This window comes from Paradesulfitobacterium ferrireducens (assembly GCF_017310645.1).
Lineage (GTDB): Bacteria > Bacillota > Desulfitobacteriia > Desulfitobacteriales > Desulfitobacteriaceae > Paradesulfitobacterium > Paradesulfitobacterium ferrireducens.
In genome coordinates, this window is the sequence record NZ_JAFLRH010000019.1 from 172,067 (window position 1) to 229,737 (window position 57,671).

The 57,671-nt window shown below is 47.8% G+C and carries 43 protein-coding genes (2 of these 43 running past the window's edge); 41 read left to right on the forward strand and 2 right to left on the reverse strand.

What is annotated here, in order from left to right; genetic code table 11:
* The 11 genes from yqeC to J0X21_RS08200 all read left to right on the forward strand — a co-directional run.
* Window positions 1–339, forward strand: the final stretch of a protein-coding gene (yqeC, locus tag J0X21_RS08150) for a selenium cofactor biosynthesis protein YqeC (protein WP_206811698.1). 444 nt of this gene lie to the left of the window's left edge; only the last 339 of its 783 coding nucleotides appear in the window; the start codon falls outside the window, past its left edge; its stop codon occupies window positions 337–339.
* 240 nt (window positions 340–579) lie between these two features.
* Window positions 580–1,857, forward strand: coding sequence for a phenylacetate--CoA ligase family protein (locus tag J0X21_RS08155; RefSeq protein ID WP_206811699.1), 1,278 nt, complete (start codon window positions 580–582; stop codon window positions 1,855–1,857).
* A 676-nt stretch (window positions 1,858–2,533) separates the two neighbouring features.
* Complete coding sequence (locus J0X21_RS08160) at window positions 2,534–4,606, forward strand: sigma 54-interacting transcriptional regulator (RefSeq protein ID WP_206811700.1); 2,073 nt, start codon at window positions 2,534–2,536, stop codon at window positions 4,604–4,606.
* Between the two features lie 269 nt (window positions 4,607–4,875).
* Window positions 4,876–5,058 carry a benzylsuccinate synthase gamma subunit family protein gene (locus J0X21_RS08165; protein WP_206811701.1) on the forward strand — a complete coding sequence of 61 codons (183 nt, stop codon included), beginning with the start codon at window positions 4,876–4,878 and terminating at the stop codon, window positions 5,056–5,058.
* 23 nt (window positions 5,059–5,081) lie between these two features.
* Window positions 5,082–7,676, forward strand: a complete 2,595-nt coding sequence (locus J0X21_RS08170) for a pyruvate formate lyase family protein (RefSeq protein ID WP_206811702.1) — start codon at window positions 5,082–5,084, stop codon at window positions 7,674–7,676.
* Window positions 7,677–7,764: 88 nt separating this feature from the next.
* Window positions 7,765–7,983, forward strand: coding sequence for a benzylsuccinate synthase beta subunit family protein (locus J0X21_RS08175; RefSeq protein ID WP_206811703.1), 219 nt, complete (start codon window positions 7,765–7,767; stop codon window positions 7,981–7,983).
* Window positions 7,984–8,121: 138 nt separating this feature from the next.
* Complete coding sequence (locus J0X21_RS08180) at window positions 8,122–8,988, forward strand: AAA family ATPase (RefSeq protein WP_206811704.1); 867 nt, start codon at window positions 8,122–8,124, stop codon at window positions 8,986–8,988.
* Between the two features lie 102 nt (window positions 8,989–9,090).
* Complete coding sequence (locus tag J0X21_RS08185) at window positions 9,091–10,788, forward strand: vWA domain-containing protein (protein WP_206811705.1); 1,698 nt, start codon at window positions 9,091–9,093, stop codon at window positions 10,786–10,788.
* A gap of 70 nt (window positions 10,789–10,858) precedes the next feature.
* On the forward strand, window positions 10,859–11,845 hold the full coding sequence (locus J0X21_RS08190) for a glycyl-radical enzyme activating protein (RefSeq protein ID WP_206811706.1): 987 nt from the start codon (window positions 10,859–10,861) through the stop codon (window positions 11,843–11,845).
* Between the two features lie 73 nt (window positions 11,846–11,918).
* Window positions 11,919–12,512 (forward strand): DUF4125 family protein, encoded by a 594-nt coding sequence (locus tag J0X21_RS08195; RefSeq protein WP_206811707.1) that lies wholly within the window; start codon window positions 11,919–11,921, stop codon window positions 12,510–12,512.
* Window positions 12,513–13,238: 726 nt separating this feature from the next.
* Window positions 13,239–13,664 (forward strand): Zn-ribbon domain-containing OB-fold protein, encoded by a 426-nt coding sequence (locus tag J0X21_RS08200; protein ID WP_206811708.1) that lies wholly within the window; start codon window positions 13,239–13,241, stop codon window positions 13,662–13,664.
* Window positions 13,665–13,768: 104 nt separating this feature from the next.
* Here the strand turns inward: J0X21_RS08200 and J0X21_RS08205 are convergent, their stop codons facing one another.
* Window positions 13,769–15,544: a reverse transcriptase/maturase family protein gene (locus J0X21_RS08205; protein WP_206811709.1), complete on the reverse strand. Its 1,776-nt coding sequence runs from the start codon at window positions 15,542–15,544 to the stop codon at window positions 13,769–13,771.
* Between the two features lie 513 nt (window positions 15,545–16,057).
* Here J0X21_RS08205 and J0X21_RS08210 point away from each other — a divergent pair.
* The 18 genes from J0X21_RS08210 (at window position 16,058) to J0X21_RS08295 (ending at window position 35,625) form a co-directional block, all read left to right on the forward strand.
* Window positions 16,058–17,203: a thiolase family protein gene (locus J0X21_RS08210; RefSeq protein ID WP_206811710.1), complete on the forward strand. Its 1,146-nt coding sequence runs from the start codon at window positions 16,058–16,060 to the stop codon at window positions 17,201–17,203.
* 33 nt (window positions 17,204–17,236) lie between these two features.
* The gene (locus J0X21_RS08215) at window positions 17,237–17,992 is read left to right on the forward strand and encodes an SDR family NAD(P)-dependent oxidoreductase (RefSeq protein WP_206811711.1); all 756 of its coding nucleotides are present in this window, start codon (window positions 17,237–17,239) and stop codon (window positions 17,990–17,992) included.
* Window positions 17,993–18,019: 27 nt separating this feature from the next.
* The gene (locus J0X21_RS08220; protein ID WP_206811712.1) at window positions 18,020–18,772 is read left to right on the forward strand and encodes an SDR family NAD(P)-dependent oxidoreductase; all 753 of its coding nucleotides are present in this window, start codon (window positions 18,020–18,022) and stop codon (window positions 18,770–18,772) included.
* A 31-nt stretch (window positions 18,773–18,803) separates the two neighbouring features.
* Window positions 18,804–20,042, forward strand: a complete 1,239-nt coding sequence (locus tag J0X21_RS08225; protein ID WP_206811713.1) for a CaiB/BaiF CoA transferase family protein — start codon at window positions 18,804–18,806, stop codon at window positions 20,040–20,042.
* On the forward strand, window positions 20,032–21,252 hold the full coding sequence (locus J0X21_RS08230) for a CaiB/BaiF CoA transferase family protein (RefSeq protein ID WP_206811752.1): 1,221 nt from the start codon (window positions 20,032–20,034) through the stop codon (window positions 21,250–21,252). Before J0X21_RS08225 ends, J0X21_RS08230 begins: the two co-directional genes overlap by 11 nt.
* A gap of 25 nt (window positions 21,253–21,277) precedes the next feature.
* Window positions 21,278–22,474: an acyl-CoA dehydrogenase family protein gene (locus J0X21_RS08235; protein WP_206811714.1), complete on the forward strand. Its 1,197-nt coding sequence runs from the start codon at window positions 21,278–21,280 to the stop codon at window positions 22,472–22,474.
* 30 nt (window positions 22,475–22,504) lie between these two features.
* Window positions 22,505–23,272 (forward strand): enoyl-CoA hydratase/isomerase family protein, encoded by a 768-nt coding sequence (locus J0X21_RS08240; RefSeq protein ID WP_206811715.1) that lies wholly within the window; start codon window positions 22,505–22,507, stop codon window positions 23,270–23,272.
* Between the two features lie 138 nt (window positions 23,273–23,410).
* Window positions 23,411–23,968, forward strand: coding sequence for a fumarate hydratase C-terminal domain-containing protein (locus J0X21_RS08245; protein ID WP_206811716.1), 558 nt, complete (start codon window positions 23,411–23,413; stop codon window positions 23,966–23,968).
* Between the two features lie 16 nt (window positions 23,969–23,984).
* On the forward strand, window positions 23,985–24,617 hold the full coding sequence (locus J0X21_RS08250; RefSeq protein WP_206811717.1) for a DUF4125 family protein: 633 nt from the start codon (window positions 23,985–23,987) through the stop codon (window positions 24,615–24,617).
* 115 nt (window positions 24,618–24,732) lie between these two features.
* Complete coding sequence (locus tag J0X21_RS08255) at window positions 24,733–26,661, forward strand: TRAP transporter permease (protein WP_206811718.1); 1,929 nt, start codon at window positions 24,733–24,735, stop codon at window positions 26,659–26,661.
* A 96-nt stretch (window positions 26,662–26,757) separates the two neighbouring features.
* Window positions 26,758–27,720: a TAXI family TRAP transporter solute-binding subunit gene (locus J0X21_RS08260; RefSeq protein ID WP_206811719.1), complete on the forward strand. Its 963-nt coding sequence runs from the start codon at window positions 26,758–26,760 to the stop codon at window positions 27,718–27,720.
* 337 nt (window positions 27,721–28,057) lie between these two features.
* Window positions 28,058–28,927: an FAD binding domain-containing protein gene (locus tag J0X21_RS16065; protein ID WP_206811720.1), complete on the forward strand. Its 870-nt coding sequence runs from the start codon at window positions 28,058–28,060 to the stop codon at window positions 28,925–28,927.
* 102 nt (window positions 28,928–29,029) lie between these two features.
* A complete protein-coding gene (locus J0X21_RS08270) occupies window positions 29,030–29,527 on the forward strand; it encodes a (2Fe-2S)-binding protein (protein ID WP_209011343.1) in 498 nt (165 codons plus the stop codon).
* 19 nt (window positions 29,528–29,546) lie between these two features.
* Window positions 29,547–31,907: a 4-hydroxybenzoyl-CoA reductase subunit alpha gene (gene hcrA, locus J0X21_RS08275; RefSeq protein WP_328812556.1), complete on the forward strand. Its 2,361-nt coding sequence runs from the start codon at window positions 29,547–29,549 to the stop codon at window positions 31,905–31,907.
* 74 nt (window positions 31,908–31,981) lie between these two features.
* Window positions 31,982–32,788 (forward strand): IclR family transcriptional regulator, encoded by an 807-nt coding sequence (locus tag J0X21_RS08280; protein ID WP_206811722.1) that lies wholly within the window; start codon window positions 31,982–31,984, stop codon window positions 32,786–32,788.
* A gap of 24 nt (window positions 32,789–32,812) precedes the next feature.
* The gene (locus tag J0X21_RS08285) at window positions 32,813–33,418 is read left to right on the forward strand and encodes a nucleotidyltransferase family protein (protein WP_206811723.1); all 606 of its coding nucleotides are present in this window, start codon (window positions 32,813–32,815) and stop codon (window positions 33,416–33,418) included.
* A gap of 30 nt (window positions 33,419–33,448) precedes the next feature.
* Entirely contained in the window at window positions 33,449–34,303 is an 855-nt protein-coding gene (gene yqeB, locus J0X21_RS08290) for a selenium-dependent molybdenum cofactor biosynthesis protein YqeB (RefSeq protein WP_206811724.1), read from the forward strand.
* A 254-nt stretch (window positions 34,304–34,557) separates the two neighbouring features.
* Window positions 34,558–35,625 (forward strand): HD-GYP domain-containing protein, encoded by a 1,068-nt coding sequence (locus tag J0X21_RS08295; RefSeq protein WP_206811725.1) that lies wholly within the window; start codon window positions 34,558–34,560, stop codon window positions 35,623–35,625.
* Between the two features lie 116 nt (window positions 35,626–35,741).
* Here the strand turns inward: J0X21_RS08295 and J0X21_RS08300 are convergent, their stop codons facing one another.
* Window positions 35,742–37,871, reverse strand: a complete 2,130-nt coding sequence (locus J0X21_RS08300; protein WP_206811726.1) for a thioredoxin domain-containing protein — start codon at window positions 37,869–37,871, stop codon at window positions 35,742–35,744.
* A gap of 217 nt (window positions 37,872–38,088) precedes the next feature.
* Between J0X21_RS08300 and xdhA the strand changes: the two genes are divergently transcribed.
* The 12 genes from xdhA to dnaE all read left to right on the forward strand — a co-directional run.
* Window positions 38,089–40,455: a xanthine dehydrogenase molybdenum-binding subunit XdhA gene (xdhA, locus tag J0X21_RS08305; protein WP_206811727.1), complete on the forward strand. Its 2,367-nt coding sequence runs from the start codon at window positions 38,089–38,091 to the stop codon at window positions 40,453–40,455.
* A 138-nt stretch (window positions 40,456–40,593) separates the two neighbouring features.
* Window positions 40,594–41,475: a xanthine dehydrogenase FAD-binding subunit XdhB gene (xdhB, locus tag J0X21_RS08310; protein ID WP_206811728.1), complete on the forward strand. Its 882-nt coding sequence runs from the start codon at window positions 40,594–40,596 to the stop codon at window positions 41,473–41,475.
* Window positions 41,468–41,980, forward strand: a complete 513-nt coding sequence (gene xdhC / locus J0X21_RS08315) for a xanthine dehydrogenase subunit XdhC (protein WP_236006143.1) — start codon at window positions 41,468–41,470, stop codon at window positions 41,978–41,980. The genes xdhB and xdhC overlap by 8 nt, the downstream gene beginning before the upstream one ends.
* Before the next feature lie 40 nt (window positions 41,981–42,020).
* On the forward strand, window positions 42,021–45,080 hold the full coding sequence (gene ygfK, locus J0X21_RS08320) for a putative selenate reductase subunit YgfK (RefSeq protein WP_209011344.1): 3,060 nt from the start codon (window positions 42,021–42,023) through the stop codon (window positions 45,078–45,080).
* A 50-nt stretch (window positions 45,081–45,130) separates the two neighbouring features.
* A complete protein-coding gene (locus J0X21_RS08325) occupies window positions 45,131–46,483 on the forward strand; it encodes a nucleobase:cation symporter-2 family protein (RefSeq protein ID WP_236006144.1) in 1,353 nt (450 codons plus the stop codon).
* Between the two features lie 43 nt (window positions 46,484–46,526).
* Window positions 46,527–47,855, forward strand: a complete 1,329-nt coding sequence (gene ssnA / locus J0X21_RS08330; RefSeq protein ID WP_206811731.1) for a putative aminohydrolase SsnA — start codon at window positions 46,527–46,529, stop codon at window positions 47,853–47,855.
* Between the two features lie 9 nt (window positions 47,856–47,864).
* Window positions 47,865–49,106 carry a threonine synthase gene (gene thrC / locus J0X21_RS08335; protein ID WP_206811732.1) on the forward strand — a complete coding sequence of 414 codons (1,242 nt, stop codon included), beginning with the start codon at window positions 47,865–47,867 and terminating at the stop codon, window positions 49,104–49,106.
* A 21-nt stretch (window positions 49,107–49,127) separates the two neighbouring features.
* The gene (locus J0X21_RS08340) at window positions 49,128–50,612 is read left to right on the forward strand and encodes a pyridoxal-phosphate dependent enzyme (RefSeq protein WP_206811733.1); all 1,485 of its coding nucleotides are present in this window, start codon (window positions 49,128–49,130) and stop codon (window positions 50,610–50,612) included.
* A 55-nt stretch (window positions 50,613–50,667) separates the two neighbouring features.
* Window positions 50,668–51,672: an ornithine carbamoyltransferase gene (locus J0X21_RS08345; protein ID WP_206811734.1), complete on the forward strand. Its 1,005-nt coding sequence runs from the start codon at window positions 50,668–50,670 to the stop codon at window positions 51,670–51,672.
* Window positions 51,673–51,674: 2 nt separating this feature from the next.
* A complete protein-coding gene (gene arcC / locus J0X21_RS08350) occupies window positions 51,675–52,625 on the forward strand; it encodes a carbamate kinase (RefSeq protein WP_206811735.1) in 951 nt (316 codons plus the stop codon).
* A 15-nt stretch (window positions 52,626–52,640) separates the two neighbouring features.
* Window positions 52,641–55,196, forward strand: a complete 2,556-nt coding sequence (xdh, locus tag J0X21_RS08355; RefSeq protein WP_206811736.1) for a selenium-dependent xanthine dehydrogenase — start codon at window positions 52,641–52,643, stop codon at window positions 55,194–55,196.
* A 213-nt stretch (window positions 55,197–55,409) separates the two neighbouring features.
* A protein-coding gene (dnaE, locus tag J0X21_RS08360) for a DNA polymerase III subunit alpha (protein WP_206811737.1) crosses the window boundary here: on the forward strand, window positions 55,410–57,671 show its 5' portion. The gene runs 993 nt beyond the window's last position; only the first 2,262 of its 3,255 coding nucleotides appear in the window; its start codon is at window positions 55,410–55,412; its stop codon lies beyond the right edge, outside the window.

The window sequence follows — 57,671 nt, forward strand, 5'->3', positions numbered from 1 at the left end:
GCTATCCTGGTTATGGACGGCAGTTTATGGGGTAAAAGACTTTCGGCTGCGGAGATGCACCGCCCTGAGTATGGCCGGGCCTTTCAAGGACGAGTCTTCGCTGCGGAATTCATAAGGGAATATCTTTTGACTTCACCCGCGTTTTCTCCGGGTTATGCCCACATGTCCTGGGTAATAGTACTCAATGAAAAGGGGCTGGGAGAATTAGTGGGACTCGGGGATCTTATAGAAAATGAGAATATAACCGGACTTTACCAAGCGCACCAAAGGCCAGGTCATTTGCGGCTGGCCGCTGGGGATTGCAGGAGCGGAGAAATGCGCTGGGCAGAGCTATGGTAGTGATAAAGAGTACTCCTAGACTTAGGGGTGCTTTTTTAGTGCCAAAGTTTAGCCGAATCTTACCGTTCACAGCTTGATTTCTGCATTTGGGGTTTAGTATTGAGTGATTAACCCGGTTTGAATTGATAAAACAGAAAATTCATAATAGTATTACCATAGAGAAAGGCGGTTTCTTATAGAGTACAGATAAATCGGGAATATCCGCTAGACGCCTGGGGGGCATTGATGGGAGGGTTATTCATGTCAACAGGAATCAAATTAAACTCCACTGCAGATTTAGAGACGATCCAGCTGCACAAATTGAATCAGATGTTGGTCCACGTTAGCCATTTTAACGGATTCTATCAGGAAAAATTAGAATCTGTATGTTTACCGCTTCGGTCTTTGGATGAGCTGCAAAAACTTCCTTTTACTACGAAAAAAGAGCTGGTGGCTGATCAGACGGACTATCCGCCGCTGGGACGCAATCATACGTATCAGGAGTCTCATTATGTCCGATATCATCAAACATCGGGGACAACCGGGAGACCTCTGAAAGTCTTAGATACCCAAGAAAGCTGGGACTGGTGGCGTGACTGCTGGGTAGAAGTCTTTAAGTCAGCGGGGGTCACTGCAGACGATCGGGTGTTTTTGGCATTTTCGTTTGGACCGTTTATAGGATTCTGGTCAGCCTATGAAGCTGCCAAGAAAATCGGAGCCCTGGTCATTCCAGGGGGCGGCCAGTCATCCCCAGACCGTTTAAATAGCATGATCGAAAATAAAGCATCCGTCTTATTATGCACCCCGAGTTACGCTCTGCATTTAGCGGAATTAGCCGCGGAACAACACTTAGATATAAAAAATTCCAGGATTCGCAGATTGATTCTGGCCGGTGAACCTGGCGGGTCTATTCCATCCGTCAGGGAACGTATTGAAAGCTCCTGGAATGCCAAGGTCTATGACCATGTGGGAATGACGGAAATGGGGGCTTACGGGTATTCGTGCTCTGCCCAAAACGGGATACATGTCAATGAAGCGGAATTCATTGCCGAAGTGATTGATCCCAATACCCTTGAACCGGTGGCTGAGGGCGAAAAAGGAGAACTCGTACTTACGAATCTAGGTCGTTTAGGGTATCCGTTGATTCGTTACCGGACTGGGGATTTAGTTCAAAAAACCAGTGAACCCTGTGACTGTGGCAATAGCTACCGCTTTTTCCCGGGAGGGATTGTCGGGCGGGCTGATGATATGGTGGTTATCCGCGGGATAAACATTTATCCGCAATCCCTTGAGGCCATTATAAGAGAGTTTTCGGAGATCACTGAATTTAGGATTGTGTATTTCACTGAGGAAGAAATGAATCAGGTCAAAGTGCAGATCGAGACCAATACCCAGGAACTAAAAAGACAGTTGGAGAAAACACTTCGCGAAAGACTTGGCCTTAGGATCGATGTCGAAATCGTTGAGGCCGGGTCATTGCCAAGGTTTGAGATGAAGTCCAGACGGGTTTTGGACGAGCGTTTAAGGAAAACGTCTTAAAAAACAAAGACTTGTAAAAATAGTAATTCTTTGAAGAATCATCTAAATGTTATTAGGCTCGGCTTAATAACATTTTCTTTTGCAAACTGGCCCTACAACATCCGTTTAAGACTCCATAAAAACGATTAAGGATTCTTTTCCTACTGTTAATAGGCTTTACCAACGCGTTTGTACAATCGACATGTTATGATTAAGTTTAATAAACAGTTTCTCTATAACTAACTAATTGCGATTGATTAAACTTAGAACACTCTCGGTTAAAAACCTTGACCCAAAATTAAAGGGATTTTCCAACTGTATTAGGGTTTTAACACCCACTTACCGTAACCAGGGTACAGCAACCCAGCAAAGGGCTCTTCTTAAAACGAATAGAATCAGGACTTAGGCCGCCATCTGGTTCAAGGATTGCTCGATCTCCGCTAAATCCTTTTTCTCGAAGTGTTTGTACCAAGCATCAACGTGTTGGAGAGCGGAGATTATAAAGGTCCTAAAATACCAATGCTTCGTACTGCGGACCCTCGCATCTTCGAGGGATTTGAGGGCAAAAACCGTTAAAAACCATCTTAATAATTGCTTTTGCTGGAGGAAAACCAATTTTAGTGTATCCCGCAAGGCAATAAAATAGCCCTCGGAAGATTATCCGAGAGCGTACAACTTAATCTTTGGAGGAATTAACATGAAAAGTAGAATAAAAGACTTTATGACCAGGAATGTAATTAAATTACATGTGGATGATACGATTAAAAAAGCAGCCGAAATAATGATCCAATACCGGATTGACGGGATGCCGGTGGTAGATCTTAATGATAAATTAATAGGCATCTTTACCAAGACCCACGCTTTACGGGCCATTGGGATGGATGCAAGGGTTACAGTTGGGCAATTAATGGAGAAAAATATAATTACAATTAGTGAAAATGCTTTACCAGAGGAAGCGTTAAATATTCCTGTCGGGAGGCTTCCCGTTGTTAATGAGAAAGGGGAGCTTGTCGGTATTATTACCACGACCGATATTATGGGAGCGTTTCGACGCCAACTGGAGTATGCGGTCGAGGAACTTAATGCAATCATCGACTCCGGACATAACGCCATCATTGCCATTGATAGCAGCCATAAAATTATGGTTATCAATAAATCCGCTGAAAAACTCATCGGGGTTCCCGTGGAAGAGGCCATTGGCAAAGCGGTTGAAGATATTATTCCTGACGTAAATCTTACCACTGTAATCTATAGCGGGGTAGCTGAGCCTATCCAGAAAATCGTGATCGGTAAAACCGTGTTATTGGTTTACAAAAACCCTATTATTAGCAGGGGCAAAATCATTGGTGCCATCGGAATCTTTCAGGATATTTCGGAGTTGGAACAGATTTCATACGAACTTAAAGTGGTTCAAGAAATGAATAATGAGTTGAATGCTATTCTGGATTTTTCCGCCGATGGCTTTGTCATCTCCAGCGGTCAAGGGGTCATTCTGAGAGATAATAAGTCAAGCCGGGCCATGCTTGGCATTAAAGAAGCAAGCATCGTCGGCAAGCACGTGACGTGGCTCATTGAAAACGGGTACACCTTTGAATCCCCGACCTTGAAAGTATTAGATAAAAAGGGGCCGGTCACGGTTATTCAGCACCTAAGTTCTGGCCGTGAAATCGTACATACCGGCACCCCGATTTTTGATGAGAATGGTAATATTTCTCGGGTCGTGGTGAACTTACGTGATTTATCGGAACTAAACTTTTTACGGGAACAACTGAGAGAAGCTCAAAGCTTATCAAGCAAATATTTTAATGAATTGGATAAGTTTCGAAAGGAACAACTGCGCAAAGAGGTTATCATACAAAGTGCGGTTATGGAGAAAAAACTTGAAACTGCCATTAAAGTAGCGCAGGTTGATTCAACGGTCTTACTCTTAGGGGAGTCCGGAGTAGGAAAAGAGCAAATCGCAGGGATTGTACACGGAGCCAGCAATCGTGCCAAAAATCCTTTTATCAAATTAAACTGTGCCTCCATTCCGCCAAATCTAATCGAATCCGAGCTTTTTGGATATGAAGGCGGTTCCTATACCGGTGCAAGCAAAGAGGGACGTCCCGGTTTGTTTGAAATCGCGGATGGAGGAACCTTGTTCTTGGACGAGATCGGGGAGTTGCCTTTTGATATGCAATCCAAACTCTTAAGAGTATTACAGGAGAAAGAAATTTACCGGGTAGGCGGACGCAAGCCTATCAAATTAGATGTACGCATTATCGCTGCGACCAATAGAGATTTGGAGCAAATGATCAAAGCGGGAAAATTCCGCCAGGATCTATTCTATCGCCTTAATGTCATATCGATCTTGATACCGCCGTTAAGAGATAGGAAAGAAGATATCCCTCCTCTTATCCATCACTTTCTTGAGAAATATAACCAGAAGTACAATAAACAAAAAAAGATATCTCCTCAATTATTGGAACGGTTTATCTATCACGAATGGAAAGGAAATATTAGGGAACTGGAAAACACGATCGAAAGATTGGTTGTACTTAGCCCAAGAGATTTAATCGATTTGGATTTTTTAATTGATGGAAACCAGGATAATTCAAACAAGGAACCGATGTCATTAAACCTAAAGGATGTTTTGGAGGAAACAGAAAAAAACTTGATTTTGCGTGTTTACGGGGAATGTGGAAGCACACGCAAAGCAGCTAAACTTTTAGGAATTGATCAATCAACAATTGTTAAAAAGATGAAACGCTATGCCCAAACTGATTCTTAGCGTAATCAGCGATGATGGTAGACATCACCTTTTGTAACTCAATAATAGTCAGAGTTTGAAAACGAGGGTACTTTACTGATGATATTTATCATCGAAATGTTTACAGAAAATTCAGAAAGGATGCCATATTGAGAATCGTCTCAAGATGGCACGATATTTGCAATATTCTAGTGTTACATTGTAAATCTTTCGCTGCTTTTTATCACGGGAGGTGATTGTGCTTAAGAAAGTATTGTAAATATATCCAAATTTAAGGGGGGTGCTAAGCAATGGCTAACTGTGCGCAATGTAAGTCTTTCTTTCCGATTCCGGAAGATGCTGATGATTTTGAGCCGGGTAAAGGTGACTGTGTCCGTGAAGAACAGGACGCAAAAGGTAAATGGTGGGAGTCAAAACCTGTTATGGGCGACAAAGTGGCAGATAAGTGCCCTAAATTTGCTCAGAAAAAATAAACAATTAGGGAGGTGACGGTAAAATGGCCACAAGGCATGAACCGCTCGAATACAAAGGCAAGGTTATTGAATTTCCATTTGAGAATTCAGCAGAGGAAAATATTCCAGATGAGGAACTTCATGAACATTTGGCGAAACCAACAACTGAGAGAACTAAAAGACTAAAAGCAAGATGCCGTTGGAAACACTCTGCTGGTGGCGAGTTTGTGGAAAAGGATGTAAAAGCAGGGATTGAACGCATGCAGTTGATCACTGAGGCTTATAAAAAAGACACAGGAAAGCCGCATGTGATCCGGAGAGCCAATTTATTGGCAAATCTTCTGAATAAATGTACGGTCATTGTCCAGGAAGATGAGCTTATTGTCGGTTTTAATGCTGAAAATCCGAACTATGTACCGCTTTATCCTGAGCAATCTTACATGGCTTGTATGGATTATATTTTAGACCCTAAAATTGCGCCTCAGCCGGTAGAAGAAGCAAGAGAACTAGCTGAGTTTTGGATTGAGCATTCTCTGCAAAAGAAATGTGAAACCTATTTTACTCAACATGAAATTAATGTTATGTACTCTATGAGTACATTGGAGACTCCTGGTTTTGCAACCGGTTTTAACAGCTGCGTTCCACCTTATGAGACTGTACTCGAGGATGGCTTGTTAAAAAGAATTGAGTTGGCACAGGAGCATATCAAGGAAGCGAAAGAAAAGCTTGCAGCACCTTATTGGAATGCTCCGGAAAGACTACAGCTTCTGCCTAAAATTGATCTTTGGGAATCCATGATTATAGCCTCTAAAGCGGTTATAGCGTGGGCCAGAAGACATGCCCGACTCTGCAGAATTATCGCTGAAAACTTTGAAACGAATCCCCAACGCAAAGAAGAACTTCTGATGATAGCCGATATTTGCCAACGCGTTCCTGCTGAACCGGCTAAAGGATTGCGGGATAGCATGCAGGCCAAGTGGTTTACCTTCTTGGTCGTACATGCGCTCGAACGCTACAGCAGCGGGTACGCTCATAAAGCAGACAAACTGCATTGGCCTTATTATAAAGCGAGTGTTGTTGACAAGAGCTTCCAGCCAATGACCCATGAAGATGCTGTAGAAATTTTTGAATGTGAACGTCTAAAAATCTCCGAGCATGCCCCCGGAAAATCCAGAGGGTATCGTGAAGTATTCCCGGGCTCGAATGACCTCTTCATTTTCACGCTGGGCGGACTGAATCAAGATGGCTCCGATGGCTGCAATGACTGCACAGACGCGATCTTGGAGGCTGCCAGAAATATCCGTACGACTGAGCCTTCCATTGCTTTTCGCTGGAATCCCAAAGGACGGCTGAAAACCAAACGCCTGGTCTTTGAATGCATCCGTGATGGATTGGGCTATCCCTCAATTAAACACGACATCGTAGGGACGCAACAAATGATGTATTTCTCCCAGTTTAGCAAAAACGGCAACGGTGCTACGATCGAAGAAGCACATGATTGGGCTAATGTACTTTGTATGTCGCCTGGTTTGGTTGGAAGAAGAAAGACCCAGAAGTCGAGGAGTGAGGGCGGCGGCTCTATCTTTCCGGCGAAGATTATGGAAATTACCCTTAATAATGGCTATGACTGGAGTTTCACCAACATGCAAGTGGGACTTGAAACCGGTCATGTGGAAGATTTCAAGACCTTTGAGGATGTATGGGAAGCTTTCCGTAAACAGTATCGCTGGGGCATGGATCTCATGATTAGGGCTAAGGATGTCTCAAGATATTGGGAAACCAGAATCCTTGAAAATCCGTTTCTTTCAGCAATCGATGACGGCTGTATGGAACTTGGAAGAGAGTCCATGGAGTTGTCGGAACAGCCTAATGGTTGGCATAACCCCATCACAACGGTGGTTGCGGCCAACTCTATGGTCGCCATTAAGAAATTGATTTTCGATGACAAGAAATACACCTTCGCTCAACTCAAAAAAGCTCTGCATAATAACTGGCAAGGGTATGAAGAAATGCGCAAGGACTTTTATAATGCTCCCAAATGGGGCAATGATGATCCGTACGCAGATGAGATTATCAAGAAGTTCTACGAAGACATTATTGCCGGGGAAATGAGAAAGATCACGAACTACTCCGGCGGTCCGGTGCTCCCAACCGGTCAAGCGATTGGCTTGTACATGGAAATTGGTGCCCGAACCGGTCCTACCCCGGATGGCCGTTACGGCGGTGATCCGGCTGATGATGGGGGAATCTCGCCTTACATCGGTACGGATAAGAAAGGCCCGACCGCGGTCTTACGTTCTGTTTCCAAAGTTAATTCATCCACGCAAAAGGCGAACCTTTTGAACCAGCGTCTGTCCGTTCCCATTATGCGGAGTGCTCAAGGGTTCAACATTTGGCTGGCATATATGAATACTTGGAGTGACTTAAATATTGACCATATTCAGTTTAATGTCGTAAGCAATGAGGAAATGAGAGCTGCTCAGAAAGAGCCGGAAAAACATGGGGATTTAATCGTACGTGTTGCCGGTTTCAGTGCTCGCTTCGTTGACTTGTCAACCTATGCTCAAAATACAATTATTGCTCGGACTGAGCAAGACTTCCAGCCCGCAGATCTACAATATCTGGGTGTTGAATTATAAGCAGGGGAAGCAAAGGGAGTACCTGCATGCCGGTACTCCCCTACCTGAAGCTAATCTTAAGTAAAACTACTGTTTAGGAGTGAATAAGATGGCAGGCAATTTGGATATTGTTGTTGAACAAGGTACTACTAAGGCTTGTTCAAGCTGCAAATGGGGCAGTCCTGACTTCGTTAATCCGTTAAAAGGTACCTGTATCGGGCACAAGAATCACTTGGGTGGTATTTGGAAAAGACTTATTCCGGATTATTATAATTGTACCTGTGGGAAATACGAAGAAGGAGAAGTTGATTTCAGAGAACACGTCTGAGTTGACTTTGTGTTAATAACATGTACTTCTTTAGAAGTACATGTTATTAACCTTAGATGCTTATTCTCTTAAGAGTTGACGTTAATTTGGAGACGAAAATAAACGCCAATAAAATATAGACTGGGGAGGTTCGCTGCTATGGCTCATGACATAAAGCCTATAAGTATAGCTGTTCCTAAGGTTGATCCGTATTTTTATATTGATAAAGAATTACGCGTAATTTTAGATAGAATGGAGAACCTTTCCAGACGCCACCCGGTAAACATTCTCATTACCGGGAAACAGGGCTGCGGCAAATCCTCTCTGGTTAGTCAATTCGGAGCGGTCTATAACCGTCCGACTGCCCATTTCCAAATTGGAATTTTATCTGAACCTGGACAATTGTTTGGTGAACAGACGTTGAAAGACGGGGAAACGAGCTACCGGCCCTATTTATTTCCGGAAGCCCTGCAGACCCCGGGTTGTGTGATTCATTTGGAAGAAATCAACCGTCCGGAAAACCCCAAGGCCTTAAACATGTTGTACTCGATTTTGGCCGAGGACAGGCAAATCTGGATGGATGAATTAGGGCTAATAAAGGTAGCTGACGGTGTGGTCTTTTTCGCTACCATGAATGAAGGCGAAGAATATATTGGGACGGAAATGCTTGATCCGGCGTTGCGAGACCGGTTTTATACTGTGTTGATGGATTATATTCCCCCGGAGGTGGAAGCAGAGGTTCTGGCGCAAAAGTCCGGAATCAACCGGGAAAAAGCACGGGAAATTGTCACAATTATTAATAAATTACGGGGGCATTCGGATTTCCCCATGGATGTTTCTACAAGAACAAGTTTAATGATTGCTGAACTCGTTGCTTTGGGAACAACAACCAGGGATGCCATTGTTTACAGCTTGCAAACCACCAAGGAACACTTGGAGTCTATTTTGCTTACACTCCACTTAGAGAACGGAAATGTAGAAAGCAAAGCAAGTGAATACATCCTATTTAATCAGAGCATTGCTTAGCAAAAATTTCCCATGCGCTTTGCGAGGCTAACCAGAAGTATATGTCTGAGGGCGCATAATGCAACTAAATAAGCATTCCTTTAAGTAAGGGGGATAGAGCCCATGACTTCGAAGACGAAAGATGTCATTGAACGGTTCTATATTGCAGGAGGGGAAGGAATATCCGATTATTGGCGTACGACGAAATCAGCGCTTGAAACGAAAGAATTAGCCAATTTGCTCATGTCCACCAGAAGGATTGCCAGCTATATTGGACCGAATGTCGGAACTGTAATTTGGAACGGGATGCGTTCCACTTCTGAGGATACAGATATTGCTCTTAATCCTGCATTGGTCATGGGCAGTTACCCCGTTCCCGGGCATAAGACGGATATGGCAATCGGTACGATGATTAGTAAAGCTTTAAATCAGACTGAATGGAGTCAGCGCGTCATTGATCAAACCTTTGTCAGATTTGCCCAACCTAAAGCTGATTTAAACTATAAGCTCAAAATGTTTCTAGAAATGGCAGAGCAGATTTACGCGGATATTGTTTCTAACCGTAGTGTGTTAGGCCTCTATACAGAAAAGGTGCGTCTTCATCAAATCGAGGAGGCCAGGAAGAATTTTATTCAGCCTCCATCATTTGCTGAACTGATGCATATCTGGTGGCTGATGGCCGGGGATAGAAGCGGAAGCAAATATCAACTGGAGTTCTCACCTGAGATCTATAGCGCCCGCGGGTATGACTTAGTGCAAGAATATAAGGCATCTCTTACCCTCTTGAATTCAATCGTGCGGGAACTGATCGATGAGTGTCCTAAGATCAGGAGCGTAACCGAACGCTGTTCTGTTCGGGTTGAGCTTTATTCAAGTATCTGGCGCGATATTGAAGGGATCACCCGCTTCTGGATAGCGGATCGGTTTGATCCTCTGAGACAAAAACAGAGTGAAAACAATGATATTTCGGAAGGACCGATTGAAGCGGTAAAGAGTCTCCAAGTCAAATTAGCCGAAGAAGTTGAAGCAAATTTGAGTGACGAGGTTTTTGATCTTACGGATGATATTAGTTCAATCTTAGGTGAGGACTCAGAAGTCGTCCCGGTTAAAGTCACGGATCATGTCATCCCTTTGGTTCAGTCCTTGGACCGTGAGCTGGTATATAAACTATATATTGCTCTACGCAACCATGCTAAAAAAAGAAATATTTACACGCGGGGACTGAAAAGTGGGAAACTGGATTCCCGCCGTCTGTATAGAGCCCCGATAAACGGGGAGATCTTCTGCTATAAGAAGCAAGAACTTGAAATGAATAGCGAGGTTGTGTTGCTGGTTGATGCGACCGGTTCTTTGGGCGGGCCCAAATGGAGATTGGTGCAAAGAATTTACCACGCCCTTTACGAGGCGGTAAAAAGCTTTAATAAAAATACCAGAATTTTTTGCTATTCCGAGGTTAGAGGGGAATGCACGCTCACGGAACTCACCCCTAAACACGGGATGCATCATACCGTGATTCCCCGAGGGAGGACTGCATCGGCCGAGGCCATTATCGCCACGGCTTTGATGCTGGAAAAAAGCGCCCGGCGACCGTTCATTATTCATCTGACAGACGGAGCATCCAATTGGGGCAATGAGGTTAAACACGCGATTAAATACTGTAAACGCAAAAAGATCAACCTCAAAACGCTCGGTTTTGGCTGCTCACCCAGCAATAAGACAGCCTTAAAAGAAGAATATGAAAATCAGGTTGTGTTTGTGGACGGCTTAAAGGAACTGCCAACGGAATTCGCCAGTTTATTGGCCAACACCACGTATCTATGATTGGAATATAAACGGAAACGGTCGCTTGAGTGGCCTAAGAAATTGGTTCTTTATGCGGAGGGGGGATATTATGTCGACTGCAGAGGCACAGCTTGAAAACATCAAAGAACCGCTCATCACGAATATTCAACGCTATTCTCTTCAAGACGGCCCGGGATTTAGAACGACAATTTTTCTTAAGGGATGTCCCTTGAGATGTCCCTGGTGTCATAATCCAGATACCCAACTGACCAAAAAGGAAATCAGTTACTATGCTGAAAAATGCATTGGGTGTGGGCGCTGTGCGGAGCGTTGCCCTACTGGGTCAACTTATATTGAGCAGAGGGGGCAGGAAGCGTTTCTCAAGTATGACCGATCAAAGTGTATCGGTTGCGGCAAGTGTGCCGATGCCTGCTTGACAGGGGCCAGAGACATTGCAGGCCGGGAAATGCCCATGGCGGAAATCATTCGCGAAGCGGCTGCTGACAATATGTTTTTCTTCAATTCCGGGGGTGGGGTCACCATCAGCGGGGGAGATCCAATGATGTTCCCTGAATACACTTTGGAATTGGCCAAGAACCTGCGCCAAGAGGGTCTTCATGTCGCTTTGGAGACATCAGCCTTCGGCCCCTGGCACCATCTCCAACCCTTGCTACAATACGTCAATTTATTCTTAATCGATATCAAAGCAATGGATGCTGAAAAGTATAAAAACATCATTAAAGGGAATTTAGATGTAATCTTAAACAACTTTGAAAACCTAGTTAAGGCTGGAGCGGCAGTAAGGGCCAGGCTGCCCATGATTCCTGGATTTAATAACAGCCAACGTGATTACGAAGCATATACGGAGTACCTCGGTAAATTTGTCGGAAGAATTGAGGCCGTGGATCTCTTGCCTTTTCATAGCTATGGAGAGAAGAAATATCAATTGTTGGGGCGAATGGAGAGCTATCAGTATCTCAATGTCAACTCGATGGAGGCTAAAGAATTAAAGCCGTTTATTAAAATGCTAATTGAAGCCGGTTTTGTAGCAGGAAAAAGTCTTACCGTCGGGGGCTTAATCGGAGTGAATAAATAGAAATTGGCAAGCTGCCTTCTTTAATGATCCAAGTTCTTTTGCTCAAGATTATTGGCGAAAGAAGGGGTGCGGGATGAAAGGAAAGCGTCGCTTAATCAATGAAATCTTAGAAATCGAACAACAAATGTTGGCGTTGGTGTCGAGCCAGGAAAGAGCTGTCGTTCATGACAAGCCCGAGACTTTTAAGGTGGTTAGGGAATGCAGCTTCGAGCTTTGGTCAGTGCAAGCATTACAGTCATACCTGTTGGACCTAAAAAATGCTCAAAGCAAAGGGATTAACTTGCTTACGCTCAAATACGCCCGTATGGATGACCTAGTCCCGCCTATGAATGCAGATCCTCTGATAGATAATATTATTCAGATCGAATCGAGCTGGGAGGCGGAGGCTAAGAAGAGATATCCAAATATATTTAGAGATGCCTCCTGCTTTGATGAAGAGGATCGTGAAAGATCATTGAGATACTTGCGAGCAGAATTTGAAACCTTCTCCAACCAGACCCTTTCTTACTATTATATCAATCAGCTGGAAGCACTCAGAGAAAACAGAAACCTTGTGGAAGAAGCTTTAACGTCAATTTTCCAGCGCATCGGTTATCTGAACTTGGAGGAAGTGAATCTGTTTTTTGACCCGGACCGTAACTTGTTTGTTCCGGAGCAGGGTTACTAATTTGTAATGGAGGTGCGCACCATGAAATGCATCGAATGTGGTTATACCGGTCATATGAATGAGTTTACACGCATTAGCAGCGGGATCTCTTGTTGTTCTGGAATACATATGCGTAGATGTCCGAAATGCAATACCCCTTCACCTTGTAATCCTTTGATCGAAGAAATTTATGCCGAGAAACAAGAGCGGGATAGTAGCGAGCTCGAGTTCGAATTTGAATAAATTTTTAGGAATTTATTTAGGAAAAGTTGAATAAAAAACTAGGTTCAGGACCACAATCGTGGTCTTTTTTTCTTGTGTGTGAGCAAAAGTGATGATTCCTACCATCAGCGATGAACATTGCCATCAGAATTAGTTTATATAACAATTCGACAGAATATACTTTTTCCAGTCTTGAGTGATGATAGAAATCATCAAATGGTTTTAAGAACAATATAAATATTCCGAAAATATTAGATATTTGCCCATGTGTTGGGATTGGAATGGATCTTGCAACTGTTCTCTTAGCAAAACGGCTCCTAAATTGTAAAAACCATGAGTCAGATGTTCGGACAACTGGAGACGAGAAATTCGAGCAAACTGAAACAGGAGGTTGGAGCAATCGGTGACACCAGGGTGGCCGTAAGGGTAAAGGAGGGGAAAGATATACATTGAAAAAGAAATTGGTTTGTAGCCGTCTAACTTAGCCTATGGTTCTCTAACTAATAAAAGAATGGAGATGTTAAAATGAGCGAACAAATTCTAGTAGATGCAAGCGGGCCGACTTTTTTTCATCCTGATTTGTTTGTTGTTCCGGCAGATGGCGAAGCGCCTTACCTCTTAGGGTATAAATGTGAAGATTGTGGTAAGGTATGGTTTCCTAAGTTGGAAATATGTCCTGAGTGCTGGACGGACTTAAAGCAGATCCGCTTGAGCAGAACCGGAAAACTTTACAGTTATTCCATCATTCATGTAGGACAAAGAGGGATTAAAGCGCCTTATGCAGTGGGGTATGTAGATTTTCCGGAAAATGTCCGAATTTATGCGCAATTGGCAATACCGCACGATCAAATCAAGCTCGGTATGGATGTCGAAGTTGTCCAAGGAGTGGTGCGCATGGATAAAAACGGCGATCCGGCCATGATTAGTTACATGTTTAAAGCCGTTGAATAACTGACGTACATGAAATGAAATAGGCGGATTAGCAAAGTAACCCGCCCCTTCCCGAACCGTACAAGCGACTTTCACCGCATACGGCTCTCCATATTCCAAATGGGTTATCGTCGTTTTAGCTGATTAAGCTGAAACCTGTCGGCTTCGACCTTGGCAAAACAGTGTGCGCAAAGGGGTATCTGACGCCGGTTGATGTCCAGCATGACAGTGACAATCGGTGAATAGGGCTTGTCGAGCTTCTTCTTCGCTTTCCTGTGATACATGCTTACATTGGAATGCGGATTACCGCAGATGTAGCAGACATGGGCAAGCGGGTCCATCAAGCTGTACATGGGCAGGAAGAAGAACGATTTAACTGCCGACTTGATTTTGGCGAAGAAGTCCTTTTGCCTCGCAAAAGATTTGTACAGTGCCAGACTGACTGAGCAGGCTTTACCTTTGGCATTTTGGTAATTGACCGTAAGAGCTCTGCCGTACCGGGCGAACACTTTCTTCATGCTGATGTCGAATTTGCGCGCCAGCGTTTTAGCCATTGAAAGCTGCACAATGTATTGGATGCGCGCACCCTTATAGAAGTTGGCGCAGCCACGCTGCCCGGTCAGGAGTCCACGAAGTACCTGGTTGCCGTACTTGATGATTTCTTCCGGAGATTCTCTAAGGAGGCGAGTGATACCAATGGGGTAACCGTTGTTTGTACACATACCGTTTTCACGTAGCTTTTTCAAAATACCATCCATATTCATGTAGATACGGAGGGCTGGGTCAAAAGGGTTGCTTTGAAATTTGCTGTGTTTGACAGAGCCCTTGCGGATGATATATCCGAGAAAGGTCACGTCATGATCTGCGGCATGTGTGATTTTGGTTTTCTCGTCGCTCAACCTCAGACAGAGTTCACTTTTTAAGAACTCCTTGATTTTCTGCTTCAAGTCAGCTGCATAGGCCTTGGAAGCAATCAGGCCAATCAGAAAATCGTCAGCGTAGCGCACATACCTCACTCTGCGGAAATTGGGGTCGAATCTGTCACCGGACGGGAGGTTTTCTATTTCACACTTCAGGTGCTTAATGGTTTTCAGGTCGCTGCCGTTGCTGACCGCCTTTTTGTATTGGTATCTTGCCTTGGCGTATTCAGGGTTTTGCCTGCGGTAGTCACCTGTGGTGTCCGTCTCGATAATGTTTTCCATAAATCTGTCCAGCTTATCGAGATAGATGTTGCAGAGTATGGGGCTGCAACAAGAGCCCTGGGCGTTTCCGATTTTGGTTCCATGGTAAATGTGCTGCATGTCGAAATAACCGGCCTTGAGTATCTTATTGATAAGCCGGATGAAACGTTCGTCGCTGATACGCTCCCGAAGTATCGTTTCCAGTGTGCGATGGTCAATTTCATCAAAGCAGGCGGAGATATCCCCCTCAATAAACCAAATCGTACCTCTCCACGTCTCCACCTCGGCTATGGCGCTTTGAGTGGACCGTTTTGGCCGGAAACCGTGAGAGAGGTTAGAGAAGGTAGGTTCGTAGATGCACTCCAGGATAATGCGGACTGCCTCCTGAACGAGCTTGTCCTTTCCGTTTGGAAAGCTGAGCTTGCGCATTTTACCATTGCGTTTAGGTATCATCGTTGTTCTGTTTGGCTGAGGCTGGTAGGACTCGTCACGCATGGAGGTGATAAGTTCCGTAATCCATTCCTCGCAGAAGCCATGCAGGGAGGTGCCATCAGCGCCGGAGGTCTCCGCGCCGTCGTTGGACTTAACGGAGTTGTAAGCGATAATGTACAGGTCTCTGTTGTAGAACAACCGGTAAAGGTCACCGTTGACGTAGCAATGGTCGGCATTGTTTCGACGGCGATAACCTTCCAATCTTTCCACAAGTTTTGATTGCTCCATTCAAAGCAACTCCTTTCAAAATTGGAAGTTGGAATACTGCCCCCCTTCACCATGTGCCTTTCATTACAGAAGGCCGTTGGGCTACTTTTAGGGCTCTCTGCCATATGCCGCCGAGAACGGCACTTAGGCAGGTCACGTTTGACAGCTCCATATAGTGTCTCCATACGTAGGTATCCGGTTGGTCGTTACCCTGCTTACCGCAGGTGCGTCAATAGGCCTGCTTATACCCAATCCTTCTTATATTGGGTATACCCATTGATACCGGAGTTTACATCCGGCAGCGTTCCAAAGCCACGGACCCGGATTCAGCCCACAGGCTTTACCATATATGGCCTGACTCGCCAGGCTACTCGACAGCATCTGCTGTCTAATCCTGACTTTACCGACATGCTGTTGTTCCCCAGAGGCTTTCGCATGAGGTAAGTCGGTTGTCTTACATCGCATCGCAGGAGCGATGATTTCTGGGAAATGTATATGAAGCGCACAACGTGCGCACTGAAGGAGGATTAACTCATGAGAGAGGTATATGTGATTGGAGTCGGCATGACTCCCTTCGGGAAATTTCCGAATAGACCTTATTATGATCTGGGAAAAGAAGCGGTTGTTAAGGCAGTAAAGGACGCAAATGTAGATAAGCGGGAGATCCAGGCAGGATATGTGGGCAATGTTAAAGCAGGCATGGCACCCGGTCAAAAGGTTTTCAAAGAATTAGGCATGACCGGCATGCAAATTGTGAATGTAGAAAATGCATGTTCCAGCGGTCAAACCGCTCTTAATCTGGCTTACACGGCAGTTGCCAGTGGCCAATATGATATGGTGATGGCGGTAGGAACTGAGAACTTGACCGGTGGCAGGACCGGCGGAGAAGCCTTAGCTCCTGATCAGGATGACATTGAGGGTATTCTGGGTAATGTGATGCCAGGGATCTATGCCATGCGTGCGCGCAGGTATATGGAGCAATATGGTGCGACGGATGAAGACTTAGCCCTGGTAGCGGTTAAGAATCACAAGCACAGTTCGCTTAATCCATATGCCCAATATCGTAATCTGGTGACAGTAGAGGAAGTTTTAGCCTCGCGCAAGGTGGCTGAACCGTTTACTCTTTTACAATGCTGTCCGGTAGCAGACGGAGCAGCCGTTGCGGTTGTTTGCTCTAAAGAAAAGATGCTGCAGCTGGGGGCGAAGGGCGTCAAGATTGAAGCTTCCATTCTGGTTTCCGGGTTGTTCAAGAATCAACCCAGTGATATGACGATCCCGGAGATTACCCAGCGCGCGAGCCGATTAGCGTATGAAATGGCGGGCATCGGACCGGAAGATATCAATATGGTGGAGTGTCATGATGCCTTTACGATCGCAGAATTTCTCTACTACGAAACCTTAGGCTTTTGCGGCAAAGGGGAAGCGGCATCGTTTTTGCGAAGCGGGCAAGCGGAATTAGGCGGCAGGCATGTGTTTAGTGTCCGAGGAGGTTTATTATGCATGGGACACCCTCTCGGTGCTACCGGCGTAGCCCAGACGGTCGAAGCGGTCTGGCAGCTGCGGGGGCAGGCTGGAGATAGGCAGATCCAAGGAGCAAAGACTGCCATGATCCATATCACAGGAGGCGGAGTATCCGGGATGGATAACGCGGCCTGCGGTGTTCATATTTTTTCAGTCTAAGTGACCTGATAGTAGGCGAAAGGAGAACTTCTTATGGCGATCAAAGATAGGGTTGCCCTAGTCACCGGCGCTGGTAGCGGAATCGGTGAGGTCATCGCGAAAACGTTTGCCCAAGACGGGGCTACAGTCGTCGTCAATGACGTGAATGCGGAACAGGCGAACCGGGTAGCGGAGGAGATCACGAAAAACGGTCAGCGCGCGTTGGCATTTGCCTGCGATGTTTCAAACAAGGCCCAGGTAACAGAGATGTTTAAAACTGTTAAGGATACATTCGGACGGATTGATATTCTCGTTAATAATGCGGGGATTGATAAAGCCAAGGGAATCGTTGGCATAGCAGAAGAGGATTGGGACCGTATCATTAATGTCAACCTTAAAGGACAATTCTTATGTTGTCAGGCCGCAGCTGCCATGATGAAGGAGCAAAATTATGGCCGGATTATAAACATTTCTTCTCGTGCTTGGTTGGGAGGAGTTGGACAGACTTGCTACTCCGCGTCAAAGGGCGGGGTGATAAGTTTGACCAGAACATTGGCTCAGGAATTGGCCAAGAATCAAATTACGGTGAACTGTATTGCCCCGGGGATTATTGAAACCCCACTCTTTACCAACCTTCCGGAGGAAACCAAAGCGAATCTAATGAAAATGCAGCCAACCGGAACAATTGGTAAACCCAAAGACATTGCCCACGGGGCTGAGTTTTATGCAGATGACGAAGCGGGCTACATCACCGGTCAAGTAATCTATATTTGCGGTGGTAAGAGTATTTTCAGTTCTCTTTCTGTCTAGTCTTAGTGTAAAAATGGGGGTGGCAACATGCATTTTGATAATCGCGTGGCCATGATAACCGGTTCAGGCGGCGGAATTGGTGAAGGAGTGGCCAAAAGATTGAGCGAACATGGGGTTCGCGTGGTAATCAACGACGTCGACCAGGAAAAGGTAGACCGGGTGGTTCAGGAAATTAACAACAGCGGCGGGGAATCCATGGGTATCGTAGCCGATATAACCAAGCTTGAGGATGTCCAAAAAATGTTCAAAGCGATCATCGAGCGCTTCGGCAGAATCGATATCCTGGTCAACAACGCGGGGATTGCCAAAGACCGTTCCATTAAGAAAATGACGGTGGAAGATTGGGATTCAGTCATATCGGTGAATCTCAAGGGGCAATTTCTTACCAGCAAAGTTGCTTCCGAGTACATGCGGGAGCAAAACTACGGCCGGATCGTAAATATCTCCTCCCGAGCCTGGTTAGGCGGACCGGGTCAGGCCAATTATGCGGCCTCTAAAGGGGGGGTTGTAAGCCTTACCAGAACCTTAGCTTTAGAACTCGGGAGAAAAGGGATCACAGTGAATTGCATCGCCCCCGGTATCATCGAAACTCCCTTGTGGCAAACTCTTCCGGGGGAAGTGCAAGAACGGCTGCTCAAAGCACAGCCCACTGGGAAAATCGGTTCTCCAAAAGATATTGCCCATGCGGTCGCATATTTTGCCTCTGATGACTCAAGTTATGTTACCGGGCAAACCATTTTCGTTTGTGGTGGAAAAAGCTTATTTGCCAATATCGGCTAGGTAAGAAATGAGGCGAAAGGGGGGAATACAGATGAACCAAGCTGAGGGAAATATTTTTAATAACCTGAGGATCGTTGAACTTGCCGGTGAGCTGGGAGCTTACACAGGCAAACTGTACGCGGATTTAGGGGCTGAAGTGATTCGAGTGGAGTCGCTTGAGGGAGATCCGACTCGACGGGAAAAACCGTTTTATAAAGACGTACCCGGAACTGAAAACGGTTTAAGATACCAATACCTTAACACCAATAAAAAAGGGATCGTTTTGGATATCACTACTCCCGAGGGTAAGGAGGCTTTTCTTAAACTGATCCCAACGATAGATTTGCTCATTGAGAGTTTTGCCCCGGGGTATCTTGAAAGCCTGGGTTTGGGCTATGAAACATTGTCTTCGCTTAACCCTAAACTTGTGCATACTGCCATAACACCGTATGGCCAGTACGGCCCGTATAAGGATTATCCCTACTCTGATTTAACGACCATGGCCATGGGCGGAATGCTTTTCCTGGCGGGGGCCGACAATGACAAGCCTGCCTTGGCTCCGGATAAACAGTCCTTTTTCCAGGCTGATCTCTATGCTGCCTTGGGCAGTATGCTCGCGGTAATGCATGCTGATTTAACTTCCGAGGGTCAATTCATTGATGTCTCGATCCAGGAAAGCGTCGCCACAGCTCTGGAGAATGCGATCCAAACCTACGATTTAGAGGGGCGGATTCGCCGGGCAGCGGGTGCGGTAGAGGCAGGGTATGGAACCTATACTTGCCAGGACGGGCATGTGTATGTGATGGCAGCGATGGGCCGAAATACTCATCTCTGGGATCCGTTGGTGAAGTGGCTGCTTGAAGAAAAGATTCCCAATGCTGAGGTTTTACAGGGCGAAGAATGGCAGGAACCGGATTACCGCAAAAAGGAAGAGGCTAAGGATGTATTCAAAGAGATATTCGAGCAGTTCTCCGCGAGGTATCCTAAAAATGTACTGTATGAAGAAAGCCAGAAACGCAACGTGGTCATTTACCCAGTGAATAACGCCAAAGATGTATTAGAAAACTTCCAGCTGTATTACCGCAATTACTTTAGAGAGATGTATTCAGAATCTATTAAGGGAAAGCTTACTTACCCGGGGCCACCTTATTCTTTAGAAAAGTTGCCATGGGCGTTAAAATCTTCAGCTCCGGCGTTCGGGCAGCATACGGTTGAGGTCTTGTCAGAACTCGGTTATTCCATCGAAGAGATTAAATCCATGGGGGAACGAGGTGTCAGCTATGCTAAGTAAAAGGCCTTTGGAAGGGATAAGGGTTTGCGATTTTTCCTGGGTTGGGGCAGGACCCTATACCACACGCTTGCTGGCAGAATACGGAGCAGAAGTGATTCGACTTGAAACAAAAACAAGACCGGAAATTCTACGCTTGACAGGTCCGTATAAAGATGGCATACCCGGCATTGAGCGCAGTGGTTACTATAGCAATCGTAATCCGAATAAGAAAAGTATAGATATCAATATGAAACACCCTAAGGCAAGGAACCTGGTTATTAAACTGATTAAGGTAAGCGACATTGTCATTAATAATTTTACTTTAGGGACAATGGAAAAATGGAACTTGGGTTACGAAGACGTAAAGAAAATAAAACCGGATATCATTTACGTGACGATGCCAACCCAGGGTTCGACTGGTCCTCACCGGGACTTTATGGGATTTGGGGCAACCATGAGTGCCTTGGTAGGTATAAATTATCTTACCGGTTTTCCAGACAAGGAGCCTTTCGGCACGGGAACTAACTATCCGGACCATGTGCCTAACCCGGCGCATACAGCTTTTGCCATCACGGCAGCCCTATGGTACCGGCGCAAAACAGGACAAGGACAGTTAATTGAAGTAGCCCAAACAGAGACAGCTTTGGCAGTGCTGCCCACAGCAACTATGACTTATGCAGCTAATGGCACGATCCTAGAACGAATGGGCACTCGTGACTTAAACGCAGCTCCTCACGGAGTCTACGCAACTCAGGGCCGGAGCAGGTGGATTGCCATTGCTGTTTTCAATGATGATGAATGGGAGAGGTTAAAGAACGTTATGGGAAACCCCACGTGGGCTGACAGCGAAATGTATATCACCCTGGCGGGCCGCTTGGCCAACCAGGATGAACTAGACCGGATGATGGAAGCTTGGACCCAGCAGCATGAGGCTTATCAATTAATGGAGCTGTTGGTTAAGGCCGGGGTTAGAGCCGGAGTGGTGCAGAATTCCAAAGATCTCCTAGAGGATCCCCATTTACATGAGCGCGGTTATTGGATTTACCTAAATCATCCCATGATGCGGCGGCATGTCTATAATAATTCGCCGGTCCGTTTGACGCGAACTCCTGCCCAAATAAGCGCACCTGCTCCGTTGTTGGGAGAACATACGGATGAAGTCTTAAGAGAAATTTTGGGTTTCAAGGAACAAGAGATTATCGGCTTAAGGGAAGAAAAAGTGATTGGCTAATTTGCCAAAGAACAGGGGGAGACAAATGGACTTCAGGTTACCCGATGAATACCTGGAATTAAAGAGAATGGTTCGAAAATTTACCGAAACGGAACTGTTCCCTTTAGAAAATAATGTTGTTGAGCGCGAGGCGGCGAGAGGCTTTACGGATGCGCCATCGATTTCGCCGGAAGAAGAAGAATACCTAAAACAAAGAACGAAGGAATTAGGCCTCTGGGGGATTGAAGTTCCCGAAGAGTTTGGCGGGCAGGATCTTGGTGCACTGGCTAAGGTGATTGTCGTAGAGGAAATGAATCGCTCGATTGTTCAATTTACCCTGCCGCCCGATGCTCCGAATCTCAACCTTTTACAGTCATGCTGTAATAAGGACCAATATGATAAATATCTGGTTCCCTATGCCAAGGGAGAAAAACGGTCTGCTCTGGCGATGACCGAGCCTAATGCCGGGTCGGACGCTGCTGCAATTCAGACGCGGGCGGAGTACAAGAACGGTAAGTGGTATCTGAACGGAACCAAATCTTTTATCAGCTTTGCTCCGAAAGTGGATTTCTTTATTGTCATTGCGGTTTCTGATAAGGAGAAGGGGAAAAAAGGTGGGTTTACGGCATTCTTAGTAGACAAAGGCACCTCTGGACTCCAGATCGTTCGCAATGTTAATACCATAGGGGATATGTTCGCCTATGAACTCGTCTTGGAGGACATCGAGCTGGACCCCAGCCAGGTTTTAGGCGAGGTTGGAAATGCTTTTATTCCGTTGCAAAACCGGTTTGGGGTTCGAAGAATGGAGCTGGCCGCCCGTTGCTTGGGTTATGCTGACCGTCTCATTCAGTTGATGATTGAGCAGGCCAATGTCAGGACAACGTTTGGCAAGCCCTTGGCAGGCCGGCAGGCTGTCCAGTGGTGGATCTCAAATTCAACCATGGAACTGCATGCGGCTCGTCTCATGGTCTATCACGCCGCTTGGAAGGTAGACCAGGGCTACAAGGACATGCGCAAAGAAGCGGCCATGCTCAAAGTATATGCGACCGAAATGCTTAGTAAAATAGCGGATCGGGCGATCCAAGTGCATGGAGGTCTTGGGCTCACCAAAGAAATGCCAATTGAATATATTGCTCGGTTGGTGCGCGTTTTCCGGATTATTGAGGGTCCTTCTGAAATTCACAGATGGCTCTTGGCCAGGGAGATCTTAAAAGACGGTAAACCTTACGAAATGTATAAGTAGAGTGCAGGGATAAGAAAGGAGTTTGAAAAAATGGGTGTACTTTTTAGTAAAGAAGGTCATGTTGCCTATATTACGTTAAATCGGCCCGAGCAATTAAATGCGTTAGATCCTGACTCTTGGAAAGAACTCCATGAAATCCTGAGATCGGCCAAAGATGATCCGGAAATCCGCGTACTTGTCTTAACCGGTGCCGGGGAGAAGGCGTTCTGCACCGGATCAGATCTTAAGAAAACCATGCCGCCGCAAACGAGTTTTGCATCCACCTATTTTGATGAGGACAATTTGCTGGCCCCGATGGAAATGTGGAAGCCTATAATTTGTGCAATTAATGGCTATGCTATTGGTGGCGGGCTGGAAATGGCCTTGGCTTGCGATATTCGTATTGCCTCCGATAAAGCATCCTTTGGGCTCTCGGAAGTCAAAGTAGGCAGTCTGCCGGGATTGGGAGGAACCCAGCGCCTGATCAGAGCCATTCCCAAGGCTGTTGCCATGAAAATGCTTCTGACAGGGGACAGAATTGATGCTAATGAAGCACATCGGATTGGGCTTGTCAGTGATGTGGTTCCCGCAGACAAGTTAATGGAAACGGCGAAAGCAATGGCAGAAAAGATAGCGTCCAACGCACCTTTATCTGTAAAGGCTGCCAAACAAGCCGTGGTCATCGGGGGAGATTTACCGGTCAAGCAAGGCTCCCAGCTGGAAGGTTTGCTTTGGGGAATACTGCGTGATTCCGAAGATAGGATAGAAGGGCGTAAAGCCTTTGCTGAAAAAAGGCCTCCTGTTTATAAGGGAAGATAAGGCTTAATAGATAATTAGCCATTCTTACCCGGAGTTTTTCTATCCAAGGTTCAGAATATTCCTGAAGTCTTAACTTAAAATGCTAGGTTTAGGCCATAAAAAATATACAGTGGTTAGTTTTAAAGGGGGGTTACAAAAATGGCAGATGCAATTAAGATTCTGGCACCGGTAAACCGTGACCAGATTAGATTCCTTAAAGCAGGTGATAATGTTCTGATTAGTGGTTCGGTATACACCGGAATGCATACGGTACAGCAGAAACTGGTAGAAACCCTAACCCGCGGGGAGCAGGTAAATGTTGATTTGCGTAATCACCTCTTCTATTTTGTCGGTCCAACCCCAGCAAAACCTGGGCGGGTTATCGGCTCTGCCGGTCCGGAAGCAAGCGGTTGGATAGATAAGTATTCGCCACAGTTACTTGCTCAAGGACTTTCGGGAATTATTGGCACATGGGTATATACCCCTGTTGTGATTGATGCTGTTCGAGAGCATGGTGCGGTCTATTTTGGAGCAATTGGAGGGGTTGGTGCATTATACTCTAAACGTATCGTTTCTACGGAAGTGGTAGCCTATCCTGAACTTGGACCTGAGGCCATATACCGTATTGAACTCGAATCTTTCCCGGCTGTTGTAATAATAGACAGTCAGGGAAATAACTTATACGAAAGTGCCAAAGCCAAGTATAGAAGAATTTAGTTTAGCTGGGGGTAATATGACTGGGAAACAGGAACTCATTCGAAAGATTATAGATATTGAGTGGGATATGTTTAGGAATGTGCCCAATATCGGTGGAACTGCAGTTTGCCAAGAAGATATGAATACTTTTAAGATTATGCGCCTTAGCCAGGCTATGAGTTGGTCAGAGGCTGCTCTAGCAAGCTATCTGATTGACCTCACTGAGGCCCAGGAGAGCATAAGAAACCTCTTAACAGAAAAATACGCACGTATGATGAAATCAACTTCTCCCTTGGAGTATGCCTTAATTGAGCATTTACTCCCACCAATGGCTATTGAACATCTTGTGTTGATAGAGAACATCGTCAAGCTTGTTTTGGAATGGGAACAGGAACTGTTAGAAAGGTTTCCTAACCTTCTCAAAAGGGGTAGGCCCATTTACAGCACAGATGATGCACCGGGTATAACGTCTGTTGAAACGTATCTGCGCGGAGAACTTTCCACTTATTCTTTACGTACTCTAAAGCTTTATTATGAAAACGTTTTAAAGCAAAAATATGAAAATATTAATGGTTCAGAAATTACTCTAAATTATATTATTAAACATTATGGTTTCAATTCCCTGGAAGAGGCTAATCAAAAACTTAAAGATACTAGATGGGAAAGATGATCCCAGCTTCTACCTTGTAACAAAAAGACGCAGTTTTTGGAAATGTGGACAACAGGTTTGGCGAGCTATGAAAAAAGAAGTAAGAGGCATAAAAGCTTAATTAGGGGTGGTAGCAATGTCCGATGGGCATAAAGTCAACCAGGAAAGTATACAGGGAAATATAGGGATAAGGGAATTTGAAGGGAATTTTAAGAAATTAATCACAGTTTTAGCCGTTGCATTATCTTTGTTTCAATTATACACTGCTGCTTTCGGTATCTTCAAAAATTCCATTGTTCATAGGGCTGTTCACTTAACTTTTATTATGGTGCTCTTCTTCTTGCTCTATCCAAGCAACAAGAACTTAGCCAAAAGCAGGATATGGTTGTTTATTGATGCTGTGATCGCTACTTTAGCCTTGATCAGTGTGGGATATATCGCAGTTTTTTACGAGCAAATTGCTGAGAGAATCGGAAATTTACAAGGTCTCACTCAATTTGATTATGTTATAGGGATGATTGTCATTGTCTTGGTCCTTGAAGCGACCAGACGAACCAACCACATTTTTTTAGGATTAATGATACTAGCCTTAGTTTACATGGTTTACGGACCGTACTTTCCGGGATTATTCGCTCATCCCGGTATTGGCTTAGAACGTTTAATATATCTACTAACATACTCATCAGAAGGAATATTTGGGACTGGACTCGCGGTGTCTTCGACCTACCTGTATCTATTTATCTTATTTGGAGTATTTTTAGGCAAGACCGGAGTCACAGATTTTTTCGTCAACTTTGCATTATCATTAGTGGGGCGTTTCGCAGGAGGGTCTGCCAAAGCAAGTGTGATAGGAAGCTCTTTAATGGGAACAGTGTCAGGAAGTTCAATAGGCAACGTGGTTGCATCAGGAACTTTTACAATTCCCATGATGAAAGCAGCGGGTTTCCGCAACCATGTCGCGGGGGCAGTTGAGGCAGTTGCTTCTAGTGGTGGACAACTTATGCCTCCGGTCATGGGTTCGGCAGCATTTATAATGGCTGAGATCACAGGAGTATCATATGGGAAGATTGCCCTAACAGCTCTTATTCCGGCGATAATCTATTATGTTAATATCTTTGCTGTAATTCACTTTGAGGCTGTTCAACATGGCTTGAAAGGATTGCCGAAGGATGAAGTCCCTAGACTAAAGCACGTGCTCAAAACTTCAGGGTACTTAATAATTCCTGTCTTAGTGTTGATTTATATGCTCATGATTCGGGGATACACGGCAACAAAGGCGGGGTTTGTGGCAATTATCGCCTCTATTTTGGTTACGTATTTACGCAAGGAAAACCATTTTAGTTGGAGAGACTTTTTACATGCTTGTGAAAAAGGTGCTCGCTCTGCTTTAGAGATCGCGATACTTTGTGCAGGAATAGGGATAATTATTAGTGCAGTTGTCCTGACTGGACTCGGTATGAGGTTTTCAAGCATTGCTATGAGTCTAACGGGTGGAGAGTTAATCCCGGTATTATTTATGGGGATGATTATCAGCATTATCCTAGGCATGGGGATGCCTACGCCTGTAGTGTACATGTTAATGGCTATGTTTACTGCGCCTACCATGGTGCAGATGGGTGTTCCGCTGCTGGCAGCTCATCTTTTTGTATTCTACTATGCCATCTTATCCGGACTTACTCCTCCAGTTTGTATTGCCGCAATTGTTGCGGCAGGGATTGCAGATGCGAATTGGCTTAAAACCGGATTGACTTCATCCAGATTTGCCTTGACTGCCTTCATCATTCCCTATATGTGGGTCTTCGGTCCCCAACTTCTAATGGTTGGTACTTGGTATGAGGTGCTTATTGCCTTTGTGCTTGCTTGTATAGGAACTGTAGCGATGGCAGGGGCAGTTCAGGGGTGGTTGATAGAGAAGACTAGTGTTATAGAAAGATTAATACTAGCTATCGCTGGATTATTAATGATCAAACCTGGGTGGGTTACAGACGGGATAGGTTTAGCTTTGCTTGCTCTAGTTATGGCTTTCCAATGGAAAGCTCGAAAAACTGAAACATTAGCCATATAGCTGTAATAGGCATTGACGCATAGATTGATGTGATTTTGGCGGTGTGATTACCAACGATTTATCAAAAGATTATTAAGATGATTGGAGGAGAAATTAATGAAATTAAAACGGTTATCAATAGTCATTTTGCTTGCCCTTACCTTCATGATTTACGGGTGCGGCTCTTCGACCAGCGCAGATAACGGAGTAAAAACTGTACAATGGGCTTTAGGGACTTCTGGATCAGGCTCATCACCCTATGTCATGGGTGGGGTGTTAAGCGATGTTGTAAATAAAAATTATAAAGGTCTCAATATTTCCCCGCAAGTCACAGCGGGCTTTGAAGAAAATGTTGGTTTGGTAGCCAACAAAACGATAGCGGTCGCAGAAGTTAATAATAGCCAAATGATTAAAGGGTATGAAAAGTATCAAGACATAAGGGGATTATTTAACTTTCAGATAATGCCTGTTCATGTTGTGGTTGATGCCAAAAAGAACATAAAAACCATCCAGGAACTCAAAGGGAAAAAGATTAATATTGGAGCCCCCGGACAAGTAACCAGAAAAATAGCCGAAGCTTTACTCGCTTCATATGGACTGACATCAAATGATTATAGTGCTGCCGCCCTTAGTACAGGAGAATCATTGGAGGCATTAAAGGATGGACAAATCGACGCCGGAATCGTAATATCTAATCCGCCAATGCCAGGGATAGCTGAGGCAGCAGTGTCTAAAGGGGTTGACTTACTGGCTATAGACGGGGAATTAGCTGCAAAATTTAACGAAGCGATGGGCCTAACCTTGGTACCAAGTGTAATTCCGGCTAACACTTATAAGGGAGTAGATCACGATGTTCACACGATGGCTGCTCCTGTTGTAATAATCGCCCATAAAGATTTGGATGCAGATCTTGTTTACGAATTTACTAAAACGGTTTGGAGTAATCTTGATAAATTAAAGGCGGCTCATGAAGGATTTAACTCACTTATGCTTGATCAAAGTGCAATTGCCGGATGGGATAAGGTTTCAATGCATCCCGGAGCGGAGAAATATTTCAAAGAAATTGGGATAATCAAATAGGTTTACTGTTCGCAAGCGGACAGTGTTAGTGAAATTCAAGGTGGTAATATATGGTTAAATGATACGCAGAGTATTAGTAAATTAAGGAAATTATACTTCTGAGCAAATTTCAATTAAATGTTATTGGGATGTTACTCGGGAAACTTAATAACATCCTCTTTTGGTTGTGTGTGATATAACTTTGCAACTGTTAGCCCTAACTAACAACCGTTCTAAAAAATTTTTGCCTGGAATTTAATATTTTATCAGAATTTACTGACGAAATAGCTCTAGCGTGCTATAATGTGACCATAGAGAAAGAGTGTTCATAATAGTAAACTACAAGGGGGGAAGTGCAGTGTACTTACCGGATTTCGACTACTATGCTCCGGATAGTGTGGCTGAAGCCTGCAGCCTATTAGCGGAGCACGGGCCTAAGGCTAAAATATTGGCAGGGGGAACGGATCTTTTACACAAGATGAAACACGGGGAGCTGGCACCCGAGGTGGTTGTTTCCCTGAATAACCTAAATGCCCTTAAAGAAATTAGATATGAGCAAGGTAGAGGATTAATTATCGGAGCCCGCGCAACACAAAATGATCTTGCCACTTCCCCGGTGATTCAAGAGAAGTACCGGTCTATTTCAGAGGCCGCGCATCATATGGCCAACAATCAAATCCGTCACATCGGAACCGTCGGGGGAAATATTGTGAATGCGGTGCCCTCGGCTGACCTGCCACCGATTTTGATGGCTTTAGGCGCGTTGATTCAATTAGTTGGTCCAACAGGGAAAAGAACGATGCTCTTGGAAGAGTTTTTCCTGGGTGTCCATCAGACCCGGATTCAAGGGGATGAAATCTTAACCGAAATTATCATTCCGGAGCAGGGCTTCACCGGCAGCACCTATATCCGCTTCGGTTTGCGCCGCTCCGGGGCTTTGGCGGTGGCATCCACTGCGGTGAGCGTCACCATGGACGGAGAAATCTGCCGCGGCTTAAGGATTGCCTTAGGTGCGGCCGCGCCGGTACCGATGCGGGCCCGGGCCGCGGAAGCGGTCCTGCTGAACCGGAAAATCACGGATGAACTGCTGGAAGAAGCCGGGGTACAGGCCGCCCAGGAAAGCCGTCCCCGTAACAGCATCCGCGGCTCGGAAGAATACCGCCGGGATTTGATCCGGGTATTAACCCGCCGGGCCTTGAAGAAGGCTATCACCGAGGGGCACGTGTAATTTATTAAGCTATTCATCAAAAGTCACTGATCTTTGCCCACTAAAACAATTCGTACAGGTCAGACCGGTGTTGATTCATATGGAAATGAGAGGGTGTGTATAATGGCCCAAGTGATAACAGATGCCCAAGGGGTGAAACGTTATCTGATCAATCTTAGTGTCAACGGCGATACCCATACTTTGATGGTAAAAGGAAATTCCCTTTTGGTCAATGTCCTGCGTGAAGACTTAGAATTAACCGGAACCAAAAAAGGATGTGAATTAGGAGACTGTGGTTCCTGTACCGTTTTAATGGACGGCAAGCCGGTCAATTCCTGCATGGTCTTGGCAGTGGAAGCGGAAGGACGCGCCATCACCACCATTGAAGGGGTTGCCCCCAATGATAAGCTTGATAAACTCCAGGAATCCTTTATAGATCATGCCGCGATTCAGTGCGGTTACTGCACTCCGGGTATGATCTTATCCGGCAAAGCGTTGCTTACCCGCAATCCGCATCCGACGGAAGAGGAAGTGCGGGAAGCGATTTCCGGTAATCTATGCCGCTGCACCGGGTATGTCAATATCGTCAAGGCAATTCTTGCGGCCTCAGAGCAGGAATAAAGAGGGGAGGGCGAATTACGTGTCTCTGGATGAACGCATAACCCCGGAACAAGCAGCAACTCAAGTAGGGACAGCTTCGGGGGAAAATAAAGAGTACTCCGTCATCGGGAAAAGTGTTGGCCGGATCGACGGCCGCGCCAAAGTCACCGGTCAGGCTAAGTATACCGGGGATCTTAAATTCCCAGGCATGCTTTATGGCAAGATTCTGACCAGCCCGCACGCCCATGCCCGTATCTTAAGCATCGATACTTCGGAAGCAGAGAAGCTCCCCGGAGTGAAAGCCGTGATTACCCACAAGGATGTGCCCAGCCTCAAATACGGGATTAGTCCGGCGCGCTGGGATGAAAATATTTTCTGTATCGATAAAGTCCTGTTTGTCGGGGACAAAGTAGCGGCTGTGGCCGCAGTGGATGAAGAAACCGTGTATAAAGCCCTTAAATTGATTAAGGTAGAATACGAAGTCCTGCCTGCCGTGCTTGACCCGCTTAAGGCCATGGATGAAGGCCAAGCCCAACTCCATGAGGACTACCCGCGCAACTTAAACACCGAGATTCACCAAAGTTTCGGAGATGTGGACAAAGCGCTGGCTGAGGCGTATCATGTACGTACGGATTACTTTGTGGGCCAGCGCGCCTACCAGAGCCCGATCGAGCCGCATTCCGCCATCTCTGTGTGGGAAGATGACAAGCTGACCGTTTATTCGAGCACCCAGTCTCCCCACTACTTCCAATATTATATCGCCCGTCAGTTTGGACTGCCCATGGGCAAGGTGCGGGTGCTTAAGACCCATATCGGGGGCGGATTTGGGGGGAAACTTGAACCGACCGGATTGGAGTTCGCCGGGGCCGTGCTGGCGAAATTGACCGGACGCCCCGTAAAAATGTTTTATGACCGTCATGAAATGTTTGCCCATAACCGGGGGCGCCACCGCCAATATATGAAGCTTTCCACCGGGGTCGATCAAAACGGCAAGATTCTGGGAGTACACGCTGACTTTGTCATGGACGGCGGAGCCTACACCAGCTTAGGAGTTGCCAGCGCATACTATGCCGGAGCCTTGCTCACCATTCTCTACGACTTCGACAACTATAAGTTTGACATGTACCGGGTCTATACCAATCTCCCGGCCTGCGGCGCCCAGCGCGGACACGGGCACCCGCAGCCGCGCTTTGCTTTTGAAAGCCATCTCGATAACATCGCCAAGGATTTGGGAATCGACCCGATTGAATTAAGGCTAAGAAATGCGCGCAAGGCTAACACTGTAACACCCAATGATTTTAAAGTAGAGTCCTGTGCCCTGACCGAGGCCATAGAAAAAGCGCGTGATATCTCCAATTGGAAACAAAAGCGCAGCCACCGCCCCCAAGGCCGGGGGATCGGGATCGGCCTGGGTGCCTTTGTCTCGGGTGCAGGGTATCCGATATACCGCACCAATTTGCCCCACGCCTCCGCGGTGATTAAGGTTAACGAAGACGGCAGTTCAGCCACCTTGTACACGGGAGCCGTGGACATCGGGCAAGGAAGTGACACCATTCTTTGCCAAATGGCGGCGGAAGCCATGGGTTATTCCTTTGCCAAGATGCAGATCATCTCAGCGGATACGGAAGCCGCACCACATGATTTCGGGGCTTATGCCAGCCGCCAGACCTTAATGTCCGGTTGGGCGGTCAAAGAGGCAGGGGAAGAAATTAAAGCTCAGCTTCTGAACACTGCGGCAGGAATAATGGGTTATGCTGTAGAAGAATTGGATTGTCGGGATGAACGGATATTCGTTAAAGACCAGCCGGAAATATCCAAGAGTTTTGCGGAAGTGGCCAAAGAATTTTTTGTAACCCAGGGGCCTCTGGTCGGGAAAGGTTCTTATACTCCTCCTAAGCTCGGGGGCAAGTTCAAAGGTGCTGCCGTTGGGACATCTCCGGCTTACAGTTTTGCGGCTCAGGTTACGGAAGTGGAAGTCGATGAGGAGACCGGGGAAGTGAAAATAGTAGAAGCCTGGGATGTGCATGACTGTGGCAAGGTGATAAACCCGGCGCTGCTTCACGCCCAGGTCCACGGCGCCTTTTATATGGGCATGGGGGAAGCCGTGTGGGAAGAAGTTAAATTTGACGATCAGGGCAGAATCCTGAATTCTAACTTAGCGGAATACCGGCTCCCCACGGCCTTGGATATGCCGAAGTTTCATTCGGAGCTGGTGGACAGTTATGAGCCTAATGCCCCTTGGGGGGTTAAGGAAGTTGGGGAAGGGGCTACGACTCCGACCATGGGTTCAATCTCCAACGCCATCTTTGATGCCATAGGAGTGAGGATAAGCTCCCTGCCAATGTCTTATGAAAAGGTTTGGCGGGCATTAAAAGAGAAGAGAAAACAGCAGACGACGTAATAGGATCTTTTTCTAATAAATGTGTTAATCTTAAGAGTCTTAAAGAAGTTTGAACGTGAAAGCAGGTGGCAAAAATGAGTGAGAAGATCGCAAAAGAAGGCAAAACGGGCAATAATAGTAATGGCGGCTATAGTGCACCCATCGTGTATAAAGCTTTTGCTATGCTGCAGGAAGTGGCCCAAAATCCGGGGTCTTTGGGAATAAGCGACCTCTCACGCCTGCTGAACATGAACAAGAGCACGGTATTTGGGGTTACTCAGGCTTTGCTTGATTTAGGGGCTTTGCGCCAGGATGGCACCAACAAAAAGTTCAAGTTGGGTCCGGCTTTAATTCAACTCGGAAATCAGTCTTTAGCAGGGATTAGTCTGCGCAGCCTGGCCCGGCCTTTCATGGTAAAGCTGGCGGAGGAGTTCAAAGAGACTGTATTCTTAGGAAGAATTGATGAATACGGGATCACAATTATTGAAAAGGCGGAGAGCCCGGCCGACTTGAAAGTTTCGGCTCCGGTAGGAGCCCGGATTCCTTTCTTCGCGGCGGCTGTGGCCAAGACTTTTCTGGCAAGCCTTGATGAGCCTCAACAGCGTCAGATTCTGCAGGAACGAACCCTACCCAAATTCACGGACAAATCAATTACGGATGAAGAAGAGTATGTAGCGGAATTAAAACGCGTGCGTGAAGCCGGCTTTGCCACAGACTTTGAGGAATATATTCACGGTGTGCATGCAGTGAGTGTTCCACTGCTCGATGCCCGTGGTTGGTTGATCGCAGCTATATGGGTGGTAGGCTTTAGCACAGCTTTTCCGGAGGAGAAAATGCTCAAGGTCGCTGCTGCGGCTAAAGTTGCCGTGGAAGAAATCAGATCGATGATGGAAGGGTCATAGGGAATTACAGAGGAGGCAGTTTGGGTGATCAGACTGGTGGTGATGGCAGCCGGACAGGCGATCCGAATGGGTACAGATAAACTGGCCTTGGCATGGCAGGAGACGACGGTTTTAGGATATGTCATTCAGGAAGCGCTTCAGGCTTTAGCGGAGTTCGGGCATGAAAGCGAACTGGTGGTCGTGGCGCGCAAGCCTCTTAGCACATACCTTACGCCTGCGGCCGAATCGCTGTTTCAGCGGTTGAGAGCGCATTGGCGCTTGCTCCCGGCACCGGTGCCGTTGGCACAAACGATCAGAACCGGACTGGAAGATATAAGCCACAACATTCTAGGAATTGGTTTTTTGCCGGGAGATCAAGTCGGGGTCAACCGGGCTGGGTTACACCAGCTGATGAATCACTTTGCTGACACAGAACCTGATGCCCTGATTCCGTTCGCGGGACCGGTGTCAGGTTCGCCGGTATTTTTTCAGCGCAAGCTGATCCCCTCCTTATCTTCCTTGGAAGGGGAGCAAGGGGGAAAAACTGTCCTGAAAAACTTTCAGGGAAGGATTGAATCTTACCCACTTGATTCTAGCTTTTTTACTGATTTAGATACACCGGAGGAGTATAATAGGTTTACGCGCAAATAAATCAATCAATGCTTTTAAGGAATGATGTAAATGACTGGTTTCCAAGCTAAGAAAACCAAAATCCTGCAGGGCCCCCTCATCCTAATTCGGGGGGCAGGAGAGCTTGCCACAGGGGTTGGGTGGACTTTGGCTAAGGCGGGGCGCCGTGTTATCATGACGGAAGTGAGCAAGCCGTTAATGGTGCGCTGGCCGGTCTGCTTTGGTACGGCTGTTACCGAAGGACAATGGGAAGTGGAAGGAATAGAGGCGCGCTTAATCGCTGAGGCGGACGAGTGTTCCGGTTTATGGGAGCTTGGGGTTGTTCCGGTCTTGGTTGATCCCGAGTTACATTCTCTTTCTGAGTTTAAACCGGAGGTAGTGATCGATGCCATTATGGCCAAACGCAATTTGGGCACTGCCAGAGAGATGGCTGCCCTCACCATTGGTTTGGGCCCGGGGTTTTGTGCCGGCGATGACGTTGATGTAGTCATCGAGACCAACCGGGGCCATGATCTGGCCCGCCTCATCTATGAAGGCATAGCTGAGCCGAACACAGGTATTCCCGGAGAGATCGGGGGAGTCGCCGCCGAACGGGTGGTCTATTCTCCCATAGCCGGAGTCTTTACCCCTTCTCAAAAAATCGGTACAGCTGTAGGGGCCGGGGATGTGCTCGGTGTGATCCGGGGTGAGAATGGCGAATTGGCGGAAGTGAAGGCCGGAATTAGCGGTATGCTGCGCGGGCTTTTGCGCTCAGGTACTTATGTTAAGGAAAAAGTGAAGACCGGGGACATCGATCCCCGGGGTCAGGAAAGTTATTGTTATTCCATTTCCGAGAAGGCACGAGCGATCGGCGCTGCCGCACTGCTGGCCGTTTTGGAGTGGGAAAACTTTGAGAAAAGCAGATAAGCAGGATTTAGCTAAGGACGCAGGGCAATTTTATATGCTCTGCGTTTTTAGTTGTATTTCTGACTTCCTAGGACTAAAGGGAAAATTTTCGATCACAAAAAGGTATTTCTGAATTTACGCAGAAATAAGATAAACACGAAGAACAAGCCCGTAAATGAGACTTATTGGGCGAATATTAGCCGAGAAAAATTATTTTAGACAATTTACGATTCGGACAATTTACGAATGATAATGCTTTTATTAAGGAGATGTATATGCGCTTAGTAAATGTGAACTACCTGGAGGAGGGAGCAGTGCTTGCCCGGCCAGTGATGAACTCCATGTGCCAGGTACTGCTGCAATCCGGAGTGAAATTGAATGCTTCCTATATAAGCCGCCTGCGAAACTACGGCTGTGAAGTCGTGTTTATTGAGGATGAACGCTTGGATGATGTCGAAATCCAGCCCGCCATCAGTACGCAAACCCGGGAATTGGCCCATATGACTCTGAAACAAATAACCGGATATATCAAGAGAGGCCAGGGGGATGTTCTTCCGGTCGAACAAGTCCGGACGGCCGTCGAGGAAATGATTGCCGATTTACTTCAAAGCCGGGACATTGTAGGGAATTTAACCGAGATTCAAGTCTATGATGAATACACCTTTCAACACTCCATCAATACCACTGTGATCGCGCTCATCCTGGCCTTGGCCTTAGGGTATCCGGAATCAAAGCTGCTCGAGCTGGGTATGGGAGTGCTCATGCATGATGTCGGGAAACTAAAGGTTCCAGATGAGATTCTCAATAAGACAACTCCATTAACTGAGGCTGAATTTGATGAGATTAAGAAACATACAACCTATGGGTATGAGATTCTACGCCAAAACCGGGATTTTAGCCTGCTTTCTTCCCATATTGCGTTCCAGCATCAGGAGAAATGGGATGGGAGCGGTTACCCGCGCGGATTAAAGGGCACGGAAATCCATGAATATGGAAGGATTGCGGCGGTAGCAGATGTGTACGAGGCCTTAACCAGCCGCAGGGTTTACCGTTCAGCGTGGCAGCCTTATCAGGCGTTTGAGTATATGGTTGCCAATTCCGGCACTCATTTTGAACCGAAAATTGTGGACAGTTTCTCCAAAAACATTGCGGTTTATCCAACGGGTTCCGGAGTACGTTTATCCAATGGCCTTCGGGGAAATGTGATCAGGCAGAACTCCTCCTTTCCAAGCCGCCCGGTTGTTCGGGCTTTGTACGAGGAAGAAAGCCCTCTACTGGCCCCGATCGATCTTAACCTGGTAGAGCACCCGTCCCTGATGATTGTTAAAGTAGAGAACCAGTGATGACGATACAGTCGTCTGGAGTCAGAATTCAGGAACGATAGTGTCCGGTGGACACTATCGCCGCCAGGCCGTACCACAGACATATCAATTGGACTGGCGGATCAGAATGGGCAGTCCTATTGTGAGATCATGGTCTCGAACTCCGCCACAGTGCTCACCGGCTGCCGGCAGGCGAAATTTTCACATACATAAGCAGTGACTCCATCCTCTGGAATCGGGTAGTCCCGAAGCCAGGGGATTTCTTTTAAAGTGCCGTTCTGATAGAGAATGGTACTGTAGGGGCGCAAATCCGAGAAGAAAGTTTGGCGAAAGGAAGAAAGTTCCTGCGCTTGGGCACGGGAGGCGAGCACAATTTCCTGGCCCGGGTAAAGAGAAAACTGTAAAGCCTGTAAGGTTGCGGTATAGCCGGTAGGGTAATCAGCTGCTGAAACCATTAAAGCAGATAGTACCTTATCGGCTATTTCGTTCCATTCTGGGGCTCCGGTTAGACGAGCAAACTTGAGGAGGTTTAGCGCGCTGACTGAATTACCGGAAGGCGTCGCGCCGTCATAGGCTTCATGAGGGCGGAGCAGGAGTTCCTCGGAATCTGCGCCGGTTAAATAATAGCTTCCCTGTTCCTCATCCCGAAACAGCCGGTCCTGGTCTTGCTGCAAATCCAAGGCAATTTTTAAGTAATCACTTTCGCCGGTGGCACTGTACAGTTCAAGCAGCCCCCAGATGAAAAAGGCATAATCATCCAGATAAGCGGAATATGCCGCTTCCCCGTCACGATAGCGTGCCAGCAGGCGTCCATCCTCACGGCGCAGGTTTTTCAGGATGAAGACTGCAGCTTGCTTGGCCAGGCGAAGCAGGCGGTTATCCTGCAGGATTTGAGCGCCTTTGGCTAAGGCTGCAATCATGAGGCCGTTCCAGGAGGTAAGGATTTTATCGTCCTTATGCGGGTGAATTCTTTTTTCCCGGGCTTCGAATAAAGTTTGACGGGCCTGAGCCAGCCGGGCTTGAAGCTCATTGAGATCGATGCCGTAATCCCGGGCCAGGCTGATGAGGTCAGTTTTAATGAGATTGGGGATATTTTTTCCTTCAAAGTTGCCCCCGGCTGTAATGTCATAGACCGTGCAATAGAGTTTGCCTTGATCTAAGCCAAGGATTTCAAGGACTTCTTCCGGGCTCCAAACGTAGAATTTGCCTTCCACCCCTTCGGAATCCGCATCTTCAGCCGAATAAAACCCGCCTTCGGGTGCGGTCATATCCCGTTCGACATAAGTAAAAATCTCTTCAGCCACCCGGCGGTACGGTTCCTCATGGGTGAGCTGGTATCCTTCAAGGTAAACATAGGCCAAAAGGGCATTGTCATAGAGCATTTTCTCAAAATGCGGAACCAGCCATTTCTGATCGGTGCTGTAGCGGGCGAAGCCGAACCCGATGTGGTCATACATCCCACCCCGGGCCATCCCGTCCAGGGTTTTGCGAGCCATGGTCAGGGCCGTGCTGTCCGGCTCACTGAGAGCGTAGCGCAGGAGAAACCCGATGATATGCGGAGAAGGGAATTTCGGAGCTTGCCCGAATCCGCCATAGCGGGAATCAAAGCTATGAGCCAAGCGGCTGAAGGCATCGTTCAAAAGCTTGGTTCCCTCGGCTTTAAACCCGGATGAATCTTGCCCAAATACGGAGGTTCCGGTCGTGGTTCCGTCCTTAGTCCGAGTGTGTGCATGAACCGCATCAAATATTTCGTCGGCAGCCTCCCTTAGCTTGCGGTCATCCTCAGCCCAAAGAGCCCCCACCTGTTCCAGTATTTCAACCAGCCCCTGGCGACCATAGCGCCGGGTCTTCGGGAAATATGTTCCCGCAAAAAAAGGGCGTTTTTCGGGTGTCATGAGAATGGTTAAAGGCCAGCCTCCCGAGCCGGTCAAAGCCTGGCAGAATTCCATATAGATGTGGTCGATGTCCGGGCGCTCTTCCCGGTCTACTTTAATGGCCACGAAATAGCGGTTGAGCAAAGCGGCAACCTCTTGGTCTTCAAAGGATTCCCTCTCCATCACGTGACACCAGTGGCAAGTGGAGTAGCCGATACTCAAAAAGATGGGTTTGTTGTCGGCTTGAGCTTTAGCAAAGGCTTCTGCTCCCCAAGGGTGCCAGTTCACCGGGTTATAGGCATGCTGCAAGAGATAGGGGCTTTTTTCGTGTATTAAGTGGTTAGCTTGTTTGCGTATAGTCACAGACGTAAACCTCCAATGCTGAGTTAACATTGGTCTTAGTATGTCAACATTGATGGGATCTAATGATTAACATCTCGGCTAAATGCTATACTGGTTAGAAAAACCTATGTATCAGGAATTAACAAAGTTAGAATCGTTCCGGAAAGGAAAAAGATGAAATTGTCATATTCAGGCACTAAACGAGAAATAATAGTATTTATGGTGTAACTTAAAGGTCCAATAATTCTGGGGACAGGAGGAAACGAAATTGGCTTATACGGTTGTAGGGAAAAGCGTCAGCAGAGCAGATGCGGTAGCCAAGGTGACTGGCAAGGCCAAATATACGGACGATTTCTCTGAAAGGGGCATGCTGGTTGGGAAAATCCTGCATAGCCCCTATGCGCATGCGCTGGTTAAATCGATCGACGTCAGCAAAGCCAAAGCCTTGCCTGGAGTGGAAGCTGTGATAACGCATCAGGATATCCCTAAAATTCGCTACGCGACGGCTATCCCCGGAGTGATCGAGGCCATTGCCACGGATGAAGTGGGTGTGGCAGAGCTTAAATATGCAACGGCCGGGCATCCGTTTTCCTTGGATCCCAGTCATCGGGATAAAGAAGACCGTTACATACTGACTCAGAGGGCACGGTTCATCGGAGACAATATTGCGGCCGTGGTGGCGACGGATGCCCTTACCGCGTCCAAGGCTTTAAAGCTGATTGAGGTTGAATATGAAGAGTTGGAAGCGTTAACGACCACGGAGGCTGCCCTGAAAGAAGGGGCCCCTTTGATCCATGACGACTGTGAACGAAATATTTTGTCTTCGGCTGGATATGTGATTGGGGATATCGAACAAGCCCTGAAAGAATCGGATCATCTGATCGAAGGGGAGTATGAAACAAGCATCGTCCAGCATTGCCACCTGGAAAATCAAATTTCTCTGGCCTATGTCGATTCAGACCGGAGGATCGTGATCATGACCTCTACCCAGATTCCGCACATTGTGCGCCGGATAGTGGCCCAAGCCCTCGGTATTTCTTGGGGCCGGGTGCGAGTAATTAAGCCTTATGTCGGAGGAGGGTTTGGCAATAAGCAGGATGTGACGGTTGAACCTTTGAATGCAGTCATGAGTTTGGCAGTGGGCGGCCGGCCGGTGAAACTTGAGCTTTCCCGGGAAGAAGCCATGATTGATACTCGAACCCGCCATGCTTTCAAGTTTAAGATTAAGACCGGAGTCAATAGTGACGGCAAAATTAACGGAATTCAGATCGAGGCTGTTTCCAATACCGGGGCCTATGCGTCACACGGCCATTCGATCGCCAGCAGCGGCGGAGGGAAATTTCGTTACCTCTATCAGACGAAAGCGTTGAAATATGAGCCGCTAACGGTCTTTACCAATTTGCCGGTTGCCGGGGCCATGCGGGGGTATGGAACCCCTCAAATCTTTTTTGCCTTTGAATCCCATATCGAAGATATTTCCCGAAAACTCAAGCTGGATCCCATCGAGCTTCGGAAGATAAATTTAGTCGAAACCGGGCATGTTGACCCCTTAAATCAAACGGTGATTCGAAGCTGCGGGATTCGAGAATGTATCGATAAAGGGAAAGAATTAATCAAGTGGGACGCTAAAAAGGCCTTATACAAGGAGCAAAAGGGAGTCAAACGCCGTGGGTTGGGCATGGCTTGCTTCAGCTATGCTTCGGGAACGTATCCGGTAGCCCTGGAACTTGGGGGGGCGCGCATTGTCATGAACCAGGACGGCTCCGTTCAGCTGCAGCTAGGTGCGACTGAAATTGGCCAAGGGAGTGACACGGTCTTCGCGCAAATGGTGGCTGAAGTTCTAGGGATTCCGATGCATATGGTGCATGTCATCTCAACCCAGGACACGGATATTTCCCCCTTTGACACCGGGTCATATGCCTCGAGACAAACCTATGTTTCGGGGATGGCGGTGGAGAAGGCCGCTCTGGAAGTTAAGCGTAAAGTCCTTGCTGTAGCCCATTCCATGACGGATATCCCGGCCCATCTTTTAGATCTCAAGCAACAACACATTGTCATGAAAGAATCCGGGGAAAGAGTCATGGAGTTAGAAGTGGCTGCGATGCAGTCCTATTATGACCGCGTCCATGCCCAGCCGATTACAAGCGATGTGACGAATAATGCCCGGATCAATGCCATACCTTACGGAGTCACTTTTGCTGAGGTGGAAGTAGACATCAAGACCGGGAAGATAAAAATCTTGGAGATTTTTAACGTTCACGATTCTGGTAAGATTGTCAACCCGCAATTGGCGGAGGGACAAGTCCATGGCGGGGTGGGTATGGCTATTGGCTATGCCATTTCCGAACAGCTGCTCTTTGATGAGAAGACCGGTCAGCCGCTTAATAATAATCTCTTGGATTATAAACTGCCGACAATCATGGATATCCCGGAAATTGGCGCAGCCTTCGTGGAAAAAGAGGATCCCACAGGGCCGTTCGGGGTCAAGGCGCTGGGAGAACCTCCAATTATTTCTCCCGCTCCGGCCATTCGCAATGCCGTCCTGGATGCGACCGGTGTGGCGTTTAACCGGATACCTATGAATCCGCAGCGTGTATTTGAGAAATTTAAAGAAGCAGGGTTAACACTGAACTAACCCGCCCTAAGTCAACCGCCTCTATAGGCGGCGGGTGCCAAAGGGCGGTTAAGTCCAGTATGGACTCGACTAACATTCATTGGGGGTTGAATCCCCCTCTGAATGAAGTCTCGTTCAATCTAGGAAGGCGGTGATAGGATGTACGATATTAAAGCATATTACGAGGCGGAAAGCGTAGAGGAAGCAGCTAGGCTGCTGGCGGAGAAGCCCAATCTCAAACTGATTGCGGGCGGGACAGACGTGCTTATTAAAATGCACGGAGGGCAGCTGGAAGAGGCAGAGCTCCTGAGCCTGCGCAAGATTAAATCGCTGGAAAATATTCATGTGAGAGATGACGGCACAGTTGCAATCGGTGCGATGGCAACCTTTTCCGTGATTTTTCATAATGCCATGCTTAAGAAGCTGATTCCGGTTTTGACAGAAGCAGCCGTCTCCATGGGCGGGCCCCAAATCAGAAATATCGCCACCATCGGCGGTAACGTCTGCAACGGGGCTACTTCTGCAGACAGTGCTTCATCCCTGTTTGCCCTGAATGCCCGGTTGAAATTGCAGGATGAGAAAGGTGAGCGGGTGGTACCAATCCGTGAATTCTACCTGGGACCCGGAAAAGTCGCTCTCAATCCCGGAGAAATTCTGACCGAAATTCTGATTGCCCCGGAAGATTACCTAGGGTTTGGCGGGCAATATATAAAGTTTGCCATGCGGGAAGCGATGGATATTGCCACCCTTGGGGTGGCAGCCGTGTGTAAAGTGGAGAACGGAAACTTCGCTGAGGTAAGAATCGGACTGGGGGTTGCCGGCCCGACTCCGCTAAGGTGTCTTGAGGCCGAGGAGTATGCCCGGGGCAAGAAGATTACAGCGGAGACGCTTAAAGAGATTGGAAAGCTGGCTGTTAGATCGACCAAGGCGCGAACTTCATGGCGGGCTTCCAAAGAGTATAGGGAACATCTGGTGGAAGAACTGACCCAAAGAGCTTTGAAAACAGCGGTAGTCAATGCAGGAGGTGCAGAGGTTGTTTAAGCGGATTGCCTTTACGGTGAATGGTAAAGCTTATGATTTTGAAGTGGATGTCCGAGAATCCCTGCTGGAAGTCTTAAGAAACCATTTGGGGTTAACGGGTGCCAAACAAGGGTGTGGCGTCGGGGAATGCGGCGCCTGCAGCGTGCTCATTGACGGAGTTCCTCATGATACTTGCATTTTTTTAGCCGTTTGGGCCGATGGCAAGGACATTCGAACGATTGAGGGAGTAGCCGGAATAAACGGAGAACTGTCTCAAGTGCAGCAAGCGTTTGTTGAAGAAGGAGCGATCCAGTGCGGCTTCTGTACTCCCGGCTTAGTTTTGACGACCACCGCCTTAAAAGAGAGCGGCAAGGACTACACCCGGGAAGAGCTCAAACGGGAGCTTTCTGGGCATCTATGCCGCTGCACGGGGTATCAGAATATCGCAAAAGCTGCGGAAAAGTCTTTAGAAGGGCATATCTGCACTTGCGAGGACAGCCCGCATTATAAAGGGGCAATTATTTAGTCTTCGATATGACCTAAATCCGGAAGGAATGATAGCTGTGATGAACGATAAGATGATCCCTATTCCATTTAAGCAACTGGTTCAATGGATGTTTGAGGAATATCAGCGGACGCAGACGATTTTCGGGGTGTCCGAGGTAAAATTTTTTCACAAGCAGAATGATCAATCCATTCAGCTTTTTGGAGAAAGGATGGATACGCCAATTGGACCGGCTGCGGGCCCGCACACCCAGCTCGCGCAAAATATCATTGCTGCTTATTTAAGCGGGAGCCGCTTCTTTGAGCTAAAATCCGTCCAAGTCATGGACGAGTTAGATATTCCCAAGCCTTGCATTCTGGCTGAAGATGAATGCTATAACACGGAGTGGTCGACCGAGCTTTCGATTACGGGTGCCTTTGACGAGTATGTCAAAGCCTGGTTTGCCCTTCATGTGCTGCAGAAAGAGTTCTTTGGCCAAAGTGACCGGGGCTTTATGTTTAACATGAGTGTGGGCTACGACTTAAAAGGGATTCAATCAGAGAAAGTGGACCGATTTATTGAGGGGCTGAAAGACGCTTCAGGGACTGCAGTTTTTAAGGAATGCCGGGCATTTTTACTCGAAAACCTAGACCGGTTCAAGAAGGTTGACCGGGCTTACATCGAACAGATTTCCCCGCATATCTGCACCTCCATTACCTTGTCTACCATGCATGGCTGTCCGCCCAAAGAAATCGAAGCGATTATCAAATACTTACTCGCGGACAAGAAACTCCATTGCTTTGTCAAGATGAATCCGACGCTGCTGGGCTATGAGTATGTGCGCAAGACCTTCGATAAAATGGGTTACAACTATATCCTGCTCAGGGAAGAATCTTTTACCCATGACCTCCAGTATCAGGATGGAGTCGCGATGCTAAAGCGTCTTACACTGTTTGCCAAGGAGCAGCAGAAAGACTTCGGGGTCAAGTTGTCTAACACCTTGCCCGTGAAGATCGGGCGCTCAGAGCTGCCGGGCGAAGAGATGTATATGTCCGGGCGCTCGCTCTATCCTCTGACCATTAACCTGGCCTATAAATTAGCTTCTGAGTTCGACGGGGATCTCAAGATCTCTTATTCGGGGGGAGCGGATGCGTTTAATATTGACCGCATCTTTGAAACGGGAATCCGGCCTATCACCGTGGCTACAACCCTTCTAAAACCCGGAGCCTATATGCGCTTCAAACAAATGGCTGAGATTTTAGAGCCTCTCATTGTGAAGACGGAGTCCGGTAAAATCGATCTGGACAAGCTCAAAGCCCTGGCTGAGAGTGCCTTTAGCGATCCCAACCATCTCAAAGAAAAGAGAGATTTTATCAACCGCAAAACCGAGCTAAAGCTATCGGCTCTTGACTGCTTTATTGCCCCTTGCACCGTGGGCTGTCCGATTGAACAGGATGTTCCGGAATACATTCGTTTGGTTGGGGAAGGGCGCTATGAGGAAGCCTTTGATGTCATTGTCTCGAAAAACCCGTTTCCCTTTATCACGGGAACGATTTGTACCCATAACTGCATGAGCAAGTGCACCCGCTTGGACTATGACGAATCCGTACATATCCGGGGGCAGAAATTAGTGGCTGCGGAAAAAGGGTATGAAGCCTACATGCAAAAGATCTCCACACCCAAACGGGTGTCAGCGGCCAAAGCGGCGGTCATCGGGGCCGGCCCTTCCGGACTGGCGGCCGCCTATTTCCTGGCCAAAGGGGGCATGGAGGTCACGGTCTTCGATAAACGGGAGAAAGCCGGCGGTACGGTGGAGTATGTCATCCCGGATTTCAGAATCTCACGGGAAGCTATCGCTAAAGATCTTAACCTAATCGAGAGAATGGGGGTTCAATTCGAATTCGGGATTGACCCTGATTTTTCTGTTGCAGATTATAAGGCCAAAGGCTTTAAGTATATTTATTTGGCTATCGGGGCCGGCAAGACCAATACTCTCGATATTACGGGGGATTCATACCGGGTGCGGGGAGCAATTCCGTTTCTGGAAGAGTTTAACGCGAATAAAGATGCCCTCAATCTCGGGAAGAATGTGGCGGTTGTCGGCGGGGGCAATTCCGCCATGGATGCCGCCCGGGCCGCTCTCAGGGTAAAAGGGGTTGAACATGTCTATATCATCTATCGCCGCACCAAAGACTACATGCCGGCAGATCACGAAGAATTAATGTCCGCCGAGGACGAGGGAGTGATCTTTAAAGAACTCCTGGCCCCGGTCTCCTTAACGAACGGGGTATTAAAATGCCAGAAGATGGAACTGGGCCAGCCGGATGCCTCAGGGCGCAGGCGACCGGTGGCCGTGGAAGGTGAATTTGAAGAATTAGAGATTGATACCGTTTTATCAGCCATTGGCGAACTGATCGATTATGATCTCCTAAAGAAAAACGGGATCCAAATTGATGACAAGGGAGAAATCCTGGTCGAACACGGAACCCTGGAAACCAGTGTGGAAAATGTCTACATAGGCGGGGATGCCCTGGTCGGACCTTGGAGTGTGGTAGGGGCAGCAAGGCATGGAACCATGGCGGCCAAGGCTATTCTCGCAAAAGAACAGCTCGAATTCAAACAAGAATTTCTGTCTGATATTTCCTTTGATAACGAAAAGCAATTGTTACAGATCGCGGAGAAGAAAGCAGTGATGAAACCGGTTGCCGATCACAAACTTGAATCCGGCCGCTGCTTGGAGTGCAACAAAGTGTGCAATATCTGTGCTGAGGTTTGTCCCAACCGGGCCAACCTGATGATCCCGGTCAACGGCCATGGTCTGACCAATATCAGTCAGATCCTGCACGTGGATGGAATGTGCAATGTTTGCGGCAACTGCGGCACCTTCTGCCCCTATTCCAGCGAACCGTACAAGGTTAAGTTAACCCTGTTCTGGACCGAGAAAGATTTCAGGGACAGTCCGAATATCGGTTTCTATTTCTTAGATAACGGAGCGAACGGTGAATTTATGCTGCGGCTGGATGACAAAATCACCAAGGTCAAGTTCGATGAATCCGGTAAGACCGATGTACCGATCGATCCTCGGATCGCGGCTTTTATTGGGACCGTTTATAAAGACCATGAATACCTGTATAGAGTTTGAAATGGATGCGCATATTTGAGAGAGCACTTGAAATAAGGAGGCGAATGAAAATGGCTATTAACAACAATACCGGAGTTGCGCCGGTGGATGAAATGCTGCCTGTTGGAAAACTTTTTGTGTACGGCTTGCAGCACGTCCTCGCCATGTATGCAGGAGCGGTGGCTGTACCCTTGATTATTGCCGGAGCAGCAAAGCTGACTCCGGCCCAGACAGCTTTTCTGATTAACGCAGATTTATTCACTTGTGGGATTGCGACCCTCATTCAAACATTAGGGATTGGAAAAATCGGAATCAAGATCCCAGTGATTCAAGGGGTAACTTTTGCTGCCGTAACCCCCATGGTGATCATGGCCCAGAGCGGCGGCATGACCCTGATCTTTGGCTCCGTTATCGTGGCCGGTATTTTCACGTTCTTAGTGGCGCCTTACTTTAGCAGCTTAATCCGCTTCTTCCCGCCCATTGTTACCGGGACAATTATTACAATCATCGGAATCTCTCTGTTGCCGGTAGGGATAAACTGGGCAGCAGGCGGAGTCGGCAATAAAAATTTTGCTTCCTTGACCTATATTTTCGTGGCAGCGGTGGTCCTAATCAGCATTCTCCTGATTAATAAACTGTTTCGAGGGTTTATCTCACATATTGCTGTGCTGCTTGGTTTGCTAGTCGGCCTGATTGTAGCCGTGCCATTTAACCTTGTAAGCTTTGCCGAAGTGGCTAAAGCTCCTTGGCTAGGGATTACGATACCGTTTCACTTTGGTTTTCCCATCTTTGATCTCGGTGCGATCATCTCCATGATTTTAGTTATGTTTGTGGTCATGGTCGAGTCCACCGGAGATTTTCTGGCGATTGGGGAGATTGTCGGCAAAAAGATCGGTAAAGATGAACTTACTGCCGGGTTAAGAGCGGATGGCTTATCCACCGCGCTTGGAGGGGTCCTTAATGCTTTCCCTTACACAGCCTTTGCCCAGAACGTCGGCTTGGTGGGTTTAACTGGGGTAAAAAGCCGTTATGTAGTCGCCATGTCCGGTTTGATTTTGGTTGTCTTAGGCTTATTCCCCAAGATGGCCACAATTATCGCCTCCCTGCCTAACGCAGTTCTTGGCGGAGCCGGCATTGCCATGTTCGGTATCGTAGCGGCCAGCGGAATTAAGACTCTCACGAAAGTCGACTTCGAGCATAATCCTAGCAATCTTTTTATTGTAGCGATTAGTATCGGAATTGGCCTGATCCCCGTCTTGGTTCCAAAATTCTTCCAGAACTTCCCGCCCTGGAGCCAGACCATTATGCACAGTGGGATCACCTTAGGGTCAATCGCAGCGGTTATCCTTAATGCGTTCTTTAATGGGAGCAAAGGGGCGGGAGACTCAGATGAACTGAAAGCTCACGCCGGAATCCGGGAGTAAACGGATTCAGCGTTAACTTAAAACGGAGAGGATGAACGGTTCCATGCTTTTGATTGCTAACGGTACGGTCTTAACCCTCGGGCAAAGTAATCGAGTCATTGAAAATGGCGGGGTTTTGATTGAAGACCGTAAGATTAAAGAAGTTGGATCAACGCCAGACTTAAAAACCCGCTTTCCGGATGCCGAGTTCATCAATGCCCGCGGAAGACTGATTATGCCGGGGATGATCAACACCCATATGCATCTTTACAGCACTTTTGCGCGGGGAATGGATGCGAAAAGCAAGCCACCTCAAAATTTCGGGGACATTTTAGAGGGGCTTTGGTGGAAACTGGATAAACTCTTGACTCTTGATGACGTTTATTACAGCGGCCTGACCCCACTGATCGAGTGCATTAAGACCGGGACAACCACGATTATTGATCACCATGCCAGCCCCATGGCGGTTACGGGAAGTTTAGCCACCTTGGCCAAGGCAGCCGAAGAAATGGGAGTGCGGGCGGCTTTCTGTTACGAGGTTTCCGACCGGGACGGGGATGAGATTGCCCAAGAGGGCATTAAAGAGAATGCCGATTTTATCGCCGCTTGCCAGGCTAAGCCGGACCCGATGGTCGCCGCCATGTTCGGGCTCCATGCCTCTCTAACTTTATCCGATCAGACTTTGGCCAAGTGTGTCAAGGAAGCCGAGCGCTTGGGAGCCGGATTTCACGTCCATGTGGCTGAAGGCAAAGAAGACTTGGAGGACAGTCTCTCAAAATACGGAATGCGTGTGGTTGAGCGGTTGGAGAAATTAGGGGTTTTGGGACCGAAAACCCTTGCTGTCCACTGTGTCCATATTAATGAGCATGAGATTGAGCTTTTAAGAGCTTCCCAAACCCAAGTGGTCCATAATCCTGAATCCAATATGGGTAACGCTGTCGGAGTCACCCCGGTGCTAACAATGCTCAGGGAAGGGATTAAGGTCGGACTTGGAACGGATGGCTATACGTGCGATATGTTTGAAAGCGGCAAGGTTGCGAATGTCCTCCATAAACATGCCGCAGCCAATCCCAGTGTGGCCTGGGCCGAAGTCCCGCAAATGCTTTATGGTAATAACCCGGAGATCGCCTCGAATTTATTTGGCGGCAAGTTTGGGGAATTGACGGAAGGCGCTTGGGCGGATGTGATCGTGGTGGATTATGTGCCGCCAACTCCCCTGGGGCCGGACAATTGGAGCGGGCATCTTCTGTTCGGAGTTTCGGGGCGGTCGGTAGAAACTACCGTGATTAACGGGCGCGTACGCATGCTGAATCGAAAGCTGATTGATATTGATGAAGAAGGAATCGGGGAGCGTTCCAGAGAATTGGCCCAGGCACTTTGGAACAGAATTTGAGGTGATCTGATGAAAAATGTATTAGGGCTCCGGTGTGTTAACTGCGGCAAAGAAGTGCCGGCGGTCCCTGGGACGTATACCTGTCCATCCTGCGCTAATAAAAGCGGCATCCTGGATGTCATATACGATTATCAAGCAATCAAGCGGCTGACATCCCGGGAGCAACTATCCCAGTCCAAAGACTACTCGATTTTTCGCTACCTTCCTTTTCTGCCCATTGGACCCGATTCGGCCCGCCCTCATTTAAGAGTGGGCTGGAGCCCGCTGTATAAACCTCCGGGCTTAGGGAAGAGCTTGGGCATGACTAACCTCTATGTCAAAGATGACGGGCAAAATCCCACAGCCTCCTTGAAAGACAGGGCCTCGATTATTGCGGTGACTAAAGCCGTTGAGGAGAAGGCTTTGACCGTAGCCGCTTCGTCTACAGGGAATGCAGCTTCATCCTTGGCCGGGAGCGCCGCCGCCATGGGTCTTAAATCCGTCATCTTTGTGCCGAGCCGGGCCCCTCAAGGGAAGGTTGCCCAGCTCCTGATTTTCGGGGCCACGGTCGTGAGCGTTCAGGGGTCATATGAGGATACCTTCAGGCTTTCGGCGGAGGCGATTGAACGCTTTGGTTGGTACAACCGCAACGCGGCTATTAATCCTTACCTAGTGGAAGGGAAGAAGACAGTAGCCTTGGAGATCGCAGAGCAGCTTAACTGGGAAGTACCTGACTGGATAATGGTTTCCGTGGGGGATGGTTGCACGATCGCCGGAGTCTGGAAAGGTTTTAAGGATCTATATCAGGTGGGATGGATTGACCGCCTGCCCAAGATTGCCGGAGTCCAGTCCACAGGATGTTCCCCGCTCGTTGACGCTTTCTTGGAAAACCGTCCCTGGCGGCCTAAGGAAGAGAATACCCTGGCTGACAGTATCGCCGTCGGCGTGCCGCGCAATCCGGATAAAGCTTTAAACGCGGTCCGCGAATCCGGCGGCACCATGGTCGCGGTCTCTGATGAAGCCATCTTAGAGGCGATGCGGGAATTGGGCCGGACGAGCGGAATTTTCGGGGAACCGGCTGGGGTGACCGGGACTGCCGGGCTGAAGGTCTTAATTGAAAAAGGGGTTATCGGAGCGGATGAAAAGGTCGTGACGATTGTCACCGGGAATGGGTTGAAGGATGTGCAAAACGCGATTAAAGCCGTGGGTGAGCCCATCAAAGTCGAGCCATCCCTGGATGAACTGTTAGTGAAATTGGAAGGATGGATCTAAACTAAGAATTGGGGGGTATTTATGAGAACTTTGATTGATCTAACGATTGATGAAGAGCAGCTGAAGAAAACGGCTCAGACCGTAAAGGAAAAGGGTATTGTGATTCCAACCCTGGCTCAGATGAAGGATCCTAATAAAATACCGGAATCCGTCAAGAAAAAGCTAAAAAAGACAGGGCTCTGGGACGTTAACCCCATCAACCTGTTCCGAATCTCTTGGAAAAATGAGCCGGTGAAAGAAGGCGGCTTATACAACCAGCTGCCGAATTATATTGAAATTCCGCCTGAAATCTCAGGGGTTAAGGCCAGAATTATTGCGATGGCCGGAAAGTTTTTCCCGACCGGAGCCCATAAGGTCGGTGCCAGCTTTGCCTGTCTGGTTCCCCGTTTAGTCACCGGGCAATTTGACCCGAAATACCATGAAGCCGTTTGGCCTTCGACCGGCAACTACTGCCGCGGCGGAGCCTATAATTCCGCTTTGTTAGGCTGCAAATCCATTGCAATCTTACCGGAGAATATGAGCAAAGAACGTTTTGACTGGCTCAAAACCGTGGCTGGAGAGGTTATCGCCACTCCAGGCAGTGAAAGCAATGTCAAGGAAATTTATGATAAGACCTGGGAGCTGCGGAATACCCGGGATAACGTCATGATCTTTAATCAATTCGGAGAACTGGGCAACCATTTGTGGCATTATGAAGTGACCGGGAATGCCATGCACGAGATTCTCAAAGCGGAAATGGGAGCGAAGGGGAAATTGGCAGGGGTTTGTTTAACTTCAGGTTCTGCAGGAACCCTTGGCAGCGGTGACAACCTGAAAGATCTGTATCCCCATGCCAAAATCGCCGTTGGCGAAGCCCTGCAGTGTCCGACCTTGCTTAATAATGGTTTTGGTGAGCATCGAATCGAAGGGATCGGGGATAAACATGTTCCCTGGATCCATAATGTGAAGAATACGGATATGGTGGTCGCCATTGATGACAATGACAGTTTAGGCCTTTTCCGTCTCTTAAATGAGCCTGCCGGACAAGACTATCTCAGAGAACAGGGAGTTGCTGAAGAAGTTATCTCTAAGCTTAACTGGGTCGGGATTTCCGGCGCGGCCAATATCCTTACTTCCATAAAATTCGCCAAATACTACGAGCTGACCGAGAATGACATTATCATGACGGTTCTTACGGACTCAGCCGAGATGTACCAATCCAGACTGCGGGAGATGGAAGAGGAAAGAGGGGGTAAATACAGCGCCCTTCATGCTGCCATCGATCATAATAGAAATGTCTTGGGTGTTAGAACAGACAATATGGAAGAACTAACTTACTTCACCAGAAAGCGTATCCATAACCTCAAATATTACACTTGGATTGAACAGCAAGGGTATGATGTGGCCGACCTGAATGCCCAATGGTATGACTATGACGAATACTGGGGCAAGCTGCATCAGATGGGACCGGAGCTGGATAAACTTATTGAAGAGTTTAATGAGCGAACGGGTGTTGTGATAGAGTAAGTTATGAACAGCAATACCAAGGTTAAGGAAAAAATCATGTGGGAGGAATAAATCAATGAATACAGTTTTTAGAGGAAGACATTTTATCAACTTGGAGGACTTTACTAAAGAAGAATTAGACACAATGCTTGATGTTTCAATGGAGCTTAAGCGGAAGTTCGCCATGGGAGAAGATACTCCTTATCTTACGAATAAAACCGGTTTTTTGATGTTCTTCGAGCAATCCACCCGCACCAGAAACTCGATGGAAGCCGGTATGGCTCAATTAGGCGGGCATGCCGGATTCTTAGATACCAGCAGTATGCAGGTTGCGCATGGGGAGACCGCTAAGGATACCGCGATTATTTTATCACGTTTCGGACATATGATTGCCTGCCGATATTGCAACTGGGGCAGAGGAAATAAGTATTTGAATGAAATGGTTAGATGGTCATCCGTTCCGGTGATGAATTTGCAAGATGACCTTTACCACCCGTTCCAAGGGCTGGCCGACTTGATGACGATTAAAGAAAAACTCCCGGATTTACGCCGGAAAAAGATTTCAATTATTTGGGCTTACGCCGAGAGCCATAAGAAACCCATTTCGGTACCGGTAACCCAAGTTCTGCTCTTCCCCCGTTACGGTATGGATGTCTGGCTGGCTTATCCAAAAGGGTGGGAGCTTCCGGACTGGGTGATTGCTCAGGCCAAAGAAAATGCAGAAAAGCATGGGGGTACGCTCACCATTACCCATGACGAGGCGGAAGCCTATAAGGATGCGGATATTGTTATTCCCAAGAACTGGGGTAACTGGGTTATTGATCAAACCGGCGCTTCTGTCACAGGTGCCACCAAGGTTATCGATGATGCTCTTCTTGCCAATAAGAGTTGGAAGTGCACTGAAGCAAAAATGGCTACGGCCAGCAAAGATGTTATGTATATGCATGCCTTGCCTGCAGACCGTGACAATGAAGTTGAAGACTCCGTGATTGACGGACCGCATTCTATCGCTTATGACGCAGCCGAAAACCGTTTGCATACCGCTAAAGCCGTTATGACCTTGTTGGTAGGTGGAAAATAATCGTGAGTAAATTAGCTGTTATTGCCATTGGCGGAAATTCCCTGATCCGGGAGAAAGGGCATGAAACCGTTGAGGATCAATATGAGGCTGTGGTGGAAACAGCCAGGCATATAGCCGGGATGATTGAACAGGGCTATGAAGTGATCATTACCCATGGCAATGGTCCTCAAGTCGGGTTTATCTTAAGAAGGTCGGAAATTGCCAGGGAAGTTGCTGACATGCATGAGGTACCGCTGGTCAGCTGCGGGGCGGATACCCAAGGGGCTATCGGTTATCAGATACAGCAGGCAATGGATAACGAATTCAAGCAAAGAGGCATTCATAAAACTGCGGTAACGGTGGTTACCCAAGTTGTGGTATCGGAAAATGACCCGGCTTTTCAGAAACCGACCAAACCCATTGGCTCATTTTACACCAAGGAACAGGCAGAAGAATTTCAAAAAGAGAACCCGACCTGGGTTATGGTTGAAGATGCCGGCCGAGGGTACCGCAGGATGGTTGCTTCTCCCTTGCCCCGGGATATTGTCGAAAAAAATGTCATCAGCAAGCTGGTATGGGACGGCTATTGCGTGATCAGCGTGGGGGGCGGTGGCATCCCTGTGATCAAACGGGAAAACGGTTCCCTGGAAGGAATCGACGCCGTGATTGACAAGGATTTTGCCAGCAGTCTTTTGGCCACGGAAATCAAGGCCGATGTCTTGATTATTTCAACTGGGGTCCCGACGGTTTATCTCAATTACGGCAAGCCCAATGAAAAAGCCCTGGACAGAGTAAGCATGGCGGAACTAAAGCAGTATGTCTCTGAAAACCATTTTGCTCCCGGAAGCATGCTGCCGAAAATTCAAGCCGTCATCGACTTCCTGGAAAAGGGCGGCAAAGAAGCAATCATCACCAACCCTGAATCCCTGGAAGAGGCCGTGGCCGGGAAGACCGGAACCCATGTCTATCCGTGAAAGGTTGAATAACAAATGTATACCATTGAGATCAACGGCACAGTGCACACGGCGGAAGAAGATAAGAACCTGCTCGATTTCCTGCGGGACGATGCCCGGGTGACCTCACTGAAAAACGGGTGCGGCGAAGGAGCCTGCGGCGCTTGTATGCTGTTAGTGGACGGGAAGGCGATGCGTGCCTGTCTGCTCACAGTCGCCAAGGCGTCCGGCAAAAAGCTGTTAACGGTCGAGGGGTTGTCCGAGCGGGAAAAGGAAGCATATTCCTGGGCCTTTGCGGAAGCAGGAGCGGTCCAGTGCGGTTTTTGCATCCCCGGAATGATTATCAGTGCCAAGGCCTTAATTGACAAGAATCCTAACCCGACTCTCCAGGAAATTAAGCAGGGTATTCGCGGCAATATCTGCCGCTGCACCGGGTATAAAAAGATTGAACAGGGTATTTCCCTGGCAGCCGAAGTCTTGCGGGGGGAAAGACAGCCTAAGTCCCTTCAGACTGGGACCGGAGTCGGAGCCAGTGTTCAACGGGTGGATGCCCGGACCAAGGTGCTTGGAACCGGGGAATATGTGGATGACCTGCAGGTCGAGAATATGCTGTATGCGGCGGTTCTGAGGGCCAAATACCCCAGGGCTTTGCTCAAAGCCGTTGATGTCTCGGCAGCCCGTGCTTATCCCGGGGTGGAAGCGGTCTTAACCGCAGATGATATTCCGGGAATCCGCCACCATGGCCATATCAAAAGTGACTGGCCCACCCTGGTTTCCATTGGGGAAGAAACCAGGTATATTGGAGATGCGATCGCTTTAGTGGCCGCCCACACCAAAAAGCAGGCCCGGGAGGCCCTAAAATTAATAAAGGTCGAGTACGAAGAACGCAAACCGCTGCTTAGTCCGGCTGAAGCCCTCGCTGACAATGCCCCTCCTCTCCATGACAAAGGGAATCTTTTAAGCACGACCAAGATTAAGCGCGGGAATGCTGAGGAAGCGCTGGCCAAATCCGCTCATGTCGTCACCAACCGCTATACAACTCCGTTTACCGAACACGCCTTCATGGAACCGGAAAGCGCTTTGGCCATCCCCCAGGAAGACGGGGGAGTGACGATTTATGTCGGGGATCAAGGGGTCTATGATGACCTGCACGGGATTATGCCCATGCTCGACCTGCCGGCGGAAAAAGTGCGGATAATCAGCAAACTGGTAGGGGGTGCTTTTGGCGGCAAAGAGGATTTAAGTGTTCAGCACCATGCGGCTTTGCTGGCCGTCAAGACCCAAAAACCGGTTAAACTCACCTTAACCCGCCAGGAAAGCATCTTAGTTCATCCCAAGCGGCATGCCATGGAGCTGGAAGTCACGACCGGGTGTGATGAGAAAGGAAAACTGACGGCCATGGTGGCCAAGATTGTGGCGGATACCGGGGCTTATGCCTCCCTGGGAACGGCAGTCTTGCAGCGGGCCTGTACGCATGTCAGCGGCCCTTATCAAATCCCCAACGTAGATATTACCGGGCTCTGTGTTTATACCAACAATCCTCCGGCAGGCGCCTTCAGGGGCTTCGGGGTTCCTCAGGCCGCTTTCGCGTCTGAAACCAATATGGATCTCCTGGCGGAGAAGGTGGGGATTTCCCCCTGGAAAATCCGTTACCTCAACGCTTTGGAACCGGGGATGGTCAATGCAACCGGCCAGATCACGGATGAGGGTACGGCCCTCAAAGAAACACTCTTGGCAGTTCGTGAAGCCTACGAATTCCACCCGCATGCTGCAGGGATTGCTTGTGCCATGAAAAATACCGGGATTGGGGTCGGCCTTCCGGATACCGGCCGGGTAAAAATTAAAATCATGAATGGAAAAGCGGTTGTCCTCACCAGTGCCGCCCGCGTTGGGCAGGGCTTTGCGACGGTTGCGACACAGATTGTCCATGAAGCCACTGATCTGCCTTTTGAACGGATTGAAATTGGTGCTCCGGATACGCATTTGACGCCTGATGCCGGGACCACCACCGCTTCGCGCCAAACCATGTTTAGCGGTGAGGCTGCGCGGCAAGCTGCTCTCAAATTGGAGCAAGCTCTGCATGATTCTGCTTTGGAGAACTTGGAAAGCCAAGAATTTTACGGAGAATACTTTGGGGAAACCGACCCCATGGATTCGGACAAGCCGAACCCGGTCAGCCATGTAGCCTATAGTTATGCTACCCAAGTCGTGCTCTTGAATGAACAGGGAATGATTGAAAAAGTGGTGGCGGCGCACGATGTGGGCAGGGCCATTAATCCGAGGGCGGTTGAAGGGCAAATAGAAGGCGGGGTCTGCATGGGTTTAGGCTATGCCCTGCGCGAGGACTTTCCCCTTGAAAACGGCGCACCGACTTTCAATTATGCCAAGTTAGGACTCCTTCGTTCGACTGAAATGCCTGAAGTCGAATCCACAATTATCGAAAAGAATCCCTCCCCGCTGGCTTACGGCGCCAAAGGGATCGGCGAGATTTCCTCGATTCCGACGGCCCCGGCGGTTGCCTCCGCTTATTACAAGTTTGACCGCAAGCTGCGCTGTTCCCTGCCGTTACGTGAGACACCTTATCATAAATAACAATAAAAAGCATGGTTCTCAATCTTCAATTGCCCCGGCAGATCCGGATAAAATTCTGTCATATAATTTGGAGTGAATTATTGGTCATAATTGGCGTTGATACGAACATTTGTGCCATTATTTACCTCTGTAATCATGCCCTCTTCCGGCTATATAATAAGCATGGGGAACATACGTTCTATAGTGCTTGTGTTGGCAGGAAGGGGCTTTTTTATGACATTTGTGCATTTGCATGTACACTCAGAATACAGTTTTCTTGATGGGGCTTGTCGTCTCACTGATTTGGTTGCCAAAGCTAAAGATTTGGGGATGCCTGCTTTAGCTCTAACTGATCACGGTGCGATGTATGGAGCCTTGGAGTTTTATGTACTGGCCCGGGCAGCCGGCATTAAGCCGATCATCGGGTGCGAAATTTATGTTTCTCCCAATTTTCATCTTACCTTATTGGCCTACAACTTCGAAGGGTATAAGAATCTAGTTCAGTTGGTGACCGCAGCTCACCTGGAAAGTTTTTATTACCGCCCGCGTGTAGACAAAAATCTTCTGGCCAGGCATGCCGAGGGCTTGATAGCATTAAGCGGCTGTTTAAGCGGGGAGATTCCGCGTCTGCTTTCAACCGGCCAAAAGCAGCGAGCTCAAGAGGTCGCCAATGAATACCGGAAAATTTTTGGTCCCGCTAATTTTTATTTGGAACTTCAGGATCATGGGCTGCCTGAACAGGGGACATGCAACCGGATGTTGGTAGAACTTGGCCGCAGTACTGGCATTCCTTTAGTGGCAACTAACGACGTGCACTATGTGGAGCCTTCCGAGGCCGGTGTCCAGGAAATGATGAGCAGAATCAGCTCCGGAAGCACTGGAGAGAATAAGGGGAAGCACCCGGGGCTTTATCTAAAATCTCACGTAGAAATGAGCCGGATTTTTGCCGCTGTTCCGGAAGCTATTGCGCATACTGCAGAGATAGCTGAACGCTGTAATTTGCAACTGGATTTGAATACTCTGCGCTTTCCTGTATTTCCCGGCATTTCTCAAACGCAGCTATCCGGACAATTCAATGGACAGGCTGACCGGATAGGTTATAAGGTAAATGAAAGAGAAGCTGTCATTAAAAAATTTAATATACAGGATGGTTTACTTAGGACTCTCTGTCACCGGAATCTGCCGGATAAGTATCACCGTGTCAGCGGTCAAGTGTTGGAACGGTTAGAGATGGAACTGGCAATTATCACCCAAATGAAGCTGTCCTCCTATTTCCTGATTGTTGCCGATATTGTGAACTTTGCCCGGAGCCGTGACATACCTGTGGGTCCGGGGCGTGGCTCCGCAGGGGGCAGTCTGGTAGCCTATCTCTTAGGAATTACGTCGATTGATCCAATACACTATGGACTCTTCTTTGAACGTTTTCTCAATCCGGAGCGCTCTGACTTGCCTGATATCGACCTCGATATTTGCCAGCGCAGACGGGATGAGGTAATAAGATATGTCCGGGAAAAATACGGTGCGGAAAATGTTGCCCAAATCGGGATCTTCAGTACTTTTGGAGCGCGCGGGGCCGTACGGGAAGCCGGTAAGGCTCTGGGCATCCCACCGAAGGTTATTGAATTAGTCGCATCAAACTTGCCCAGGTTTTCCGGTCCCGGCGGCCTGGAGCATAGCTTGTCAACTCTGCCGGAGTTTGGCTATATACCCGTGGATCAGGAACCTTTCCGGAAACTGCTGAGAGAAGCCAAAAAGATGGAAGGCCGCATCAGGCATACCTCGGTACATGCTGCCGGGATAGTGATCAGCGGAGGGGATTTAGGCAAACTCGTGCCCCTGAAAAGGGCTCCCGGAGGGGAAGTGGTGACTCAGTACGGACCGGAGAGCATTGAGGTTTTGGGGATAATCAAAATAGATATTTTAGGTCTGAGAAATCTTACGATTATTGATGATACCACGATTTTTTTGAATAAAACCAGAGGGATTCATTTGACCGTGGAAGATATCCCTTTGGATGATCCGGCCACCTTCCGTCTGCTCGCCCAAGGGGATACTTTGGGTTGTTTTCAAATGGAGAGCAGCGGGATACGCAGGCTTTTGAAGAAACTTAAGCCGCAAAACATCGAGGATCTTATTTGCCTGCTTGCATTATACCGGCCGGGACCATGGGATGCCGGCCTGGTGGAAACCTTTTTGCGCCGGCGCCGGGGCGAGGAGCCGGTAATTTATGCTCATCCTTTGTTGGAGCCCATCCTTAAAGATACATATGGGCTGATTCTTTTTCAGGAACAGGTTATGCAAATCGTTCACCGGTTGGCTGGTTACAGCCTGGGAGAGGCGGATCTCTTTCGCAGGGTATTGGGAAAACGCTCGGCTGCGATAAGAGGCGAGCAAGAGAGATTTATTAAGGGGTGTCTGCGCAACGGCATCAAATCGGACGTGGCTTTGCAGGTATTTAATTTATTATCCGAATTTGCCGGGTATAGTTTCAATAAG

Excerpts from the sequence above, each read along its gene's own strand:
- J0X21_RS08175 (WP_206811703.1), top strand. The coding sequence starts at position 7,765 with ATGGCAGGCAATTTGGATATTGTTGTTGAACAAGGTACTACTAAGGCT.
- J0X21_RS08160 (WP_206811700.1), top strand. The coding sequence starts at position 2,534 with ATGAAAAGTAGAATAAAAGACTTTATGACCAGGAATGTAATTAAATTA.
- J0X21_RS08255 (WP_206811718.1), top strand. The coding sequence starts at position 24,733 with ATGTCCGATGGGCATAAAGTCAACCAGGAAAGTATACAGGGAAATATA.
- J0X21_RS08300 (WP_206811726.1), bottom strand. The coding sequence starts at position 37,871 with ATGTTAACTCAGCATTGGAGGTTTACGTCTGTGACTATACGCAAACAA.
- J0X21_RS08345 (WP_206811734.1), top strand. The coding sequence starts at position 50,668 with ATGAATACAGTTTTTAGAGGAAGACATTTTATCAACTTGGAGGACTTT.
- yqeB (WP_206811724.1), top strand. The coding sequence starts at position 33,449 with ATGACTGGTTTCCAAGCTAAGAAAACCAAAATCCTGCAGGGCCCCCTC.
- J0X21_RS08270 (WP_209011343.1), top strand. The coding sequence starts at position 29,030 with ATGGCCCAAGTGATAACAGATGCCCAAGGGGTGAAACGTTATCTGATC.
- xdh (WP_206811736.1), top strand. The coding sequence starts at position 52,641 with ATGTATACCATTGAGATCAACGGCACAGTGCACACGGCGGAAGAAGAT.
- J0X21_RS08200 (WP_206811708.1), top strand. The coding sequence starts at position 13,239 with ATGAGCGAACAAATTCTAGTAGATGCAAGCGGGCCGACTTTTTTTCAT.
- J0X21_RS08165 (WP_206811701.1), top strand. The coding sequence starts at position 4,876 with ATGGCTAACTGTGCGCAATGTAAGTCTTTCTTTCCGATTCCGGAAGAT.
- J0X21_RS08210 (WP_206811710.1), top strand. The coding sequence starts at position 16,058 with ATGAGAGAGGTATATGTGATTGGAGTCGGCATGACTCCCTTCGGGAAA.
- J0X21_RS08195 (WP_206811707.1), top strand. The coding sequence starts at position 11,919 with ATGAAAGGAAAGCGTCGCTTAATCAATGAAATCTTAGAAATCGAACAA.
- J0X21_RS08280 (WP_206811722.1), top strand. The coding sequence starts at position 31,982 with ATGAGTGAGAAGATCGCAAAAGAAGGCAAAACGGGCAATAATAGTAAT.
- J0X21_RS08185 (WP_206811705.1), top strand. The coding sequence starts at position 9,091 with ATGACTTCGAAGACGAAAGATGTCATTGAACGGTTCTATATTGCAGGA.
- J0X21_RS08235 (WP_206811714.1), top strand. The coding sequence starts at position 21,278 with ATGGACTTCAGGTTACCCGATGAATACCTGGAATTAAAGAGAATGGTT.
- J0X21_RS08190 (WP_206811706.1), top strand. The coding sequence starts at position 10,859 with ATGTCGACTGCAGAGGCACAGCTTGAAAACATCAAAGAACCGCTCATC.
- J0X21_RS08240 (WP_206811715.1), top strand. The coding sequence starts at position 22,505 with ATGGGTGTACTTTTTAGTAAAGAAGGTCATGTTGCCTATATTACGTTA.
- J0X21_RS08230 (WP_206811752.1), top strand. The coding sequence starts at position 20,032 with ATGCTAAGTAAAAGGCCTTTGGAAGGGATAAGGGTTTGCGATTTTTCC.
- J0X21_RS08155 (WP_206811699.1), top strand. The coding sequence starts at position 580 with ATGTCAACAGGAATCAAATTAAACTCCACTGCAGATTTAGAGACGATC.
- J0X21_RS08245 (WP_206811716.1), top strand. The coding sequence starts at position 23,411 with ATGGCAGATGCAATTAAGATTCTGGCACCGGTAAACCGTGACCAGATT.
- xdhB (WP_206811728.1), top strand. The coding sequence starts at position 40,594 with ATGTACGATATTAAAGCATATTACGAGGCGGAAAGCGTAGAGGAAGCA.
- J0X21_RS08180 (WP_206811704.1), top strand. The coding sequence starts at position 8,122 with ATGGCTCATGACATAAAGCCTATAAGTATAGCTGTTCCTAAGGTTGAT.
- ygfK (WP_209011344.1), top strand. The coding sequence starts at position 42,021 with ATGAACGATAAGATGATCCCTATTCCATTTAAGCAACTGGTTCAATGG.
- J0X21_RS08340 (WP_206811733.1), top strand. The coding sequence starts at position 49,128 with ATGAGAACTTTGATTGATCTAACGATTGATGAAGAGCAGCTGAAGAAA.
- thrC (WP_206811732.1), top strand. The coding sequence starts at position 47,865 with ATGAAAAATGTATTAGGGCTCCGGTGTGTTAACTGCGGCAAAGAAGTG.
- J0X21_RS08225 (WP_206811713.1), top strand. The coding sequence starts at position 18,804 with ATGAACCAAGCTGAGGGAAATATTTTTAATAACCTGAGGATCGTTGAA.
- J0X21_RS08215 (WP_206811711.1), top strand. The coding sequence starts at position 17,237 with ATGGCGATCAAAGATAGGGTTGCCCTAGTCACCGGCGCTGGTAGCGGA.
- ssnA (WP_206811731.1), top strand. The coding sequence starts at position 46,527 with ATGCTTTTGATTGCTAACGGTACGGTCTTAACCCTCGGGCAAAGTAAT.
- J0X21_RS08170 (WP_206811702.1), top strand. The coding sequence starts at position 5,082 with ATGGCCACAAGGCATGAACCGCTCGAATACAAAGGCAAGGTTATTGAA.
- J0X21_RS08325 (WP_236006144.1), top strand. The coding sequence starts at position 45,131 with ATGGCTATTAACAACAATACCGGAGTTGCGCCGGTGGATGAAATGCTG.
- J0X21_RS08250 (WP_206811717.1), top strand. The coding sequence starts at position 23,985 with ATGACTGGGAAACAGGAACTCATTCGAAAGATTATAGATATTGAGTGG.
- J0X21_RS08220 (WP_206811712.1), top strand. The coding sequence starts at position 18,020 with ATGCATTTTGATAATCGCGTGGCCATGATAACCGGTTCAGGCGGCGGA.
- J0X21_RS08295 (WP_206811725.1), top strand. The coding sequence starts at position 34,558 with ATGCGCTTAGTAAATGTGAACTACCTGGAGGAGGGAGCAGTGCTTGCC.
- J0X21_RS08205 (WP_206811709.1), bottom strand. The coding sequence starts at position 15,544 with ATGGAGCAATCAAAACTTGTGGAAAGATTGGAAGGTTATCGCCGTCGA.
- J0X21_RS08260 (WP_206811719.1), top strand. The coding sequence starts at position 26,758 with ATGAAATTAAAACGGTTATCAATAGTCATTTTGCTTGCCCTTACCTTC.